General features: G+C 62.8%; 47 protein-coding genes, 2 tRNA genes and 2 pseudogenes (1 of these 51 running past the window's edge). 18 read left to right on the plus strand and 33 right to left on the minus strand.

Features of this window, described 5'->3' with window-relative positions; translation table 11 throughout:
- From HV770_RS20155 to HV770_RS20175, 5 genes are all read right to left on the minus strand, one after another.
- Positions 1–1,119, minus strand: a 1,119-nt coding sequence (locus tag HV770_RS20155) for an Ig-like domain-containing protein (RefSeq protein ID WP_175162408.1), incomplete at its 3' end; no start/stop codon positions are given.
- Positions 1,120–1,722: 603 nt separating this feature from the next.
- A complete protein-coding gene (locus tag HV770_RS20160) occupies positions 1,723–3,000 on the minus strand; it encodes an HlyD family type I secretion periplasmic adaptor subunit (RefSeq protein WP_175162410.1) in 1,278 nt (425 codons plus the stop codon).
- Complete coding sequence (locus HV770_RS20165) at positions 2,997–5,108, minus strand: type I secretion system permease/ATPase (RefSeq protein WP_246291050.1); 2,112 nt, start codon at positions 5,106–5,108, stop codon at positions 2,997–2,999. The genes HV770_RS20160 and HV770_RS20165 overlap by 4 nt, the downstream gene beginning before the upstream one ends.
- Complete coding sequence (locus HV770_RS20170; RefSeq protein WP_175162412.1) at positions 5,105–6,610, minus strand: TolC family outer membrane protein; 1,506 nt, start codon at positions 6,608–6,610, stop codon at positions 5,105–5,107. Before HV770_RS20170 ends, HV770_RS20165 begins: the two co-directional genes overlap by 4 nt.
- A gap of 513 nt (positions 6,611–7,123) precedes the next feature.
- Positions 7,124–8,122 carry a S1 family peptidase gene (locus HV770_RS20175; RefSeq protein WP_175162414.1) on the minus strand — a complete coding sequence of 333 codons (999 nt, stop codon included), beginning with the start codon at positions 8,120–8,122 and terminating at the stop codon, positions 7,124–7,126.
- 178 nt (positions 8,123–8,300) lie between these two features.
- On the opposite strand from HV770_RS20175, the pseudogene HV770_RS38790 reads away from it, so the two are divergent.
- Positions 8,301–8,435 (plus strand): annotated as a pseudogene (locus HV770_RS38790) (IS110 family transposase); the annotation flags it as partial.
- A 160-nt stretch (positions 8,436–8,595) separates the two neighbouring features.
- Positions 8,596–9,006: a DUF2000 domain-containing protein gene (locus HV770_RS20180; RefSeq protein ID WP_175162416.1), complete on the plus strand. Its 411-nt coding sequence runs from the start codon at positions 8,596–8,598 to the stop codon at positions 9,004–9,006.
- Between the two features lie 22 nt (positions 9,007–9,028).
- Here HV770_RS20180 and HV770_RS20185 read toward each other — a convergent pair whose 3' ends face one another.
- The 3 genes from HV770_RS20185 to HV770_RS20195 form a co-directional block, all read right to left on the minus strand.
- The gene (locus HV770_RS20185; protein ID WP_175162417.1) at positions 9,029–9,553 is read right to left on the minus strand and encodes an Lrp/AsnC family transcriptional regulator; all 525 of its coding nucleotides are present in this window, start codon (positions 9,551–9,553) and stop codon (positions 9,029–9,031) included.
- Between the two features lie 6 nt (positions 9,554–9,559).
- Positions 9,560–11,221, minus strand: coding sequence for an acyl-CoA synthetase (locus tag HV770_RS20190; protein ID WP_175162419.1), 1,662 nt, complete (start codon positions 11,219–11,221; stop codon positions 9,560–9,562).
- 63 nt (positions 11,222–11,284) lie between these two features.
- Positions 11,285–12,223 carry an SDR family oxidoreductase gene (locus HV770_RS20195; protein ID WP_175162421.1) on the minus strand — a complete coding sequence of 313 codons (939 nt, stop codon included), beginning with the start codon at positions 12,221–12,223 and terminating at the stop codon, positions 11,285–11,287.
- A 181-nt stretch (positions 12,224–12,404) separates the two neighbouring features.
- On the opposite strand from HV770_RS20195, the gene HV770_RS20200 reads away from it, so the two are divergent.
- Entirely contained in the window at positions 12,405–13,109 is a 705-nt protein-coding gene (locus HV770_RS20200) for a TetR/AcrR family transcriptional regulator (protein WP_175162423.1), read from the plus strand.
- A 135-nt stretch (positions 13,110–13,244) separates the two neighbouring features.
- On the opposite strand, the gene HV770_RS20205 is transcribed toward HV770_RS20200, so the two are convergent.
- Positions 13,245–14,153: a LysR family transcriptional regulator gene (locus HV770_RS20205; RefSeq protein WP_175162425.1), complete on the minus strand. Its 909-nt coding sequence runs from the start codon at positions 14,151–14,153 to the stop codon at positions 13,245–13,247.
- A gap of 142 nt (positions 14,154–14,295) precedes the next feature.
- On the opposite strand from HV770_RS20205, the gene HV770_RS20210 reads away from it, so the two are divergent.
- The 3 genes from HV770_RS20210 to HV770_RS20220 all read left to right on the plus strand — a co-directional run bounded on the left by HV770_RS20210 (position 14,296) and on the right by HV770_RS20220 (position 18,863).
- Positions 14,296–16,422 carry a 3-hydroxyacyl-CoA dehydrogenase NAD-binding domain-containing protein gene (locus HV770_RS20210; protein ID WP_175162427.1) on the plus strand — a complete coding sequence of 709 codons (2,127 nt, stop codon included), beginning with the start codon at positions 14,296–14,298 and terminating at the stop codon, positions 16,420–16,422.
- Between the two features lie 80 nt (positions 16,423–16,502).
- Complete coding sequence (locus HV770_RS20215; RefSeq protein ID WP_175162429.1) at positions 16,503–17,711, plus strand: acyl-CoA dehydrogenase family protein; 1,209 nt, start codon at positions 16,503–16,505, stop codon at positions 17,709–17,711.
- A gap of 12 nt (positions 17,712–17,723) precedes the next feature.
- Positions 17,724–18,863 carry an acyl-CoA dehydrogenase family protein gene (locus HV770_RS20220; protein WP_175162431.1) on the plus strand — a complete coding sequence of 380 codons (1,140 nt, stop codon included), beginning with the start codon at positions 17,724–17,726 and terminating at the stop codon, positions 18,861–18,863.
- Positions 18,864–18,973: 110 nt separating this feature from the next.
- Here the strand turns inward: HV770_RS20220 and HV770_RS20225 are convergent.
- From HV770_RS20225 to HV770_RS20295, 15 genes are all read right to left on the minus strand, one after another.
- Positions 18,974–19,050 (minus strand) — tRNA-Pro (locus HV770_RS20225).
- Between the two features lie 63 nt (positions 19,051–19,113).
- A complete protein-coding gene (locus tag HV770_RS20230; protein ID WP_175162433.1) occupies positions 19,114–19,530 on the minus strand; it encodes a MerR family transcriptional regulator in 417 nt (138 codons plus the stop codon).
- Between the two features lie 45 nt (positions 19,531–19,575).
- Positions 19,576–19,986 carry an integration host factor subunit alpha gene (locus tag HV770_RS20235; protein WP_075301562.1) on the minus strand — a complete coding sequence of 137 codons (411 nt, stop codon included), beginning with the start codon at positions 19,984–19,986 and terminating at the stop codon, positions 19,576–19,578.
- Positions 19,987–20,055: 69 nt separating this feature from the next.
- Positions 20,056–22,491 (minus strand): phenylalanine--tRNA ligase subunit beta, encoded by a 2,436-nt coding sequence (gene pheT / locus HV770_RS20240; RefSeq protein ID WP_175162435.1) that lies wholly within the window; start codon positions 22,489–22,491, stop codon positions 20,056–20,058.
- 161 nt (positions 22,492–22,652) lie between these two features.
- Positions 22,653–23,666: a phenylalanine--tRNA ligase subunit alpha gene (gene pheS / locus HV770_RS20245; protein ID WP_175162437.1), complete on the minus strand. Its 1,014-nt coding sequence runs from the start codon at positions 23,664–23,666 to the stop codon at positions 22,653–22,655.
- A gap of 158 nt (positions 23,667–23,824) precedes the next feature.
- On the minus strand, positions 23,825–24,184 hold the full coding sequence (rplT, locus tag HV770_RS20250) for a 50S ribosomal protein L20 (RefSeq protein ID WP_006052502.1): 360 nt from the start codon (positions 24,182–24,184) through the stop codon (positions 23,825–23,827).
- 29 nt (positions 24,185–24,213) lie between these two features.
- On the minus strand, positions 24,214–24,411 hold the full coding sequence (rpmI, locus tag HV770_RS20255; protein WP_006052501.1) for a 50S ribosomal protein L35: 198 nt from the start codon (positions 24,409–24,411) through the stop codon (positions 24,214–24,216).
- 261 nt (positions 24,412–24,672) lie between these two features.
- Positions 24,673–25,197, minus strand: coding sequence for a translation initiation factor IF-3 (gene infC, locus HV770_RS20260; RefSeq protein ID WP_075643546.1), 525 nt, complete (start codon positions 25,195–25,197; stop codon positions 24,673–24,675).
- 49 nt (positions 25,198–25,246) lie between these two features.
- The gene (gene thrS / locus HV770_RS20265) at positions 25,247–27,154 is read right to left on the minus strand and encodes a threonine--tRNA ligase (RefSeq protein ID WP_121315200.1); all 1,908 of its coding nucleotides are present in this window, start codon (positions 27,152–27,154) and stop codon (positions 25,247–25,249) included.
- Positions 27,155–27,406: 252 nt separating this feature from the next.
- Positions 27,407–27,483, minus strand: a tRNA-Val gene (locus tag HV770_RS20270).
- 146 nt (positions 27,484–27,629) lie between these two features.
- A complete protein-coding gene (locus tag HV770_RS20275; protein ID WP_175162439.1) occupies positions 27,630–29,873 on the minus strand; it encodes a RelA/SpoT family protein in 2,244 nt (747 codons plus the stop codon).
- 63 nt (positions 29,874–29,936) lie between these two features.
- A complete protein-coding gene (locus tag HV770_RS20280; protein ID WP_168663727.1) occupies positions 29,937–30,290 on the minus strand; it encodes a RidA family protein in 354 nt (117 codons plus the stop codon).
- Between the two features lie 81 nt (positions 30,291–30,371).
- Positions 30,372–31,286, minus strand: coding sequence for an alpha/beta fold hydrolase (locus tag HV770_RS20285; protein ID WP_175162441.1), 915 nt, complete (start codon positions 31,284–31,286; stop codon positions 30,372–30,374).
- Positions 31,287–31,530: 244 nt separating this feature from the next.
- Entirely contained in the window at positions 31,531–32,172 is a 642-nt protein-coding gene (locus HV770_RS20290; RefSeq protein WP_121315204.1) for a CoA transferase subunit B, read from the minus strand.
- Positions 32,173–32,174: 2 nt separating this feature from the next.
- Positions 32,175–32,879: a CoA transferase subunit A gene (locus tag HV770_RS20295; protein ID WP_175162442.1), complete on the minus strand. Its 705-nt coding sequence runs from the start codon at positions 32,877–32,879 to the stop codon at positions 32,175–32,177.
- A 260-nt stretch (positions 32,880–33,139) separates the two neighbouring features.
- Between HV770_RS20295 and HV770_RS20300 the strand changes: the two genes are divergently transcribed.
- On the plus strand, positions 33,140–33,685 hold the full coding sequence (locus HV770_RS20300) for a LuxR C-terminal-related transcriptional regulator (RefSeq protein ID WP_175162444.1): 546 nt from the start codon (positions 33,140–33,142) through the stop codon (positions 33,683–33,685).
- Between the two features lie 133 nt (positions 33,686–33,818).
- On the opposite strand, the gene HV770_RS20305 is transcribed toward HV770_RS20300, so the two are convergent.
- Positions 33,819–34,250, minus strand: a complete 432-nt coding sequence (locus HV770_RS20305; protein WP_175162445.1) for an acyl-CoA thioesterase — start codon at positions 34,248–34,250, stop codon at positions 33,819–33,821.
- Between the two features lie 170 nt (positions 34,251–34,420).
- Positions 34,421–35,197, minus strand: coding sequence for an SDR family oxidoreductase (locus HV770_RS20310; RefSeq protein ID WP_121315208.1), 777 nt, complete (start codon positions 35,195–35,197; stop codon positions 34,421–34,423).
- Between the two features lie 188 nt (positions 35,198–35,385).
- Here HV770_RS20310 and HV770_RS20315 point away from each other — a divergent pair, with 188 nt between their 5' ends.
- Positions 35,386–37,059, plus strand: coding sequence for an electron transfer flavoprotein-ubiquinone oxidoreductase (locus HV770_RS20315; protein ID WP_175162447.1), 1,674 nt, complete (start codon positions 35,386–35,388; stop codon positions 37,057–37,059).
- Between the two features lie 64 nt (positions 37,060–37,123).
- On the opposite strand, the gene HV770_RS20320 is transcribed toward HV770_RS20315, so the two are convergent.
- The 4 genes from HV770_RS20320 to HV770_RS20335 all read right to left on the minus strand — a co-directional run bounded on the left by HV770_RS20320 (position 37,124) and on the right by HV770_RS20335 (position 42,654).
- Entirely contained in the window at positions 37,124–38,605 is a 1,482-nt protein-coding gene (locus tag HV770_RS20320; protein ID WP_175162449.1) for a tetratricopeptide repeat protein, read from the minus strand.
- 52 nt (positions 38,606–38,657) lie between these two features.
- Positions 38,658–39,758, minus strand: coding sequence for a chorismate synthase (gene aroC, locus HV770_RS20325; RefSeq protein ID WP_175162451.1), 1,101 nt, complete (start codon positions 39,756–39,758; stop codon positions 38,658–38,660).
- Between the two features lie 250 nt (positions 39,759–40,008).
- On the minus strand, positions 40,009–41,946 hold the full coding sequence (locus tag HV770_RS20330; protein ID WP_175162453.1) for an MFS transporter: 1,938 nt from the start codon (positions 41,944–41,946) through the stop codon (positions 40,009–40,011).
- 246 nt (positions 41,947–42,192) lie between these two features.
- The gene (locus tag HV770_RS20335) at positions 42,193–42,654 is read right to left on the minus strand and encodes a CBS domain-containing protein (protein WP_175162455.1); all 462 of its coding nucleotides are present in this window, start codon (positions 42,652–42,654) and stop codon (positions 42,193–42,195) included.
- A 238-nt stretch (positions 42,655–42,892) separates the two neighbouring features.
- On the opposite strand from HV770_RS20335, the gene HV770_RS20340 reads away from it, so the two are divergent.
- The 3 genes from HV770_RS20340 (at position 42,893) to HV770_RS20350 (ending at position 45,673) form a co-directional block, all read left to right on the plus strand.
- Positions 42,893–44,299 carry an O-acetylhomoserine aminocarboxypropyltransferase gene (locus HV770_RS20340; RefSeq protein ID WP_175162457.1) on the plus strand — a complete coding sequence of 469 codons (1,407 nt, stop codon included), beginning with the start codon at positions 42,893–42,895 and terminating at the stop codon, positions 44,297–44,299.
- A complete protein-coding gene (locus tag HV770_RS20345; RefSeq protein ID WP_175162458.1) occupies positions 44,296–45,129 on the plus strand; it encodes an alpha/beta fold hydrolase in 834 nt (277 codons plus the stop codon). The genes HV770_RS20340 and HV770_RS20345 overlap by 4 nt, the downstream gene beginning before the upstream one ends.
- 223 nt (positions 45,130–45,352) lie before the next feature.
- Positions 45,353–45,673 (plus strand): Mpo1-like protein, encoded by a 321-nt coding sequence (locus HV770_RS20350; RefSeq protein ID WP_121315215.1) that lies wholly within the window; start codon positions 45,353–45,355, stop codon positions 45,671–45,673.
- Between the two features lie 192 nt (positions 45,674–45,865).
- Here HV770_RS20350 and HV770_RS20355 read toward each other — a convergent pair whose 3' ends face one another.
- On the minus strand, positions 45,866–47,182 hold the full coding sequence (locus HV770_RS20355) for a YihY family inner membrane protein (protein WP_175162460.1): 1,317 nt from the start codon (positions 47,180–47,182) through the stop codon (positions 45,866–45,868).
- A 115-nt stretch (positions 47,183–47,297) separates the two neighbouring features.
- Between HV770_RS20355 and wrbA the strand changes: the two genes are divergently transcribed.
- The 5 genes and pseudogenes from wrbA (at position 47,298) to HV770_RS20380 (ending at position 51,853) form a co-directional block, all read left to right on the plus strand.
- Positions 47,298–47,900 carry an NAD(P)H:quinone oxidoreductase gene (gene wrbA, locus HV770_RS20360; protein ID WP_175162463.1) on the plus strand — a complete coding sequence of 201 codons (603 nt, stop codon included), beginning with the start codon at positions 47,298–47,300 and terminating at the stop codon, positions 47,898–47,900.
- A gap of 92 nt (positions 47,901–47,992) precedes the next feature.
- A pseudogene (locus HV770_RS38795) lies at positions 47,993–48,400 on the plus strand (DUF2069 domain-containing protein); the annotation flags it as partial.
- A 268-nt stretch (positions 48,401–48,668) separates the two neighbouring features.
- Positions 48,669–50,087: an FAD-binding oxidoreductase gene (locus tag HV770_RS20370; RefSeq protein WP_175162467.1), complete on the plus strand. Its 1,419-nt coding sequence runs from the start codon at positions 48,669–48,671 to the stop codon at positions 50,085–50,087.
- Positions 50,088–50,143: 56 nt separating this feature from the next.
- Positions 50,144–50,950 (plus strand): metallophosphoesterase, encoded by an 807-nt coding sequence (locus HV770_RS20375; protein WP_175162469.1) that lies wholly within the window; start codon positions 50,144–50,146, stop codon positions 50,948–50,950.
- Positions 50,951–51,133: 183 nt separating this feature from the next.
- Complete coding sequence (locus tag HV770_RS20380) at positions 51,134–51,853, plus strand: SOS response-associated peptidase (RefSeq protein WP_175162471.1); 720 nt, start codon at positions 51,134–51,136, stop codon at positions 51,851–51,853.
- 142 nt (positions 51,854–51,995) lie between these two features.
- On the opposite strand, the gene HV770_RS20385 is transcribed toward HV770_RS20380, so the two are convergent.
- Entirely contained in the window at positions 51,996–52,238 is a 243-nt protein-coding gene (locus HV770_RS20385; protein ID WP_175162404.1) for a hypothetical protein, read from the minus strand.
- Between the two features lie 166 nt (positions 52,239–52,404).
- Complete coding sequence (locus HV770_RS20390) at positions 52,405–53,343, minus strand: LysR family transcriptional regulator (RefSeq protein WP_175162473.1); 939 nt, start codon at positions 53,341–53,343, stop codon at positions 52,405–52,407.
- 429 nt (positions 53,344–53,772) lie between these two features.
- Between HV770_RS20390 and HV770_RS20395 the strand changes: the two genes are divergently transcribed.
- Together HV770_RS20395 and HV770_RS20400 are read left to right on the plus strand one after the other, a co-directional pair.
- A complete protein-coding gene (locus HV770_RS20395; RefSeq protein WP_175162475.1) occupies positions 53,773–55,584 on the plus strand; it encodes an efflux transporter outer membrane subunit in 1,812 nt (603 codons plus the stop codon).
- An 11-nt stretch (positions 55,585–55,595) separates the two neighbouring features.
- Positions 55,596–57,671, plus strand: partial view of an FUSC family protein gene (locus HV770_RS20400; protein WP_175162477.1) — the 5' portion only. It continues 135 nt past the right edge of the window; only the first 2,076 of its 2,211 coding nucleotides appear in the window; its start codon is at positions 55,596–55,598; its stop codon lies off the right edge, out of view.

Here is a 57,671-nt window from a genome sequence, read left to right on the forward strand (position 1 = left end):
CGACACCGAATAGTTGCCCGAAGCGTCCGCCACGGTCGAGCCCGTGCTGCCGTCCGGATACGTCACCGTCACGGTCGAGCCCGGCTCGGCCGTGCCGCCAACCGTCAGGCCTCCGTCCTCGTTCGGCGTCACGTTCACCACCGGCGCCTGCGGCGCGGTCGTGTCCGTGTAGTTCACGTCCGTCGGATCACTCGCGTTGCCCGCCGGATCGGTGGCGACCACTTCCACCGTGCCGTTCGTCTGCGGCACGTCCGTCGACACACTGTAATTGCCCGAGCCATCGGCCACGGTCGTGACCGTGCTGCCGTCCGGATACGTCACCGTCACGGTCGAGCCCGGCTCGGCCGTGCCGCCCACCGTCAGGCCTCCGTCCTCGTTCGGCGTCACGTTGACTGCCGGCGCCTGCGGCGCGGTCGTGTCCGTGTAGTTCACATCCGTCGGATCACTCGCGTGGCCCGCCGGATCGGTCGCGATCGCCTCCACCGTGCCGCTCGACTGCGGCACGTCCGTCGACACCGAGTAGTTGCCCGAGGCATCCGCCACTGCATTCGACTTGCTGCCATCAGGCCAGGTGACCGTCACCGTATGACCGGGTATTGCATGACCCGTGGCCACAAGTGAACCGTCGTGCCCCTGGGTGAGCGACATCGTCGGCGAATCTACCTTGGTGCTTGACGGCTTGTCTGAATCACCACCACCACTGGCAGCGAGGCCAATCGCCCCACCTGCAATACCCAGACCACCCAGAATCATCGCCAGCGCGCCCAGACCCGAATCGTCGTGAAGCAACAGCGGCTCGACCGTGTCGATCGACGAGAATACGCCCTCAGGATGCGCTGCACCCAACGACGATTCGTCGAGCAGCCACAGACCATCGTCACTCTGCAGCACGAGGTCACTATGAACATTTCCAACGGTATTAAAAAACCCGTGAATCACGATCACTTCGCCAGACACGGTGTTGATGACCAGAGCATCCCCGCTGCGCGCAATTGACTTGATTTCGACGCGCCGCAATGGCAGTTCGACTACCGACGGAGAAACCAGCTTGACATCGGACGCAGTCAGATGCGTTTGCGCATGTGACTTTTTGTCAACAATGGTGATATTTTCAGACATGTCTACACCTTCCTAAAGGTAACAGGGCACCAACAACGCAGAACTTCCGGCTATCGGCATACAAGATTTCAGGCACTACCGGCGATTCTGCACGGACCACTGCCACACTTAAATCGCAATTCTTCTAAAAGTGCCTTCCCACACTCCGCCTCATCCGAGAATTCGCTCCGCTTGCCAATAAGACACGATGGAAGTCGATCGAACGATAAGAGTTCACGCCCTAATCGGTACTGCGCATAACGCGATAGAACTCATTGGGCGTGAACTGCGCTACCGCCCGACGATGCCGTTAGGCTGTAGCGATCGCGACCTGTCGGTCCGGCTCGACCGAACCGACCGACGTCGGCATGAATTACCTTCTCTTCCCGAGTCATAACGGACTCCTTACTATTTAAGATAGGACACCCACCGCTACGGCGACGTCCTCTTCATCGATCTCCGCCAGCACGATAAATCAACCACCGACGGGCAGATTCAGTCTGATTCACTGAAGAGAATCTCTGCTTCCGAACCCGACTGAATTCAGCTCAGTCGCATCGTGCGATATCACCACAAAATTTCAGAGATATTCTCGGCCAAAAGGCCAGACTCCCAGGCCAGAGCCTATCTCTCACGAAGGGCCTCGCGCGCCCGATTCAACGGCTTTATCAGGTACTCCAGCACCGTCTTGCTTCCGGTACGTATGTCTACAGTAGCCACCATGCCAGGCACGATTGGAAATATCTTTCCCTTCCGGTTCACCAGGTGGTCGGCGTCGGTCCGGATATAGACCCGGTAGTAATAGACATCGCGCTTTACCTCGTCCTGAATCGTATCCGGCGAAATGACGGTCACCTTCCCGCGCAAACCACCGTAGATTGAATAGTCGTACGCCGTTATCTTGACCATTGCTTCCTGGCCGGGATGAATGAATGCCACATCACGTGGAGAAATCCGCGCCTCGACAAGAAGCTTCTCATCCATTGGAACAATCGTCATGAGTTCACCCCCAGGAGCGACGACACCGCCATGAGTGGTCACCGCGATATTCTTGACCACTCCCCTGACAGGCGATTTGAACGTTAAATGCGTAAGACTATCCTCTCTGCCTCGAGTAACGGATCGCTGCGCATCGACCTCGGCGTTCGCCCTTGCCAATTCCTCACGGGCCTTAACGTAGTAGTCGTTGCGCGCATCGTTTTGCTTGCCTTCCAGATCCGCAATCTGACGCTTCAATCGAAGTACCTCTACATCACTAGCAGCCCCTTTAGCAACAAGAGGCAGAGTCATATCAAGCTCGCGCCTGATCAGATCTATCGACCGACTCAAATCCGACAGCGTTGAATTCAAAGCCTTTTGCCGCGATTGGAACAATGACGTTTCGCTGAGCACCAGATCCTTATCCAGCGCAACATCAGGCGGGAAAACGAGGGCCGTTCCGTTGACCTCGGCTGTGAGTCGCGCAGCGGTTGCCGCGGCTGCCCGTAGCTTCGACGCACTCTCTTCGACCGTCGCCTCGTAGCGCGTACGATCGAGTTGAGCAATGACTTGTCCCGCCTGTACGATATCTCCCTCTCTAACGTGCAACTCCACCAGTATCCCACCCTCCTGCGATTGGATAACCTGCTCCTTCGAGCTCGGAATAACCTTCCCGACACCACTCGAGACTTCATCCAACCTGAAAATCGCCGCCCAGCCGAGAAAGACAACGACCATCAGAGCAATGATCCACGTAATACGGCTTTCCCGCGGCGGAGCTGATGAAATCGGCGTTCTACTAAAAAACGTTTTCGAATCGCTCTTTACAGATCCTTCGAGCAATTTCTCTGGTCCGGCGACTCCCGCTCTTCGACCAGAACCCGCCTTTTCGGCAGCACCAAGATCAATGTCATCTAATTTCATCGAGATAGCGCTCCAATAACTTGCTCTTTGGAACCGTCCATCACTACGCGACCACCATCGAGCACAATGATTCTGTCGACCAGTTCCAAGACCGGCATCCGATGAGTTGCAATCACGAGAGTTCGAGATCCAAGCCAACTTTTCATCGATTGAATAACATGGCGCTCACTACCTTCGTCAAAGCTGGAGGTTGGCTCATCCAGCAAAACGATTTGCGAGTCGCACAACAGCGTCCGCGCAAGTAAAAGTGACTGACGCTGGCCACCAGAAAGACTCGCTCCACCTTCAAGAATAAGCTCGTCAAGTCCCTTGGGACGGGACTGAACAAACGGCAATACGCCCACCATCTGCATTGCAGCCGCGACCATCTCATCCGAGGCCATTGGCGCCCCAAGTTTCAAATTCTCACGTATGGTTCCGTAAAAGAGTTGCGCTCGTTGGCCAAGCAATGCCATATCACGACGCACGTCCGCAGGATCAATCAGCCTGAGTTGCGTACCATCCAGAATAACGTCCCCTTCCTGTGGTGAACGAAGGCCAGCGAGAACTTGAAGGAGAGTCGACTTGCCGGCACCCATTCGCCCCAGCAAGGCAATCTTCTCTCCTGCGCGAATTTCCAGGCGCGGCACCGTGAGGGTCGGAGCACGATCATCTTTTCCATACTTGAAACTCACTCGCTCGAGGGTGTAGTTACCAGCAATGGAAGGGCGATGAACAAGGCGCTCATGCGTCGCTTGATCCACCGGCCGTTCCATCAGTTCATCCAGCCCCTTACGCGCCACCTTTGCCTGCTGCCAACGCGCGAACACACCAGAAAGTTGAGCAAGAGGAGAGATCATTCGCGACGACAACAGAGAGGCCCCAACGAGCGTGCCCGTCGTCATATCGCCTTTCATAACCATGAAACTGCCGATCAGCAGCATGACGGCATAGACAATACTCTGAACCTCCTGAGTCCATGTCATTAGCAAATTGACGATGGATCTCTGCTTCATACTCACCGAAGCGGAGACCGCGTTCACTTCATTCCATTGACTTTGGAATTTTTCCTCCGCGCGGAGCAGCTTTATATCTTCAATTCCCTGGACCGTCTCCACCAACATTGCATTTCGCAATGCAGATTCACGCGTCCCCTCATTGGAGAGTCTGGCTAACGGACGCTGAACGAGCAGACCGGGTATAACCAGCAGTGGAACTGCAGCCAGCGTGACAAACACCAACTGTCCCGCCACTAACCACATCACCACCAGGAACAGGAAAAAGAAAGGAAGATCGGCTGCTGCGCCGACAGTCGTAGAGGTCATCAACTCGCGCACCTGCTCCAGTTCACGTAGTTGGGCAATGAAGGAACCCGTGGAACGTGGCCGAGCCTCGTTACGGATACGCAAGGCGTGCCCGAACACAACATCCGTGATCTTCAGATCCGCTCGCTTACCCGTCGAGTCCGAGATGCGCGCGCGCGCCAGGCGCAAGACAAACTCAAATGCGATAGCCAACAAAACGCCACTGAAAAGCACCCATAGAGTTGCTTCCGATTGAGCCGGAATCACACGGTCGTACACCTGCGTCGAAAATAAGACACCGGCGAGCGCAAGGAGATTGGCAACTAGCGACGCGACCATGACGTCAACATACCGCGGCCACTCCTTGAGAGCGATTCCCCAAAACCAGCTCTTCTGGTACGGTTTCACATAATCATCAACGCGAATATCCGGCGCCGACTGCAAAGGTCGCAGAATGGCAACGCGCCGCACCTTTTCATTCAATGCGTCGATATGCAAAATTGTGCGAACGCCTCCTTCGCCACTGACAGTCGACGTCACTCGCCCACTACCGTCGATTGACGTCATAACGCATACCATGCCGTCGGTTAGCTCAACCACGGCGGGAAGATTCCACGCATCCAGTTTGGCTCGCTCCGTTGGTAAGAACCTGAGCGAGAGGCCGACTCGTCTAGCCATTCCAAAGAGTAGATTTTCTTCTGCGGCTCCCTCCTGCCACACCAAGCCTATCCGAACAGTCTCTTCGGAAACACCAAGTCGATAGTGACTTGCCACAACCAGCATGGCGTCGAGCCATCGCTGCTGTAATAGACGAGTATCCATCATCGATTCCCCTCCAGACCTGGTGCAGCATCCACGCCGATACCATAGAATTCGTTTCCAGCGCCCGTCGCAGCTACGTAATCAACCACGCCAATCCAGTAATCGTGCTGAACCTGTGTTTCATCCGAGACGGCCTGAAAAAACTCTTCCTCGGTACTGAGCAAGTCGAGAATGGACCGCGAACCAAGCTTGTATTGCTCCTGGTAGAGATCGCGCGCGCTTTCCAGACTTGCCTTTCTCGCAGTAAGATCAGTTACCCGACTCTTGGCTCCAAGCGCTTGTTCTCGAGAATCGAGTGCCGCGTCCATACTGTCTAACTGAGCTCGCTCTATCCGTGAACGCGCGGCATCGAGCGCATAATTGGCCGCGTTAACCTGCGCGTTTAGCGCACCGCCCTGGAAAGCATTCCATGTCAGCGTAACCATTAGGGTGTGGTTCGAACCGTTACGTGTGAAGGTGGTCGGATTTATACCCGTCAGGTTTTTATTTAGCGTGTAGTCAAGGGAAACCGTCGGCAATCGATCTGCGCGTGCCGCGTCAAGCTGCTTCTGGGAGATTTCTGCCTCCGCCTGGGCAACCATGACGTCGGGCATCAAATTCGTATCCGGATCGGCACTCAATGACTTTCCGGACGCCTGTTCCATCGAGAGGGGAGCGACCTGTCCCGAAAGCTCGCTACCAGTTAGCGTACGCAAATGCTGTCGGGCACGCTGGCTTTGTGCGCGCATTTCTCCCAAGCTGGCTCGCGCACCATGAAGCCGCGCACCAGCCTGGATTGGATCCGAACGTGTGCTAACGCCGGCACTCGCACGTAACTCTGCCATCTCGTACACTCGCTCCATTGCGCTAACCTGATCCTCCGCGATGCGGACAAGCGCTTGATAACGACTTACGTTGACATATGCTTCGGCCGTCTGTCTTTCAACCGATTGAATCTCCCTCAAGACTTCCGCCCGTTGGCGCTTCACAGTTGCACTAGCTTGACCAACCGCGCTCTTGACCTTATTGAAGTCATAGATCATCTGGGTAATCTCAACCGATGTGGTGCTTGCCCTACCCGTGGGAGAGTTGTTCCCGCCACCCAAACCCGTCGTTACCTTGGGGAAGTAACCCGCACGCGCTACATCGATGCCGACGCCTGCCTGCGAGAGCTGGGAGATCGCGTCGGCAATAGATGGATAATGATTTAGCGCTAGTCGAACCGATTGATTAAGCCCTAGTGCTGCCCCGTCTGCCGACTGCCCTGTCGAACCGGACTGAGTATCAACGCCTGTCAATTCAGGTCCTGATGCATCTGGCTGCAGCTTGTTGCTTTGAATATCCGGAATAGACGAAGATGCTGGACTCGATGCCCCGCTGGAAGAATTCGGCTCGGCTTGCGCTGCATAAGTGCCTGCTGCTGCAGATATCAATGTCAAGCACAACACCGCGGAGCACAGCAAAGTACCGAAATGCCCACCGGTCATATCGGAATGCCGCTCTGTGCACGGGTTGCAGTTGTTCATTCACATCACCTCGTTCAATTTTTCCGCCATACCTGCTTTTTTCTTTTTTTTCGGATGCGCAAAAAATCAACGCTCTAACCACTTCCACGCCCGCTCAAACATGAGGAGACAAACGAACGGCGGCTGCCTATTACTTTTTCCATTTTCAATGACCTACAGCATCCGACGTACGTAGATTTTCCGGTATCCAGTCGCCTGTCACATTTTTTTTCGAATGCTTCGAGGCGGCAGCGATACCTGGCGGGTGTAATCGTAGACCGAATTAAATGTCTCACAGCTACGCCGATAAAGATGTCAACTTTAGAAAACTTGGATTGCCGCGCTGCTAAAAGCCATGGGAGACGAGGATTCACAGCTGTCCAATTGGACCGTGGCGGCACTCGCTGAGCCGCTCCGGTCTTGTGGAGTTGTAATCGTCAAGTTGTGTCGGACGGGCTGATGGGTCTCTCAATTACCCCAGCGTATACCACTGTAGAAACCGTCTATGTCCAGATTTACGAACAACCGCTCCTTCTACATTCGCGCGTAGCATTCCACACGCACGGTAAATTCTTTTGCGGTTTTGTAGGCGATTTGTGCTGAGGCTGGGCCGCCTTTCAAGTCGGCAGAGGCACTGACGCCATTACGCGATAGAAATTGGCGTGCAACATCCGGCTTGATCGCGTAATACTGCTGATTGATTGGTTCGCCTGCACTTAACGTCAAGTCGTTGACTCCCGCAACGTTCCCGGATGGATCTAGTAGCGGGCCGCCGCTATTGCCAGGGCTGAACACCGCTGAGTGTTGCAAAAGAAATCTCTTTCCATCGAGTCCGGACATGGATGCAATCACGCCTTGCTGAATAATCAGCGGCGCTCGTTGCCCAACTCCTGATGAATATCCCAAGGAATAGACTGTCTCGCCAACTTCTGATTCCGGTGCGAACGATGCGGAAAAACCGCGCCAACTATTCACCTTCAATACCGCAAGATCAACTTTGGTATCGGACGCAACATAGGCCGCGTCGAATGCTCGCTCACCGTTCCACACGGCAAATCGATTGCATCCAGCTACGACATGACGGGTTGTCAGAAGCGCACCTCCGTCCGATACAAAAAATCCGCTTCCGATACCAACCAGCTTTTCCTTCGGCGTATTTGACTGACTCGCCATGAATTGAGCCGCATCGTGGCCCGCATAAGAGACCACTCGCTCACCGAGAGAAGTTGAGCCGTTCCCGATACTCGTACCGCTTGGAGAGTCAATTGAATTGAAGCGAACTTCGACATTTCTACCGTCTCCACACGTCGCACGGGCATAGCCTGATTCAGGCGAGCTATACATCCATTGCCCGCGACAGATCACACCGGTCGAGGTTTTGAGCGTCAACATTCCGCTGCTTGCGTCGTCCGAGGTCCCAGAGAAGAAGATCTTCGGCTCGGCGATATAGCCAACAACCGGCACTGTCGCAGCAACTGCAGAACTGGACCACAGCGCTATGGACGATACGAGCACCACCAACCAACGACTCATCTTGCCCCTCCACAAGAATTCGCACGATGCGGCAGAACAACCCATAAGTATCATGGGGACAAGGCTTCGATTGTCGATAATTGTCAACTTTCAATGCTCTCACGACGGTTCCGATTTGATGGACGACTCCCGCTTCTGAGGCTAGAAGCTCGCAAAGCCGGAACGCACCGGTGAACCGATCGCCCCGCAGATCGCGCGGCGTTACGTAAAGAGCGATAAGACCGATGCGGCTGACGCCGAAGCAGTCTGCGAGGCGATACGGTGCCCGAACGTGCGCTTTGTACCGCTCAAGACTCGGACTCAACAGACAATGCAGCTTGCCGAACCCTATCAGGCAAAACCCGACATCGGTGCTGCGCTAACGCGAGTTCGTCGAAGCCCATTCGTTTTTGCCGCGCGCTCATTCCCGCACCGGGCGATTTTCCATAAGATTCGACTGTGGAGTCTCTCTTGAACATGGAGCGTAGTGCGTAATGGAATTCGATACGAAAGTCGCGATCATCGTGCTGGACGATCTCGCCGTGTGGCAAAAACTCAATGTGACCGCGTTTCTCGCCACCGGCATCGCGGGCGCCGCGCCCGAGGCGCTCGGCGAGCCATACGAGGACGCGGCTGGCCGCCGACATGCGCGGCTGCTCGGCCAGCCGATGATGGTCTATCAGGCGGACAACGCGGGTTTGCTGCGCGCGTTTCGTCAGGGCATCGAACGCGAGTTGACGCGCGCCGTGTATGTCCGCGCGATGTTCTCCACCGGACATGACGAAGCGAACCGCGAGGCGTTTCGCGCCGAGCCCGCCGACGCGCCTGATCTCGTCGGAATCGCGGTGCGAGGGCCGAAGAAAGCGGTCGACAAGGCGGTCAAGGGTCTTGCGCTGCATGCGTGAGCGGCATGCTTCAGTCACCGCGCTACAGGTTCGAGCTCGGCCCGCGCTCCAGATACGTGGTCAGCGCAATGTAGCTGCGCGTGCCGGTGAAGCCTTCTATCGCGTGAATGCGCGCGAGCAGTTGTTCGAGCGATTGAGTGTCGCGCGTACGTACTTTCAGCAGCATCGCGCTCTCGCCCGTCACCGTATGAATCTCCTCGACGTCCGATAGCTCTTGCAGCGCAAGCAGTTGCCGCGTGACGGCCCAGCTCGTTGTATCCACGTGCACGAACGCGAGCAACGGGCGGTTCAGTTTCGCGGCGTCGAGTGCGGCGACAGTGGCCTTGATCACGCCTTCGCGCTTCAGACGCCGGGCGCGTTCGTGAACCGCGGGCGCAGACAAAAACAGCAGCTTGCCGAGTTCCGCGTAAGTGCGCGTGGCGTCTTCGGCGAGCAGCGCGAGCAGCTTGCGGTCGGTATCGTCCAGTGCGGCGGCGGACGGTTCTTGGGCGGACGTTCTTGATGTTCTGGCGGTTCGAGTGGAGGGTCCGCGTGCGTTCGTGGTCATCGGGTTTCAGGTTTTTGCAGTAGGGTCGCCCGCTTGCGGCGCGAGTCCTGCACGCAGCGCCTTGCGGATGACCTTGCCGGTTGCCGTCAACGGCAGACTGTCGACGAAGCGGATTTCGCGTGGATATTCATGCGCGGCGAGGCGCGTCTTGACGTGCTGCTGAATCTCGCGCACGAGCGCTGCATCGCCGACGAAACCCGGCTTCAGCACCACGAACGCCATCACGATTTCGGTGCGCTCGCGATCCGGTGCGCCGATCACGGCCGCCATCGACACCGCAGGATGACGCAGCAGCGAATCTTCGATCGACGCCGGGCCGATCCGGTAACCGGCGCTCGTAATCACGTCGTCGCCACGGCCCACGAAACGGATGAAGCCATCCGCGTCGCGCGTGCCGAGGTCGCCGGTCAGCAGAAACCTGCCGCGGAATTTCTCGTGCGTCGCCGCTTCGTTGCGCCAGTACCCGAGGAACATCACCGGATCGGGCGCGGCCACCGCGATATCGCCGATCGCGCCCGGCGGCAGTTCGTCGCCGTTCGCATCGACGATCGCGACATGATGCCCCGGCACCGCGCGGCCGATCGCGCCGAAGCGCGGCTCGAACAGCGCCGCGCACGACGACACCACGACGTTGCATTCGGTCTGTCCATAGAACTCGTTGATCGTCACGCCGAGCGCCGCGCGGCCCCAGCCGATCAACTCCTCGCCGAGCGATTCGCCGCCGCTCGCCACCGAGCGCAATGCGAGATGCCAGCGTTCCGGATGCGCGACGCCGCGCATCATCTTCAGCGCGGTCGGCGGCAGGAACGTATGCGAGACCGCGTGGCGCGCCATCAGATCGAATGCGGCCTCGCCGTCGAATTTCGCAAAGCGGCGCGCGAGCACCGCGACGCCGTGATGCCACGACGGCAGCAGCACGTCGAACAGGCCGCCGATCCATGCCCAGTCCGCCGGCGTCCACATTAGCGTGGCGTGCGCGGGAAAGCCCTGCTGCGACATCTCGACGCCGGGCAGATGACCCAGCAACACGCGATGCCCATGCAACGCGCCCTTAGGTTTGCCGGTCGTACCCGACGTGTAGATGATGACCGCGGGATCGTCTGCGCCGGTGTCGACCGGCGTGAAGTCTGCGGATGCATGCGTTAGCGCCTGCCAGAACGCACGCACGGGCGCGGACGGGTCGGCGCGATCCTGTTCGATATCGACGCTGAAGACGTTGCGCAACTCGGGCAATGCGGCGCGAATCTCGTCGACTTTCTGCACGCCCGCGTGATCGGTGATCAGCGCCACCGCGCCGCTGTCGCCGAGACGATGTTCGATCGCGTCGACGCCGAAGAGCGCGAATAGCGGCACGGCCACCATGCCCGCCTTGTACGCGGCGAGATGCGCGATGGCGGTCTCGATCGATTGCGACAGGAAGATGCCGACGCGGTCGCCGCGTTGCGCGCCGCTTGCCTGCAATGTGTTCGCGAAGCGGTCGGACAAGGTCTTCAATTCGTCGAACGTGTAGCGCGTGGCGTGGCCGTCGGCGTCTTCGACGATCAGCGCAAGACGGCCCGAGCCGTCGGCCCATTTGTCGCAGACGTCGACGCCGATGTTGTAGCGCGGCGCAATACGCCACGCGAAATTCGCCGTCAGCGAATCGTAGGTCTGGCCTTCGAGGTTCATCGTGTCTCCTTCGTGTCGCCTTCGTGTCGCTTCGACTGGCGGACGGTTTGCGTGGCGTGCCGCCTATGCGTGTGGCTCGACCTGGTCCTGCAAACCCGTCGGCGGCTCATAGCGCGGAAAACCGTTGTATTCGATCGTACGCTCCGCTTGCGCTAACGGCCAGGAATGACGCGCGTTCGGCACGCCGCCGTCGACGCGAATCACCGTACCGTTGATGAACGCCGACGCTTCCGAGAGCAGAAACACGGCTGCGCTGGCGAGTTCGGACTCGGTGCCGAAGCGTTGCAGCGGCACCTTGTGTTTCAGCGTGCGCAACAGCGCCTGGTAATCCTCATGGTAGCTGTCCATCCCGGCCGAGGCGATCCAGCCTGGCGCAACGGCATTGACTCGCACGCCCGCGTGGCCCCACTCGCAGGCGGCGGTTTCCGTGAAATTCCATACACCCGCGCGAGCCGCGCCCGAGTGGCCCATGCCAGGCATGCCGCCCCAGATGTCGGCGAGCATGTTCACGATCGCGCCGCCGTGATGCTGCATCCATTGCGTATAGCACTCGCGCGACATCAGAAAGGTGCCGTGCAAATTGTTGCGCACGACCGCGTCCCAGCCATTCAACGAAATCTTTTCCAGCGGAGCCGGAAATTGACCGCCGGCGCAATTGAACAGACCGTCGATGTGGCCCAACTCCGCGATGATCGAGGCGATCGTTTCGCGGACCTGCGGTTCGTGGCGGATGTCGCACGGGTAGATGCTGTGGCCACCGGCGACGGCTGGATGGTCCGCCGCCAACTCGGCCAGCACGGCTTTCAGTTTGTCTTCGCTGCGGCCGATCAGCGCCAGCCTCGCTCCCAACGACGCGAGTTCGTGCGCCGTGCAACGACCCAGCCCACTGCCGGCACCGGTGACGACGATCACCTGGCCGGCGAACAGGCCTTCCCGAAACACCGAACGGTAGCCGTTCAATGAAGAAGGCAGCGATGAGGTCCGCTGCGAAGCTGTAGGCATGCGAGCTGTCTCCGTAACTTGCTGCTGCTTTTTTGAAGTGTTTGAGTTTAGCTCAAGTTACGACGAAGAGCAGTTGAGTGCATAAATTTCAGAGGAATTTCTGCGCGCCTTTCCACAAAATTTATATTGAGCTAGACTCAACTAACCTGCCAATGCTACTCCCGACCACCTCATTGCCGCAATGAACACGTCCTCCCTCTCCCGTCGCGTGCCCGTGCAGGCACGCTCCGAGCAGCGCCTCAAGACGATTCTCGAAGCAGCCCGGCTCGTGTTTTCCGAAGTCGGCTATGCCGGCGCCACCATGACGGAAATCGCGCGGCGCGTGGGGGTGTCCGAGGCGACGATCTTCACTTACTTCGCAAGCAAGCGCGATCTGTGCGTTCGCGTACTCGGCAACTGGTACGACGAGATCATCGCCCAGGTGGAAAATGAATTGCCCTTGATTGCCGGCACGCGCAGCAAGTTCGCGTACCTCGTGCGTACGCATCTCTATCGCCTGACCGTCGACGGAACCGGACTGTGCGCGCTGATTCTTTCCGAAGGGCGCGAGAAAGACGACAAGTTCGGCGACGTGATCGTCGAGTTGCAGCGCCGTTATACCGCGCCGATGATGAGCGTGCTCGCCGAAGGCGTGGCGAATGGCGACATCCGCGCCGACATGTCGCTCGGGCTCCTGCGCTCCGCCATCTACGGTCCGATGGAGCACGTGCTGTGGGATGCCGTGCGCAAGGAGAGAGCCGTCGATATCGAAGCGACCGCTGCTTCGCTGGCCGAGTTGCTGTGGCAGGGACTCGTGCCGCCGGATGCGCGGCGCGGCGCGCTACAGCAACTACGCAGTGATATCGTCGGAGCGGTCAGGCGATTCGAGGCGGCAGTGTCGAAGTAGCGCTACACGGGGCCGCCCGCGTGACGCGCAACAGCGCAGCCCAACGGCGCGTCCTTCGAATGCGCGGTTGGCCCGCGCAGCGCAAGACTTCACCGCCCTCCCTGCCCCTTCTACGCCGCGACTACACACGGGCGATCACGCAACCACGCCCCGCCCCGTCCCACGCGCGTGCTGCAAAACAAATTCGATAAAAGTCGCGGCAGCGCGCGTGTGATGCCGGTTCGGCATATAGAGCATGTACATGTGCGTGCCGAAGATGCTCAGGCGCCATTCGTCGAGCGCGGTCACGACGTCGCCGCGTTTCAGATCGTCCTGCACCACGTAGTCGGGCACGAGTCCCACGCCCAGACCCGCGAGCACCGCCTGACGCAGGAACAGAAAGTTTTCGGAAATGATAGCCGGCTCCAGCAGCACCTCGTGCCGCTCGTCGCGCAGATAAGCGGCGACGCGCAATTGTCTGCCGACCACGGCCGCCGTGATGAGCGGCGCAGTGCGCAGATCGTCCAGTTTCGCGGGCATGCCGTGCGTTTGCGCAAATACCGGCGACGCGCACGCGACATAGCTCACCGGCCCCATGTCGCGCGCGACCAGATTTTGCGGCGGCTCCGACATGACCCGCACCGCGATATCGACTTCGTCGCGCATGAGGTCCTCGACGCGGTTCTCGAACATCACGTCCAGCACGATGCCCGGATAAAGCCGCTTGAACGCGATCAGCCAGTCGGACATCACGAGCTGACCGTAGCCGCTCGGCACGCTAAGCCGCACGCGCCCCTGCAGGCTCTGCCCGAGCGTTGCGACCGACTCGCGCGCGGCGAGCAGCGCGTTCTGGATCGTGCGGCCATGTTCGTATAGCTGTAGCCCGATTTCGGTCGGCTCGACCCGGCGCGTGGTGCGTCTGACCAGTTGCAGCCCGATCGAGCGCTCCAGTTGATTCAGGTGATAACTCACGTTCGCGCGGCTCATTTTGAGCCGGCGCGCGGCTTCGCTCAGGTTGCCCGCATCGAGAATCTCCACGAGCAAGGTCAGGGAGTTGACGTCCATGGCGGCGCCCTTGTCAAAATAGTTTTGACAGTCTGTCAACCCGGCATGTGATTGTCAATGAACCTTGATCACTCCACAATCGGGACAATTCGCCAGAGCCGGCACGCCTCGAATGCCTGCATAACCGTCAGGAGACGACATCATGACCCTCGACCCTTCGGCCGACGCCGCCCTTGTCACGCGCGAATTGCGCGGCAAGGTGCTGCTCGTCACCATCGACCACGCGCCGGTCAACGCGCTGTCTGCCGACGTGCGGCGCGGCCTGCTCGCCGCGATCGAAGCCGCCGACGCCGACAAGTCCATTGAAGCCGTGTTGATTGTCGGCGCGGGGCGCAACTTTATCGCCGGTGCGGATATTCGCGAGTTCGGCAAACCGCCAGTGCCGCCGTCGCTGCCGGATGTGTGCAACCGCATCGAAGCGTGCACGAAGCCGGTCGTCGCCGCGATTCACGGCGCGGCGCTCGGCGGCGGCCTCGAAGTGGCGCTCGCCGCGCACTACCGGATCGCGGTGGACGGCGCGAAACTCGGCCTGCCCGAAGTGCAGCTCGGTCTGCTGCCGGGCGCGGGCGGCACGCAGCGCACACCGCGCCTGATCGGCGCAGCCGCCGCGCTCGATCTGATCCTCAGCGGCCGGCATACCGGCGCGAAGGAAGCGCACGCAATGGGACTTGTCGACCGGGTCGGCCGCAGCAGCGACATCCTCGCCGAAGGGCTCGCGTACACGCACGAACTGCTGGCCGCACACGCGCCGGTGCGCCGCACGCGCGACGCCGCCGCACTCGCCGATCGCGACGCGAGCCTCGCCGCCGTTGCCACGGCGCGCGCGGAAACCGCGAAGAAGTCGCGCGGCCTGTTCTCGCCGCTGAAGATCGTCGAGGCCGTCGAGGCCGCGATCGAACAGCCTTTCGACGGCGGACTGCGGCTCGAACGCAAACTGTTCCTGCAATGTATCGACAGCCCGCAGCGCGCCGGCCTGATTCACGCGTTCTTTGCCGAGCGCGAAGTGCTGAAGGCGCCCGAGACGCGTGACGCGAAACCGCGCGCGCTCGATGCGATCGGCGTGGTCGGCGGCGGCACGATGGGCGCGGGCATCGCGGTCGCGGTGCTCGACGCCGGTCTACCGGTCACGATGATCGAACGCGACGACGCGTCGCTCGCACGCGGTCGTGCGCACATCGAAAAAGTCTACGACGGCCTGATCGCCAAGGGCCGTCTGAGCGCGGAGAAGAAGGCGCAGATCATGACGCGCTGGAGCGGCAGCACGTCATATGACGCGCTCGCCCGCGCCGACCTCGTCATCGAAGCCGTGTTCGAGGATCTCGCGGTGAAACAGGCCGTGTTTGCCGAACTCGATCGCGTGTGCAAAGCGGGCGCGGTGCTCGCGACCAACACGTCGTATCTCGACATCGACGCGCTGGCCGCCAGCATCTCGCGTCCCGCGGACGTCATCGGCCTGCACTTCTTTTCGCCCGCCAACATCATGAAGCTGCTGGAAGTGGTGGTGCCGAAGCAGGTCCGCGCCGACGTGGTCGCCACGGCGTTCGAGCTTGCGAAGAAGCTGCGCAAGACGCCGGTGCGCGCGGGCGTGTGCGACGGCTTCATCGGCAACCGCGTGCTAGCCGTGTATCGCAGCGCCGCCGACGCGATGATGGAAGACGGCGCGTCGCCGTATCAGATCGACGCTGCGGTGCGCGCGTTCGGCTTTCCGATGGGCCCGTTCCAGGTGGTCGACCTCGCGGGCGGCGACATCGGCTGGGCCACGCGCAAGCGGCGCGCGGCCACCCGCAACCCCGCCGCGCGCTACGTGCAGATCGCCGACCGCCTGTGCGAGCGCGGCTGGTTCGGTCAGAAAACCGGGCGTGGCTTTTATCTGTACCCCGAAGGATCGCGCAGCGGCACGCCCGATCCGGAAGTCGAAGCAATCATCGACGCTGAACGCGTGCGCGCCGGCATCACACCGCGCACCTTCACCGACGAGGAAATCGTGCGCCGCTACATGGCCGCGATGATCAACGAAGGCGCCAACGTCGTGCACGAACACATCGCGCTGCGCCCTTTGGATGTCGACGTGACCTTCCTGTACGGCTACGGATTTCCGCGCTATCGCGGTGGTCCGATGAAATACGCGGACATGATCGGCCTGCCGAAGATTCTTGCCGACATCCGCGAGTTCGCTAACGAAGACCCGCTGTTCTGGCGAGCATCGCCGCTTCTGATCGACCTCGTGGAACGCGGCGCCGATTTCGCGAGCCTGAATCAGTCGGCCTGAGCCGACCTGTCATCCGACGCAGGCGGGCCGGTGCCATACTCGTCGCACCGGCCCGCTCGCTCTCTACGGAACAACCCGCCATGGACCTGAACTTCACCCCGGAAGAAGAAGCCTTCCGCGCCGACGTGCTGGCCTTCCTGCGCGACCGTCTTCCGCAACGCCTCGCCGACAAGGTGCACGGCGGGCGCCGCCTCACGCGCGACGACATGGCCGAATGGCACGCGATCCTGCATGCGCAAGGCTGGCTGGCCAATCACTGGCCGAAGGAGTACGGCGGCCCCGGCTGGAACGCAGTGCAGAAGTTCATCTTCGAAAACGAATGCGCGCTGGCCGGCGCGCCGCGCGTCGTGCCGTTCGGCGTCAACATGCTCGGACCGGTGCTGATCAGATACGGCAGCGAAACGCAGAAGCAATACTGGCTGCCGCGCATTCTCGATGGCTCCGACTGGTGGTGCCAGGGCTACTCGGAGCCGGGCGCGGGCTCGGATCTCGCGTCGGTGAAGACCACGGCGGTACGCGGCTCGGATGCGCAAGGCGAGCACTACATCGTCAATGGCCAGAAGACGTGGACCACGCTCGGCCACTACGCGAACATGATCTTCTGCCTCGTGCGCACCGCAATCGACGTGCGCAAACAGGAAGGCATCAGCTTCCTGCTGATCGACATGAACACCCCGGGCGTCGAAGTGCGCCCGATCATCACGCTCGACGGCGAGCACGAAGTCAACGAAGTGTTTTTCACCGACGTGCGCGTGCCGGCTGCAAATCTCGTCGGTGAAGAGAACAAGGGCTGGACTTACGCGAAGTATCTGCTCACCTATGAGCGCACGAATATCGCGGGCGTCGGCTTCTCGGTGGCCGCGTTCAAGCGGCTGCGCACGATCGCCGCGAAGCAGCTGCGCAACGGCAAGCCGCTGGCGCAAGATCCCGCGTTCGCAGCGCGCATGGCGCGCGTCGAGATCGATCTGGAGAACATGAAGACTACCAACCTGCGCGTGATCGCGGCGGTGGCGGGCGGCGGTGTGCCCGGCGCCGAGAGTTCGATGCTCAAAATTAGAGGCACCGAGATCCGTCAGGAAATCTCGTCGCTCACACGTCGCGCGATGGGCGCGTACGCGCAGCCGTTCGTCGAGGAAGCGCTGCACGATGGGTTCGACGGCGTGTCGGTCGGCCCCGACGAAGCCGCGAGTGCCGCTTCGCTTTACTTCAACAATCGCAAGCTGTCGATCTTCGGCGGTTCGAATGAAATCCAGAAGAACATCATTTCCAAAATGATCCTGGGACTGTAAGAGGCGCACGTCATGAACTTCCAGCACACCGAAGACCGCCGCATGCTGGCGGATACGTTGAACCGCTTCGTCAGCGAACAATACGGCTTCGAGACGCGCGACCGGATCGCGTGCTCGGCGCAAGGTTTCAGCACGGAACTGTGGGGCCGCTTTGCGGAACTCGGCATGATCGGCGCGCTGTTCGATGAAGCGAACGGCGGTTACGGCGGCGGCGGCTTCGACATCGCCGTCGTGTTCGAGAGCCTCGGCCGGGGCCTCGTGGTCGAGCCGTTTCTCGATACGCTGATCGTCGGCCGGGCCGTCGCGAAGAGCGGCAACGATGCGCAGAAAGCCTTGCTCGGCGAGTTGATCGACGGCTCGCGGATCGTCGCGCTGGCGCACGGCGAACCGGATTCTCACTACGAGTTGGCTCGTGTGACGACGCGCGCGCAGCGCGGCGGCAATGGCCACGGCGCCTGGCAATTGAGCGGCGCGAAAGCCGTCGTGCAGCATGGCGAGCACGCTTCCGCATTTCTCGTGTCAGCACGCACGAGCGCTGCCGACGAGGCGGAAGACGGCATCACGCTCTTTCTCGTGCCTCGCGACGCGGCGGGCGTCAGCGTGCGCGGCTATCGCAAGATCGACGGCGGGCGCGCGGCCGAAGTCACGTTCGACAACGTCACGCTCGGCGACGACGCGGTCCTCGGCGTAGCAGGTGAAGGCTTCGCGACGCTCGAATACGCGATCGGCTGCGGCGTGCTCGCGTTGTGCTCGGAAGCGGTCGGCGCGATGGATGTCGCGAAGGACCACACGCTCGACTACCTGCGCACTCGCAAGCAGTTCGGCGTGCCGATCGGCAGCTTCCAGGCGTTGCAGCATCGGATGGCCGATCTGTTGCTCGAAATTGAACAGGCTCGCTCGGCGGTGATCAATGCTGCTGCCGCGCTTGAGGGCGAGCGCTGGGTGCGGGAGCGTGCGCTATCGGCAGCGAAGTACAGCATCGGCAGGATCGGCGCGCTAGTCGCCGAGGAATGCATCCAGCTTCATGGCGGCATCGGTATGACGTGGGAACTGCCGCTCGCTCACTATGCGAAGCGCCTTGTGATGATCGATCATCAGCTTGGGGATGAGGATCATCATCTTGAACGGTTCGTGGCGCTGGGGGCGGGGTGAGGGTCGTGTTCGTGTCAGGGATGCGTGAGGGGCCGCGGCATGCGCGGCTTTTTCTAACGACGCATACGAAAAAGGCCTCACAAGCAGTGCTTGTGAGGCCTTGATTTCTTTGGTCGGGGCGAGAGGATTTGAACCTCCGACCACCTGCACCCCATGCAGGTACGCTACCAGGCTGCGCTACGCCCCGAACAGCACAAAATTATAACAGACACTTCATTCGATTAGAACCGCTTCGTACGAACAAAGTGAGCTAGTGCTTCAACAAATCGATTACGTGCAGCAATTCCTTGCGCAACTGTTCGACGTCCACTGCAGCTGTCGCAACCGCGGACGCCTGCGCGGCGACTGCGCCCTCGTCTTCCCCGACCGATGCAGCCGGCTCACCATGCCCGTGACCGCCATGCGTATCGAGCCGATTGCGCGCGCCGTTGATCGTGAAGCCCTGCTCGTACAACAACTCCCGAATCCGTCGGATCAACAGCACCTCATGATGCTGATAGTAGCGACGATTGCCGCGCCGCTTGACCGGCCTCAACTGCGTGAACTCCTGCTCCCAGTAACGCAACACATGCGGTTTCACGCCGCATAGTTCGCTGACCTCACCGATCGTGAAGTAGCGCTTCGCCGGAATCGGAGGCAAGACGACTTTTTCGATCGTCGCTGTCATCGTCAGTTAGCCGTCGTAGTGGTTGCGCAGGAGCGCGCGAGTCAATCAGCGCGCGAAGCTCGCTTCAGCGCCGTTTTCAACCAGCGCTTTCAGCTTTTGACTTGCATGAAACGTCACAACGCGACGCGCGGCGATCGGAATCGCCTCGCCGGTCTTCGGGTTTCTGCCGGGACGCTGGGGCTTGTCACGCAACTGAAAGTTGCCGAACCCCGACAGCTTCACGCTGTCGCCACTCTCCAGCGCATCGCGAATCACCTCGAAGAACGCTTCGACCATGTCCTTCGCTTCCCGCTTGTTGAGCCCGACATTGTCGAACAGCAACTCGGCAAGCTCTGCTTTGGTGAGCGTCGGCGTTTCAGTCGAAACGACGGCGGGTGATGTCGGAATATCGCGAATCATGGCGCTGCGTTGCGCCGTAAGAAGGGCTTCGAAATCACTCGAGTTCATTTCATTCATATCTATCAAATGGCGCGTCAAGCAAAAAACAAAGGATGCGGAAACAGCCGTGCAATTGTTAAATGCGGGTTATCCGCGCAACCGTGCGCCATATACTCGAGCCAGACGTTCCACCAGAGTTTGAATGGCCAGATCGACCGTTTCATCCTGAAGGGTTCCGCCAGTATCTTGCAAGGTCACACGGAACGCAAGGCTTTTCTCGTGAGCGGCCAGACCACCGGAAGTGTTTGATTTTGGACGAAATTCATCGAAAAGCGCAACCTTCTGAACGCTCTTGCAAGCGGATTCGGACTGGGCTTCCTGAAGCTCGTCGAGCAGCGCCTGGACCTCGATTTTCTGATCGACGACCACCGCGATATCGCGACGCACCGGCGGGAATTTGGATACTTCCGCGGGAGTCGGCAATACACGCTGCATTAATGCTTCGGCTTCGATTTCAAACAGAATCGGCGCATGCGGCAAATCGTATTTCTGCATCCAGCGCGGATGCAATTCGCCGATCCAGCCCACTGCGCGGCCATTTACTTCGACACGCGCGCTGCGTCCCGGATGCAAAGCCGGATGCTCCGCTTTCACGAAACGCGCCATCGCCGGCGCCACCAGCGCTTCAAGATCGCCCTTCATGTCGAAGTAGTCGACCGTGCGCATCGGCGCGCCCCACTGCTCGTCGAGCGCGGGACCGTACGCGAGCGCGCCGATCATCTTCGGTTGCGCGAAACCTTCGACCGTCAACTCGCCGGCCTTGATCGACGGATCGTGCAGGAACACGCGCCCGGCTTCGAACACGCGCACGCGATCCGCCGCTCGGCGATTCAGGTTTGTGCGCAGCACGTTGATGAGGCTGCCGAACAGCGTCGTGCGCATCACCGACAACTGGCTAGCGATCGGATTGAGCAGACGAACCGGCTTGTCGTTGCCAGCGAAGTCCTGCTCCCACTCGGCGTCGACGAAACTGAAGTTCACCGTCTCAGCGTAATCGCGCGCAGCGAGCGCGTGACGGATCACGTGGATCGAGCGTTGTGTTTCGTTGGTCGCGAGCATTTCGCTGGTCGCCACCGGGGGCCGTGCCGGAATCTTTTCGAAGCCGTAAATGCGCGCGACTTCTTCGATCAGGTCTTCTTCGATTTCGATATCGAAGCGGTACGACGGCGGCATTACCGCGAAGGTATCGCCATCGCGCTCGAACGAGAGGCCGAGGCGCGTGAAGATCTGCGCGATTTCTTCCGCACCTATCTGCACGCCGATGATGCGGTTCGCACGAGACACACGCATTTTCACAGGTTCGCGCTTCGGCACGTTGACGATCTGATCGTCGACCGGACCGGCCTCACCGCCGCAGATGTCGAGGATCAGTTGCGTGATGCGCTCGATATGATCGACGGTCGTCGCATAGTCGACGCCGCGCTCGAAACGATGGCCCGCATCGGTCGAGAAGTTGTATTTGCGTGAGCGGCCGCGAATGCTATCGGGCCACCAGAACGCGGCTTCGAGATAGATGTTGGCAGTGTCGAGCGTGACAGCCGTGCTGTCGCCGCCCATGATGCCCGCGAGACTTTCGATATGCTGCTCGTCGGCGATCACACCGACGGTTTCATCGAGTTCGACGGTGTTGCCGTTCAGCAGTTTGAGCGTTTCGCCCTTGCGGCCCCAACGCACGTCCAGCCCGCCGTGGATCTTGTCGAGATCGAACACGTGCGACGGACGGCCCAGTTCGAGCATCACATAGTTCGAGATGTCGACGAGCGCGGAGATGCTGCGCTGGCCCGACCGCTCGAGGCGCTCGACCAGCCAGTGCGGCGACCTCGCGCGCGCGTTCACGCCGCGAATCACGCGACCGGAGAAACGGCCGCACAGATCGGGCGCGGAGATTTTGACCGGCAACGTTTCGTTGAGCTTGACGTCGGCCGGCCTGATGTCCAACGGGCGCAACGGCGCGCCGGTGATTGCCGACGTCTCGCGCGCCACGCCGAACACCGACAGGCAGTCCGCCTTGTTCGGCGTCAGCTTGATTTCGAACACGGTGTCATCGAGGTTCAGCGTTTCGCGGATGTCCTGCCCGATCGGCGTCGCTTCCGGCAGGATCATCAGGCCGCTATGATCTTCCGAAAGCTTCAGCTCACGTGCGGAGCACAGCATGCCTTCGCTTTGCACGCCGCGCAGCTTCGAGAGCTTGATCGCGAAGGGCGCGCCGCCCTCTTCAGCCGGCGGCAGTTGCGCGCCCACCAGCGCGACCGGCACCTTGATACCCGGCGCCACGTTCGGCGCACCGCACACGATGTTCAGCGTCGCGCCGGTGCCGGCGTCGACCTGACACACGTTGAGCTTGTCCGCGTCCGGGTGTTTGACGACTTCCAGCACCTGGCCGACGACGATCTTCGAGGTCGGCGGTGCGGCCGGCCGCAGGTCTTCGACTTCGAGACCGGCCATCGTCAACGCGTGCGACAGTTCGTCGGTCGTCAGTTGCGGATCGACAAAGGTTCTCAGCCAGGATTCCGGGAATTGCATGGTTCTGTGTACGTTCTGATCAGGTTAGGTCCGCGTCCGGCAGTGGCTGCGCGTGACTCGGGGTTCGTATCCGGTTCACTCGCAACGCCCTGCCGGGGACGCTGGCGGCATCACGACGTGCGATACCGCGCTCTATGCTTGTCGCGTTCGTACGCGCCGGTTCAGGCGAATTGACGCAGGAAACGCAGGTCGTTATCGAAGAACAGACGCAGGTCTTGCACGCCGTAACGCAACATCGTGAGCCGCTCGAGGCCGCTGCCGAAAGCAAAGCCGATGTAGCGCTCCGGGTCGAGGCCCATATTGCGGATCACCGTGGGGTGAACCTGGCCCGAGCCCGAAATTTCGAGCCACTTGCCGGCGTTCTTGCCCGTTTCGAACAGCATGTCGATTTCGGCCGATGGTTCGGTGAACGGAAAATACGACGGGCGGAAGCGCACGAGAATGTCGTCGCGCTCGAAAAATTTCTTCAGGAAGTCGGTGTAGACGCCCTTCAGGTCCGCGAAGCTAATGTTCTCGTCGATCCACAGGCCTTCGACCTGGTTGAACATCGGCGAATGCGTCGCGTCACTGTCCACGCGATAGGTACGGCCCGGCACGATGACCTTGATTGGCGGCGTGTTGGTGCGCGCGTAGCGCACCTGCATCGGGCTCGTGTGCGTGCGCAACAGCAACTGGCGGCCGTCGGCATCTTTGCCGTCGACGTAGAAGGTGTCCTGCATCGAACGCGCCGGATGGTTTTCCGGGCTGTTCAGCGAGGTGAAGTTGTACCAGTCGGTTTCGATCTCGGGGCCGTCGGCCACCTCGAATCCGATCGTGCGGAAAATCTGTTCGACGCGCTCCCATGTGCGCATCACCGGGTGCAGGCTGCCTGCGCCGGTGCCGCGGCCGGGCAGCGTGACGTCGATGGCTTCAGCGGCGAGGCGCTGATTCAGCAGCGCGTCGGCCAGCGCCTGACGGCGGGCCGTCAACGCGGCTTCCACTTGTTGCTTGACGAGGTTGATCCGTGCGCCTTCGGTCTTGCGCGTTTCGGGATCGAGTTTGCCAAGGCCCTTCAGCAGCTCGGTCAGCGCACCCGATTTGCCGAGAAAGCGCGCTTTCTCGTTCTCGAGGGTGGTGACGTCGGAGGCTTCTGCGAAGGCTTTTTGCGCGTCGGCGACAATCTGGTCCAGATCCATTGATCCCATCATTTCAACGTCAGTGTTCAATCGAAGCAAAACTGGTTCTACCAACAAAAACGGGGCTCGGTGAGGAGCCCCGTTTTTGCTGCAGCGTCACCGAGACTACCGGATATTCGCTGCAACGAACCACGCAGTGTTAATTGCCAGAAGCGCAATCAGGCTGCAACGGCGGCTTTCACCTGCTGAACGATCGCAGCAAAAGCAGCCTTGTCGAACACAGCCATGTCGGCCAGCACCTTGCGGTCGAGTTCGATCGAAGCCTTCTTCAGGCCGTTGATGAACACGCTGTACGTCATGTCGTGCTGACGCACCGCCGCGTTGATACGCGTGATCCACAATGCACGGAACACACGCTTCTTGTTGCGGCGATCGCGGTAGGCGTACTGGCCTGCGCGCATGACCGCCTGCTTGGCGATGCGATAGACGTTATTGCGACGGCCGCGGTAACCCTTGGCCAGCTTGATGATCTTCTTGTGACGGGCCCGTGCGGTAACCCCACGTTTTACTCGAGGCATGTCTTGCTCCTATGAGTGTCGGTTAAGGGTTAAGCGAACGGCAGCATTGCGCGCACGGAGTTCAGATCGGAATCATGAACTGCCGTCGAACCGCGCAAATGGCGTTTGTTCTTGGTGGTCTTCTTGGTAAGAATGTGGCGCTTGAAGGCCTGACCGCGCTTGACGGTACCGCCCGGACGCACCACGAAGCGCTTTGCAGCGCTCTTCTTGGTCTTCATCTTCGGCATGACAACTCCATTATTAGATGGATATGGGTGTGCGGTCGGCCAATTGACCATAACCCGCCCTTCGAAACCCATTCCACTTGGTATGCAGACCGCCAACTCCGCCGGCGGCCGCTTTTCAGGAATCGGCGCACACTTGCATGCACGCCGTTCCGAAACCTGCCGACACCGCGCCGGACACCCGGCGCAACATCGCTTCAAATCCCATTTCAAACTTTTAGCCACTAGAGCCCGCACCACTTGGCGCGCCGCCGCTCCAGCTGCTTACTTCTTTTTCTTCGGAGCAAGCACCATGATCATCTGGCGCCCTTCCATTTTCGGCATTTGCTCGACCTGACCGACTTCGTCGAGGTCCGTGCGCAGGCGTTCGAGCATGCGCATACCGATTTCCTGGTGAGCCATTTCGCGGCCACGGAAACGCAACGTGATTTTCGTCTTGTCGCCGTCATCGAGGAAGCGGATGAGGTTGCGCAGCTTGACGTTGTAGTCGCCGTCGTCGGTACCCGGGCGGAATTTGACTTCCTTCACCTGGACGACTTTCTGCTTGAGCTTGGCCTCGTGTTGTTTCTTCGCTTCCGAGTACTTGAACTTGCCGTAGTCCATCAAGCGACAAACCGGCGGGACCGCTTGCGGAGCGATTTCGACCAGATCGACGTCTTGCTGTTCCGACATGCGGAACGCATCAGCGAGCTTCACGATGCCGAGCGGTTCGTTCTCGACGCCGACCAGACGCACCTCAGGTGCCGTAATTTCACCGTTGATGCGGTGCGCAGACTTATCAGTAGCGATGTTACGTTTCCTCTAAAAATTAAAAAAACGAGCCGGGCTGCCAAGTGGCTCAGTTGAACGACTGCACGTCCTGGCGCAGACGCTCAATGAAGGTATCGAGAGGCATCACACCCAGATCGACACCACCACGGGCACGCACGGCTACCGTTTGGGCTTCACGCTCTTTGTCACCGACCACCAATAGGTACGGCACCTTTTCCAGCGTGTGCTCGCGTATTTTATAGCTAATCTTCTCGTTGCGCAAATCGGCCTCAACTCTAACCCCTTGTTTTTGCAACGATTGGGCTAGCGACTGCGCATATTCTGTCTGACTTTCCGCGATATTCATCACGACGACCTGCATCGGCGCGAGCCACGAAGGCATTGCACCGGCATGGTGCTCGATCAGAATGCCGAGAAAACGCTCCATCGATCCGACGATTGCCCGGTGCAGCATGATCGGGCGGCGGCGGCTGTTGTCCTCGGCGACGTATTCGGCGCCCAGGCGCTCCGGCAGCACCATGTCGAGCTGCAACGTGCCGCATTGCCACGAGCGGCCGAGCGCGTCCTTGATGTGGTACTCGACCTTCGGGCCGTAGAACGCACCCTCACCCTGCAGCTCTTCCCACGTCACGCCGCAAGCCGTCAACGCCTCGCGTAGGCCCTGCTCCGCGCGATCCCACGTTTCGTCCGTGCCGGCTCGCGCGTCCGGGCGCAGCGACAGCTTGATCTCGACGTTGTCGAAGCCGAAATCCTTGTAGACGCTCATCGCCAGCGTATTGAAGGCGATCGATTCGCTGATGAACTGGTCTTCCGTACAGAAAATGTGCGCGTCGTCCTGCACGAAACCACGCACACGCATCAGGCCATGCAGCGCGCCCGACGATTCATTGCGATGGCAGGAACCAAACTCCGCGTAGCGCAACGGCAGATCGCGATACGAGCGCAAACCGTGGTTGAACACCTGCACGTGACCCGGGCAGTTCATCGGCTTGATCGCGTAGTCGCGCTTTTCCGATTCCGTCGTGAACATATTTTCACGATAGTTCTGCCAGTGGCCCGACGCTTCCCACAGCGAGCGGTCCATGATCATCGGCGTCTTGATTTCAAGGTAGCCGGCGTCGTTCACGCGACGGCGCATGTACTGCTCGACCTGCTGCCACAGCGTCCAGCCACGCGGATGCCAGAACACCATGCCCGGCGACTCGTCCTGCATGTGAAACAGATCGAGCTGCTTCCCGAGCTTGCGGTGATCGCGCTTCTCCGCCTCTTCGAGCATGTGCAGATACGCCTCCTGGTCTTCCTTTTTGGTCCAGGCCGTACCGTAGATGCGCTGCAATTGTTCGTTCTTCGAATCGCCGCGCCAGTAAGCGCCAGCGACCTTCATCAGCTTGAAGACCTTCAGCTTGCCAGTGGACGGCACGTGCGGGCCGCGACACAGATCGGTGAAGCCGCCGTGCGAGTACAGCTTGATCTCGTCGGTCGGCGGAATCGATTCGATGATCTCAGCCTTGTACTTCTCGCCGATGCTCTTGAAGTAGTCCACCGCCTCGTCACGCGATACGACGCGGCGCGAGACCGGCTCGTCTTTCTTCGCGAGTTCCTGCATGCGCTTTTCGATCTTTTCGAGATCTTCCGGCGTGAAGGGACGGTTATACGCGAAGTCGTAGTAAAAGCCATTGTCGATGACCGGGCCGATCGTGACCTGCGCTTCCGGATATAGATCCTTTACCGCATACGCGAGCAAGTGCGCCGCCGAGTGACGAATGATATCGAGACCGTCTGCGTCTTTTTCAGTGACGATGGCGAGCGCCACGTCGCGATCGATCAGCGCGGACGTATCGACCAGCTCACCGTCGATCTTGCCGCCGAGCGCAGCCTTAGCGAGGCCGGGGCCGATCGAGGCGGCCACTTCGGCGACGGTCACCGGATGCTCGTACTGTCGAACAGAACCGTCAGGCAGACGTATCGAAACCATTGCGTTCTCCGTGGTGCCGACCGGCGGCGGCACATACATCAAGGTCAAAAAACCAAAAAAAATGCGGCCCCGCTTTCGAGGGGCCGCATTCACATTTCCTGCAAACTACACTGGCGAAAGTGGTCCTCGACTAGCGTCGCTCCGAAGTGCTCTCGGTCAACGTTCGCGGTGTCATAACCGTATTCGCCTTTTGCGCCACAAGCGCTTGCTGCAGTTTGCGAAACCCCGGCAAAACCGGAATTTCTCTTTCGTTGGTAGGCTCGATTGGACTCGAACCAACGACCCCCACCATGTCAAGGTGGTGCTCTAACCAGCTGAGCTACGAGCCTGAAGAAACGAGATTATATGGAGCCCCACACCGCTTGGCAAGCACTTTTCTGCACCGGCTTTAAATTTCGAGTCGCTCGCGCGCGTCCTGCGAATGGACCCAAGCAGATGCACGACAGAAGCTTCCGCGCGCCATCTCGCGCACGCGTCAGTTCTTGCGTGATGCGCGCATCACGCCCGTCACCTCGCCGAGCAGCGTGCAAGCGCGCTGGATCTGCGAGGCGCTCGACACTTCGACGGTAAATTGCATGAACGCGGCGTTGCGGCGCGTTTGCGTCTTCACGCCGATCACATTCATCTTTTCACGCGCGAACACTTCGGAAATATCGCGCAGCAAACCCTGTCGGTCTGTCGCTTCGATAGAGAGGTCGACGGGATACACGGATTGGCCGCGGCCGCTCATCACATCCGCCGACCACGCGGTCTGCAACACACGCTCCGGCGCGCGCTCGGCCATCCGCCGGAACGTCGGGCAGTCGCTGCGGTGAATCGACATGCCCTTGCCCCGCGTGACGAAACCGCAGATGCCGTCGGGCGGCGCCGGCCGGCAGCAGCGCGCAAGCTGCGTGAGCAACGCATCGACACCGACCACCAGCACGCCGGTGGACGCTCCGCGCGCGACGCTCGCCCCACTGCTGCGCTTCTCGAACTGCTCCGGCGCTTCCACCACGGGCTCCGGCGGCGGCGCATCGTGTAACGCCTGTTCGACGAGCCGCAGACTGAACTCCTCCTTGCCGACCACGGAGAACAGATCGTCGGTGGTCTTGAAGCCGAGCTTGGCGGCTAGCTGATCGAGATTGACCGACGTCTTGCCCTCGCGTTGCAAGGTCTTTTCGACCATCGCACGGCCGCTCGCGATGTGCTCCTGCACCTCGACTGCGTTGAACCATGCGCGCACCTTCTGCCGCGCGCGCGGACTGTGCAGATAGCCGAGTTGCGGGTTGAGCCAGTCGCGCGAAGGACCACCCTCTTTCACCGCGACGATCTCGACCGTCTGCCCGTTCTGCAACTGGGTATTGAGCGGCACCATCGCGCCGTCGACGCGTGCACCGCGGCAGCGATGCCCCAGCTCGCTATGCAGGTGATACGCGAAATCGACGGGCGTTGCGCCGTGCGGCAGCGCAATTACCCGCGCCTGCGGCGTCAGCACGTAGATATGGTCGTCGTCGAGCGTGGCCTGGCGCAGTTGCTCCCACGGCTGCGCCGCGCGCTGCTCGCCATGCTCGCCCTCCGAGACTTCGTCCTTCCACGCAAGCAGTTGCCGCAGCCACGCGATCTTCTCGTCATACTTCTCGTTGGCGATGAACTGCCCGCCATAGCCACGCGCGCCGGCCTCCTTGTAGCGCCAGTGCGCTGCCACGCCGTACTCGGCGAACTGATGCATTTCCTGCGTGCGGATCTGCACTTCGAACGCGCGGCCGTCATCGCCAATCACCACCGTGTGCAGCGATTTGTAGCCGTTCGGCTTGGGCCGAGAGATGTAGTCGTCGAACTCTCTCGGCACCGGCTGCCACAGGTTGTGCACGATACCGAGCACGGTGTAGCAATCCTTGATGTCCGGCACGATCACGCGAAAGGCGCGCACGTCGTAGAGTTCGGCGAAGTCGAGCTGCTTGCCGCGCATCTTGCGCCAGATGCTGTAGATGTGTTTCGGCCGGCCGCTGACTTCCGCGCGAATCTGCGCTGCGGCCAGCTCCTCCTGCAGGCGTTCGATCGCCTGCGCGACATAGCTCTCGCGCTCGACGCGCTTCTCGTCGAGCAGCTTCGCGATGCGCCTGTAGGTATCCGGCTCTTCGAAACGGAATGCGAGGTCCTCGAGTTCCCACTTCAGTTGCCAGATGCCCAGGCGGTTGGCGAGCGGCGCATAGATATCGAGCGTCTCGCGCGCCACGTCCGGTGAAGGCGTGACCTTCGCCGCCGCGTAATACCGCAGCGATTGCAAACGCGACGCCAGACGGATCAGCACCACCCGAATGTCCTGCGCAAACGCGAGCAGCATCTTGCGCAGCGCCTCGACCTGCACGCGGCGCGCGGCCTGTGCATCGCGCCCGACTTCGGGTATCGCATTCTGCGCAGCGCGCAAGCTCACCGTGCCAAGGCGCAGCAGCTTGCGCACGTCACCGACCAGTTGCGCGACCTCTTCGCCGAACTTGTCGGTGATCACGCGCTCCGGGTCCTGCAGATGCGGCGTCAACGCAAACAGCGCCGCCGCCAGCACCGCCGGCGGATCGACATTGAGCTTGCGCATGATCGACGCCGTCCCCGCCGCGTGATCCGCCAGCGATTCCCCCGACGACAGCCGCACCTCGCCCGCATGCTCGCGCACGAACGCCATCGCTTCGTCGAAAGAAGGAATGGGGTGAGACGTGCTCGTAACGATTTCGGTATTCATGGTGCGACGGCCCGCCGGGCCAGACGAAACAAGGGAATTTCAACAACAGCGACCGCGCGAGGCCTAGCTGCGCTGCGCCGCGACCACGACGATTTCGACGAGGCACTTCGGGTTGGCGAGTTTGGCTTCGACGGTAGCGCGCGGCGGCGTGTCGCCTTGTGCGACCCACTCGTCCCACACCGCGTTCATGCCGGCGAAATGCACCATATCCGAGATGTAGATCTGCACGGACAGCAGATGCGATTTGTCGCTGTTCACTTCACCCAGCAGGCGGTCGATGTGCCCGAGCACTTCGCGCGTCTGCCCCGTGATGTCCTGATCCGCGTCTTCGGCGATCTGGCCTGCGAGGTACACGGTGCCGTTGTGCACGGCGGTTTCCGAGAGGCGCTTGCCGACGTGATGACGAATGACTGCCATGAAAAATCCTGAGATGGGTTGAAAGTTGATCAGAATGCACTCCGCATGGCGCCGATCAAACACGCCACGCGCAACCGTCTATTATGACGCGTCGAGCGCGGGGCCGATAAAGAACCGTCTTGCGAGCTCGACCTGATCGGCCGCGAGAAAGGCGGGTGCATGCCCGACCCCGGCGATCTCCGCGCTCGACACGGCACGTCCGGCCGCGACCATCTTCGCAACGGTTTCTCGCGACAGCAGATCGGAATGCTCGCCGCGCACCACCAGCACCGGCCCTTGGAACGACGCGAGCGAATGCCAGAGCGCGGCCTCGCCGAGTTTCGTCGCCTCCTCGGTGCTCGCGGCAAACGGCTGGGCGATGCGCGGGTCGTACCGAAACAGCCACGCGCCTTCCTGTTCGCGCAGCAGCGGCGTGTTGATTTCACGCCATTCGTCCGGCGTGAGCGGGCCGAAAGTTTGCGCGAGCAAGGCGGCGTGGTCGATGCCCTGTTGCAGCGTCTCGAAGCGCGCGGGCTTGCCGAGATAGTCGCCGATACGTTGCACCGCGGCCGGCTCCAGATGCGGGCCGACATCGTTCAGCAGCAGTTTGCGAATCGGCGTTTCGGGCAAACCGGCCAGCCCGAGCCCGATCAAGCCGCCCATCGACGTGCCGAACCAGTCGACCGTTTCGACATTCAGGCGCGCGATCAGTGTGACCATGTCGGCGACGTATTGCGGAATGCCATATAAGTTGGGGTTCGCGAGCCACGACGACAAGCCCCGCCCCACCACATCCGGACACACCACACGGTAGGTTCCGGCGAATTGCGCCGCGACGCGGTCGAAGTCGCGCCCGGAGCGCGTCAGGCCATGCACGCACAGCAGCACGCGCGGATTGTCCGGGTCGCCCCATTCGGTGTAGGCGACGCGGTGCAAGCCCGCGGCGCTCGCGCACTGCACGTAACGTTGGCGCGGCGCGGGCTGTCCGGCGGCGGAAGCGGAGGTCGATGCGGTCATCTGGGTTCCTTGCGAAAGCGCTGCGGATTGGGCTCGGGCACAGCAGGGACAGACAGGCGTTCAATCTTCAAACGATTGTAAACCGCTTTGCCGCGCGGCAAGGATCGGCCGGATGGCATAGGACGCACGCGCCCGGCACAAAGCGCGGCACAAACAGAACGGGCGAGACTCGCGTCTCGCCCGTTCGGGAAACCGTGTGGTTGCCGCCTCGCCGCTCAAGACTTCACGGCGCCCCTAACCGGCCTCAACTCACCGCGCTCACGTCGAGCGGTGCGCCGGTCTTCGCCTTGATTTCGTCGACGCTCACGCCCGGCGCCAGTTCGGTCACCTTCAGACCGGCATCCGTCACCTCGATCACGCCGAGGTCGGTGATGATCTGATCGACGACGCCCACGCCGGTCAGCGGCAGCGTGCATTCGTCGAGGATCTTGTGCTGATCGCCCTTCGCGACGTGCTCCATCAGCACCACCACGCGCTTGACGCCCGCGACCAGATCCATCGCGCCGCCCATGCCCTTGATCATCTTGCCCGGAATCATCCAGTTGGCGAGGTCGCCCTTTTTGCTGATCTGCATCGCACCCAGAATCGCCAGGTTGATGTGGCCGCCGCGAATCATCGCGAACGAATCCGCCGACGAGAAAATCGACGAGCCCGGCAATGTCGTCACCGTCTGCTTGCCCGCGTTGATCAGATCGGCATCCACTTCTTCTTCGGTCGGCGACGGGCCGATGCCGAGCAGGCCGTTTTCCGACTGCAGCCACACTTCGACGCCCGCCGGCACGTGATTCGCCACCAGCGTCGGCAGACCGATGCCGAGGTTCACATAGAAACCGTCCTGCAATTCCTGCGCCGCGCGCGCGGCCATTTCGTCACGAGTCCATGCCATGATCAGTCTCCTTTCGCGCGGACGACGCGTTGTTCGATGCGTTTTTCCGGATGCGCATTCAGTACGATGCGCTGCACGAAGATGCCTGGCGTGTGGATCGCGTCCGGATCGAGGTCGCCCACTTCGACGATCTCTTCGACTTCGGCGACGGTGATCTTGCCGGCCATCGCGCACATCGGATTGAAGTTGCGCGCGGTGCGGCGGTAGATCAGATTGCCCGACTTGTCGGCCTTCCATGCCTTGACGAGCGCGACGTCGGCGGTCAGCGAATGTTCGAGCACGTAGTGGTTCTCGCCGAACTGGCGGGTTTCCTTGCCCTCGGCGATCAGCGTGCCGTAGCCGGTGTTGGTGAAGAACGCCGGAATGCCCGAGCCGCCCGCGCGCAGCTTCTCGGCGAGCGTGCCTTGCGGCGTGAATTCGAGCTCGAGTTCGCCGGCCAGATACTGGCGTTCGAACTCCTTGTTCTCGCCGACGTACGACGAAATCATCTTCTTGACCTGGCGTGTTTCGAGCAGCAGACCGAGGCCGAACCCGTCGACACCCGCGTTGTTGCTGATGCAGGTGATGCCCTGCACGTTCGAATCGCGCAGCGCGCCGATCAATGCCTCCGGAATGCCGCACAGCCCGAAACCGCCGACGGCGAACGTCTGCCCGTCCTTGACGATGTCTTTCAGCGCCTCGGCGGCGCCTGGATAGACCTTGTTCATCAGTATGTCCCTTCCTTTTTATGGAAATCCGCAGCCGGAAAAGCCGGTCTTCGGATCGTTGCGGCCGGTATGACGTTCCGCGGGTCGAACCCGACACGTCATTCTAGTCATCCCCGGCGGCCTGTGCGCCCAGGTTGCCCTGGACTTCACGCAATGCCCGCCGCGGACAGTCTGGCCGCGTTGTGATGTGCTCGAAAGAGTACGCTGCGCACGCCATACGGCACAATACGCAAAACTACATAAGTATTTGCCGCCAACCCATGCCCGCCCTGGATTATCGAACCGCGTTCCACCTCGCCCCGATCGGACTCGTGCTGTCGCGCGAACGGATTATCGAAGACTGCAATGACGAGCTCGCGTCGATTTTCGGCTGCACGCGCGAGTCGCTGCTGGACCAGTCGTTCCAGGTGCTGTATCCCTCGGCGGATGAATTCGAGCGGATCGGCGCACGCATTCCGCCGATCATGACCGCGCAGGGCAGCTATGCGGACGACCGCATCATGAAGCGCGCCAACGGCGAATTGTTCTGGTGCCACGTGACGGGCCGCGCGCTGCAACGCGCCGACCCGCACGCGGCAGGCGTCTGGACCTTCGAGGATTTGAGCGCGACGCGGCGCGTGGCGGTGGAGCTGACGCCGCGCGAACGCGAAATCGCCGCGCAACTGGTGACGGGCAAGACCAGCAAGCAGATCGGCCGGGTGCTGGAGATCAGCCCGCGCACGGTGGACGTCTACCGGGCGCGGCTAATGCGCAAATACGATACGGGCAACGCAACCGAGCTTTTGCAGCGGCTGCTTGGGAGTTGAAGGACGGGCGTGAAAATGTGCGAGTGACTCATGTCTTCGCACTCGCGCGGGTAACTGCGGTGCCCGGCAGCCGGTTAAAGCGTTGCAGGCGTGGATGGGCGGCACGAGCGGTAGCGTTCACCCACTCGGCCCATCAAGCCGCCTTGACCAGCGCGGCACGCTCGATGGTCGCGCGCAGCAGATCGGGCACCGGCACCGACTTGCCCGCCGCGTAATCGATCCAGACGCAACGCGCGGCGCCACGTGCATACACGGTGTGCGGGTCGTCGGCGCGCACCAGCTCGAAGCCGGTGTCGAAGCTGCTGCGCCCGGGCGTCGCCACCGACATCCGGCCGATCACGTCGCCGGGATAGTGCAGTTGCTTCAGAAACTCCATCGACGCATTGACGATCACCGGTCCCTGCCCACTACTATCGCCGCCGATGAACCCCAGTTGCTCGAACCAGGAAATCCGCACCTGCTCCATGTAGCGGAAATAGACCGTGTTGTTCACATGGCCGAACGCGTCCATGTCGCCCCAGCGGATCGGCATCGACATCTCGAAAACTGCGTGAAAATTGCTCATCGTACTTCCGTTCTTCTTACTGCCTGACATGACTGAAACCCACTCGACGCCCGGGCAGACTGGCACGCGGCCAATCTGCCCATGCGTTGCACGATAGCGCGGGCTCTCACGCAACAGGAACCCCCGCGCGCGTAAAACACTTTCTTCGAACCAGCGTCAATCCGGGCCGCTCATGCGAGCCCAAAGCCGTCGTCGGCGGCGATGATCGAGCCGTTGATGAACTGTGATTCGTCGGCTGCCAGCAACAGCAGCAGCCCGTCAAGATCGTCCGGCTTGCCAACGCGATGGCGCGGCAGCATCGACACCAGCTTCTGCCCCTGCTCCGTCGACCAGTGATGGTGGTTGATCTCAGTGTCGATATAACCGGGGCAGATCGCGTTGACGTTGATCCCGTGTTTGCCCCACTCCAGCGCCATCGCCTTCGTCATATGGACGACGGCCGCCTTGCTCATCGAATACAGGCCGATCTGCGGCAACACGCGCAGCCCCGCCATCGATGCAATATTGATGATCCGGTACGACGGCTTCTGCGCATTGTTGCCGCGCATGATCATGCGCTTGGCGACTTCCTGTGCGACGAAGAAGGCGCCGCGCGTATTCGTATCGAACACATATTCGAAGTCGGCCGGCGTAACCTCGGTGAGCTTCTGCGTAGTCGACACGCCCGAATTGTTGACGAGGATATCGATCGTGCCCGCCTCGGTCTCCGCGTGCGCCACCGCGGCCTTGATGCTCTGATAATCAGTCACGTCGAGCGAGACGACATGTGCCGCACCGCCCGACGCTTCGATCTCCGCGCGCAACTCCTTCAGCCGCTCGGTGCGCCGGCTTGCCAGCACGACCTTGGCGCCCGCCTGCGACAACACCTGAGCAAAGCGCTTTCCCAAGCCGCTCGAAGCACCGGTAACCAGCGCGACCTTGCCTTCCAGATTGATCGAACGGCCCATTGACGTTCCTTGTTCGGTTGTAACGACAGATACGGTTGACAGGTGCGGTAAGCCCGTCGCTGCGGGTCGCTACCGTAGCATACAAATAGAACGATCGTGCTAATCTTTATTCCTCCGGTTGCAGTGCGGGGATCGATCGCCCACAATACCAACCCGAAAAAAGCATTCTAACGGTAAGAGGAGCATCGATGACCCCCGCAAGTCTCATTGAGCAGTACGGCCCCCGCGAGTCGATGGAATACGACGTGGTGATCGTCGGCGGCGGCCCGGCAGGCCTGTCCGCGGCGATCCGCCTGAAACAGCTGGCGGCTGAAAAAGGCGTCGAGCTGGGCGTGTGCGTACTGGAAAAGGGCTCGGAGATCGGGGCGCATATCCTGTCGGGCGCGGTGATGGACCCGCGCGCGATCACCGAACTGATGCCGGACTGGAAGGAACAAGGCGCGCCGTTGACGGTCGACGTGACCGAAGACCGCTTCCTGTTCCTGACGGAAACCGGCTCGAAGAGCGTGCCGGCCTGGGCGCTGCCGGACAACTTCAAAAATCACGGCAACTACGTGATCAGCCTCGCGAACGTCACGCGCTGGCTTGGGACAATGGCCGAAGCGCTCGGCGTCGAAATCTTCCCGGGCTTTCCGGCGGCCGAAGTGCTGTACAACGACGATGGCTCGGTCAAGGGCGTGGCCACCGGCAACCTCGGCATCGGCAAGGACGGCGAGCCGACCGGGAACTTCCAGCTCGGCATGGAACTGCACGCGAAGTACACGCTGTTCTGCGAAGGCGCGCGCGGCCACCTGGGCCGTCAGCTGAACGAGAAGTTCAAGCTGCGCGAGGGCGCCGATCCGCAGGTCTATGGCATCGGCATCAAGGAGCTGTGGGAGATCGATCCCGCGAAGCACAAGCCGGGTCTGGTCATGCACACGGCCGGCTGGCCGCTCGAAAACGACACCTACGGCGGCTCGTTCCTTTACCACATGGACAACAACCAGGTGGTGGTCGGCTTCGTGGTCGGCCTTGGCTATTCGAATCCGTATCTGTCGCCGTTCGAGGAATTCCAGCGCTACAAGACGCATCCGGCGATCCGCGCAGTGCTCGAAGGCGGCAAGCGCGTGTCGTACGGCGCGCGGGCGATCACCGCCGGTGGCCTGATGTCGCTGCCGAAGCTGGTATTCCCCGGTGGCGCGCTGGTCGGTGACGACGCGGGCTTCCTGAACGCATCGCGGATCAAGGGCTCGCATGCGGCGATCAAGACCGGCATGCTGGCCGCCGAAGCCGCGTTCGATGCCGTGCAGGCCGGGCGCACCAGCGACGAACTCACGGCCTACCCGGAGAGCTTCAGGACGTCGTGGCTGCATACCGAGCTGTACCGCGCGCGCAACTTCAAGCAGTGGATGAGCAAGGGCCTGTACCTCGGCACGCTGATGGTGGGCATCGAACAGAAGCTGCTGGGTGGCAACGTGCCGTGGACGCTGCATCACCAGCATTCCGATCACGAGATGCTCAAGCCGGCTTCGCAGTGCACGCCGATCACGTATCCGAAGCCGGACGGCAAGCTGACCTTCGACCGTTTGTCTTCGGTGTTCATCTCGAACACCAATCACGAGGAGAACCAGCCGGCGCATCTGACGCTGAAAGATCCGTCGGTGCCGGTGAACGTGAACTGGCAGACCTATGCCGGGCCGGAGGCGCGCTATTGCCCGGCGGCGGTGTATGAGTTCGTCAAGAACGACGACGGCAGCGAGCGGCTCGTGATCAACGCGCAGAACTGCGTGCACTGCAAAACCTGCGACATCAAGGACCCGACGCAGAATATCGTGTGGGTCACGCCGGAAGGTGGCGGCGGGCCGAACTACCCGAATATGTAAGGCGGCTTTGCTTGCCTTCGCGTGGCGCCTGCATCCTCGCCGGCGCCGCGCGAAGGCGAAAGTTTCAACGACGCTCGCGCGTCATCGCCTCAATCCTCTCCCGCACCTTCGCCACGACCGGCGCCCAGTCGCCGACGCGCGGCTGTCGAACCAGCTCGATCGAATCGTACCAGGCCGTATGCGGCGATGAATCGCCCCAGAACCATGCGCAGACGTGGTCGATCATCAAACAGGTCGGCACGCCGAGCGCCCCGGCCAGATGCGCGGGTCCGCTGTCGATCGTCACGACCAGATCCAGATTCGCCAGTAACGCGGCGACATCGTCGAAGCCTGATTGGAAATGGCCGGTCATGTCGATCGCGTCGAGACCCTTGGCTCGCCACTGCGCGAGTGTTGCGCCCCGTCCCGGCGACAATGCGAAATAGCTCACGTTCGCCACGTTCAATAGCGGCTCGAGTTGCTCGACGGGCACCGAGCGCCGCATGTCGCGGATATGTTCGGGATTACCGTTCCACGCCACCCCGACTTTGAGATTGCCGCGCGTGGCCGCAAGCTCTGCGTCGATCCGCTCGCGCCATGTCCGCACATGCACCGGATCGGCCCTCAGGTACGGCGCGCCCCACCCCGCTGCATCGGCAATGCCAAGCCGCAGTGGCAAGCTCATCAGGCCGCAGTGGAAATCAGGCCGGGTGTCGAGACTCGTTTCGAGCGGCAGATCGGCGGGCAGTGTCCGCTCGAACAGATGACGCAACGGCCCATCATGACCGAAGACCACGCGCCCGCCTTCGCGCCGCGCCCGATCGGCCAGCAGCGGCAGAAAGCGCACCGCCCACAGGCAATCGCCATTGCCCTGCTCGCCATAGACCACCAGCGTTTTGCCGGCCAGCGATTCGCCCCGCCAATACGCGCTGATTGCCGCGAGCGCATGCTGCGCGTTGTTCATGTCATCGGCGAACGCGACGCGCGACTCGTAATGCGCCCAGCCATCGACGAAACGGCCTGAGCGGATTTCGAGTTCCGACAGATCGAACAACGCATGCGCGTTGTTCGGCGACAGCGCCAGCACTTGCCTGAGCAATGCCTCGGCTTCGGCCAAACGCGCCTGCTCCTTGATGCACAGCGCGAGCTTGTGAAGCGCCACCGGATTGGTGGGCACGACGCGCACCGCTTCACGCAGCAAGCGCTCGGCAGTGGCGAAGTCGTCACGCTGTTGCACGGCGGTCGCGCGCCACATGAGCGCATTGGCGTCTTCGGGGTGGTGCGAGAGCAGCAGTCCGGCGGCCGAGTCGAGCAGCACCCAGTCGCGCACGACGAAGGCCGTCTGCGCAAGCATGGGAAGCAACGTGGGTTCGCTCGAAGGATCGAGCCGGTAGGCGCGCACGAGAGCGGCGAGCGCCTCATGCTGGCGGGCTTTGTCGCGGCCGGCGTGCTGCAGCAGCAGTTGGCCGAATGCGAAGCAGTCGCCTGCGGACGCATCCGGCGTGGCGGCGCGCGCACGCAGCATGGCGAGCTGGCTATCCGCCAGGCCGGTGTTCGAATCGGTCATGGGGATAACTGCCGCGCGCTCAGCGAGTCAAAAGACGGTCGACGCGCGTCGGTTAAGGCGCGTTCGCCGCGATCTTCGGCGTGCTGACGGACACGTCGCCGCATTGCGCGCGATGGCGCAGTGCGTGGTCGATCAGCACCAGCGCGAGCATCGATTCGGCGATCGGCGTGGCCCGAATGCCGACACACGGGTCATGCCGCCCGAACGTTTCGACGACGGCCGGCTGGCCCGCCTTGTCGATCGAACGGCGCGGCGTGCGAATGCTTGACGTCGGCTTGATCGCGATCGACACCGTGATGTCCTGGCCGGTCGAAATCCCGCCGAGCACACCGCCCGCGTGATTGCCGACGAAACCCTCGGGCGTCAACTCGTCGCCGTGCACCGAACCGCGTTGCGCGACGCTCGCAAAGCCCGCGCCGATCTCCACGCCCTTCACCGCGTTGATGCCCATCATCGCGTGCGCGATGTCGGCGTCGAGGCGGTCGAACAGCGGCTCACCAAGTCCGACCGGCACACCGGAGGCCACGACGTTGATGCGCGCGCCGATCGAGTCGCCGTCCTTGCGCAGCGCGTCCATGTAGTCTTCGAGCTGCGGCACGATGTCAGCGTTCGGCACGAAGAACGGGTTCTCGCGCACCTGCGCCCAGTCGACGAACGGCACGTCGATCTCGCCGAGCGCGGCCATGTAACCACGAATCTCTGTGCCGAATTTCTCGCGTAGCCACTTCTTCGCGACCGCGCCCGCCGCCACCGTGGGCGCCGTCAGACGCGCCGACGAACGGCCGCCGCCGCGATAGTCGCGGATGCCGTACTTCTGCCAGTAGGTGTAGTCGGCATGACCGGGGCGAAACGTGTCGGCGATGTTGCCGTAGTCCTTGCTGCGCTGATCGGTATTGCGGATCAGCAGCGCAATCGGCGCGCCGGTGGTCTGGCCTTCGAACACGCCTGACAGGATCTCGACCTTGTCTTCTTCCTGGCGCTGCGTCACGTGGCGCGACGTGCCGGGCTTGCGGCGGTCCAGTTCGAGCTGGATGTCGGCTTCGTCGAGCGCCATGCCCGGAGGGCAGCCGTCGATCACGCAGCCGATAGCGGGGCCGTGCGATTCGCCGAAGGTCGTGACAGTGAAAAGCGTACCGAGCGTGTTGCCGGACATGGGCGTCGTCCAAAGAAATGCGGGGAAAGCGCTATTATGCCAGCCCCATCGCACGTGGAACGGGTTGCGCGGCATGAATGGACGATTGGCCAAGGCCAACTCAGCCGCAAGCCTGCGACGATTCGCGCGGGGTGTCGGCAAACGCGCTGTCGCGAGTAGGAATTTTCGTTTTGACCGTAGGAAGCGTCGTCGGGACGGCGACGAAGGTGGAGGTGGCTTTCGCAGCAGCGCCGGCCACCATTGCTGCCCGCTACTTCCGCGCCCCACGCAACTCGGTGACGATCTGCTGCAACTTCTCCGGCGTCGCCTGCGCCGGATCGATCGGCTCGCCCACCGCGAGGCTCAACCGGCTCATCACGCCCTTGCGGATCGGCCGCGGCCAGTGCGCATCGTTGCCGCGAGAAAATACGCTGCCCCACAGGCCGCGCAGCGCCATCGGTATGACTGGCGCGGGCGTGCGCCCGACGATCTCCATCACGCCATGGCGAAACGGATTCATCTCGCCGGTTCGCGTGAGCTTGCCTTCCGGAAAGATGCAAACCAGTTCGCCCTCGGCGAGCGCCTGCGCGCAACGCTCATAGGCGCGCGCGAGCAGTTCCGGGTCCTGATGCGCCGGTGCGATCGGAATCGCTTTTGCGTGACGAAATACCCACCCCGCAAACGGCGAGCTGAAGATCTGATGATCCATCACGAAACGGATCGGCCGCGGGCTCTCGGCCATGATGACGATCGCATCGACGAAGCTTACGTGGTTGCACACCAGCACCGCCGCGCCCTCGTCCGGAATCCGCTCGGCATGTACGAGGCGAATCCGGTAGAACGTATGCACCAGCATCCACGCGATGAAACGCAGCAGGAACTCCGGCACCAGCGAATAGATGTAGGTGGCGACGACGATGTTCAGCAGCGCGGTGACGAGGAAGATCGCCGGAATGCCGAAGCCGGCCGAGGTCAGGCCCATCGCCATCAACGCCGATACGATCATGAACAGCGAATTCAGGATATTGTTCGCGGCGATGATGCGCGCCCGGTGGCTCGGCCGGCTGCGGCTCTGGATCAACGCATAGAGCGGCACACTGTAGAAGCCGCCGAACATCGCGAGCAGGAACAGATCGGCCAGCACGCGCCAATGCGCGAGCCGCCCGAGGAACTCGCCGACGCTCAGCAGGTGCCCAACGGGCGCAAGCGCGTGACTCGCGAAAAACAGATCGATCGCGAACACGCTCATGCCGATCGAGCCGAGCGGCACGAGACCGATTTCGATGCGCCGCTTAGAGAGTTTTTCGCACAGCAGCGAGCCGATCCCAATGCCGATCGAAAACGTGCCGAGCAGCACGGTCACGACGTCGGGATTGGCGGAGAGCACGTTCTTCGCGAAGCTGAAAAACGACGACAGAAACGTCGCGCCGACGAACCACAGCCAGGAAATGCCCAGCAGGCTCAGGAACACGGTGCGGTTTTCGCGCGCCAGCTTGAGGTTGCGCCACGTCTCGCTGAACGGATTCCAGTTGATGCGCAACTCGGGTTGCGGCGCGGCCGTAGCCGGCACGAAGCCCGACACGATGCGCCCCGCGAGCGCGATCGCGATGCACGCGCCGGCCAGCACCAGCGCGCCATGTTCGGCGAGCCCCGCGCCCGCGCCGCCGACGATCGCGCCGAGCAGGATCGCGACGAAGGTGCCCATCTCGACCATGCCGTTGCCGCCGATCAGTTCCGCCTTCGACAGATGCTGCGGTAAATACGAGTACTTGACGGGCCCGAACACGGTCGAATGGACGCCCATCAGAAACGTGCACAGATACAGCAACGGCGCGCTATGCAGCCAGAACCCCGCGCCGCCGATCAGCATCACGACGATTTCGAAACTCTTGACGAGGCGTGTGAGCATGGCCTTGTCGTACTTGTCGGCGATCTGGCCGGAGGTAGCCGAGAACAGGACGAACGGCAGAATGAAAATGGCCGAGATCAGGAACGCCGCGGTGGCCGGATCGACGCCGGAAAAGCGCGCCGCCTGATACGTGACGAGCGACGTGAAGCCGATCTTGAACACGTTGTCGTTCATCGCACCGAGGAACTGCGTCCAGAAAAACGGCGCGAATCGGCGCTGCCTGAGCAGCCGGAACTGGGATTCATGCGCTTCGTGCGCACGGGAGCCGCGACGGGTGGCAGGTAACGGACGATCGCTCATGAAGTTCGGAGAACGGCCCAGAAGAACAACAACGGAGAAAGCGCAGAGAACGAAGCCGGGCGCAGGCGGCTCGTCACATCACGCGAAGCACGGAACGGAACTACGGTTCAACCGGGCGCACAGGCGCCGCTTCTGCAGGCCCGCCCACGAGAGCGCCGGACACAAAAAAAGCGCACGCTTTCGCGCGCGCCTTTGCTGCCCCTTCCCGCTCATACAATGCCCGAGCGCGACGGTCAGTCACCGCCATCAACGCGTCGGCTGTTGTTCCTGCTGTTCTTCCGGCCAGTCGCGGATATACGCCTTGAGCATGCGGTTTTCGAAGCCCTGCTCTTCGACCACCGCCTTCGCCACGTCGTAAAACGAAATGACGCCCATCAGCGTGCGGCTTTCCATCACCGGCAAATAGCGCACGTGATGTCCGAGCATCATGCGGCGGACTTCATTGACGTCGGTCTCGGGGGTGCAGGTGAGCGGATGGTCGTCCATGACCTTGCGGATCGTCGAGGTGCCGACGCTGCCGCCGTTCTTGCTCAGCGTCAGGATGATTTCGCGAAACGTCAGCATGCCGACGAGATCGCCATATTCCATCACGACTAGCGAGCCGATATCGTGCTCGGCCATCGTATTGACCGCGTCGTGCAGCGTGGTATCCGGTGTGACCGTGAAAAGGGTGTTGCCTTTGACTTTAAGAATGTCGCTGACTCGCATGATCTGTCTCCGTGATACCCGCTAGCTGGCAATGCATGAATGATTTTCGATCCTAGCGGAAAGGCCCATAAAAGGAAAGCGGCCCGCCCACCAAGGCTTAGCGGGCGTTCGCCATCTCGAATCTGTGCCGCGCCGTGCACGCGCATCGGGAAAACCGCGCTTGATGCGGATCCTGCCGGTGATAGGATGGCCGCCACTTTCCCCTTTCGCGAGGCCGCTCGTGGCCCCGCCGCCCACGATGTCCGCCAACCGTTTCGACACGCTTGCGCTGCATGCCGGCGCCGCGCCCGATCCCGCCACCGGCGCGCGCGCCACGCCGATTTACCAGACTACCTCGTTTTCGTTCCGCGACTCGGACCACGCCGCGGCGCTCTTCAACATGGAGCGCGCCGGCCACGTCTATTCGCGCATCTCCAACCCGACGGTGGCCGTGTTCGAGGAGCGCGTGGCCGCGCTGGAAAACGGCGCGGGCGCGATCGGCACGGCGAGCGGCCAGGCGGCCTTGCATCTGGCGATCGTCACGCTGATGGGCGCGGGCTCGCACATCGTCGCCTCCAGTGCGCTCTACGGCGGCTCGCACAACCTGCTGCACTACACGCTGCGGCGCTTCGGCATCGAGACAACCTTTGTCAAACCGGGCGACCTCGACGCATGGCGCGCCGCGCTGCGCCCGAATACGCGGCTGCTGTTCGGCGAGACGCTCGGCAACCCCGGGCTCGACGTGCTCGATGTCGCCGCCGTCGCGCAGGTCGCACATGAGCACCGCGTGCCGCTGCTGGTCGACTCGACCTTCACGACGCCGTATCTGCTCAAACCGTTCGAGCACGGCGCGGACTTCGTGTATCACTCGGCCACCAAATTCCTCGGCGGCCACGGCACGACGATCGGCGGCGTGCTGGTGGACGGCGGCACGTTCGACTTCGACGCATCGGGGCGTTTTCCCGAATTCACCGAGCCGTACGAAGGCTTCCACGGCATGGTGTTCAGCGAGGAAAGCACGGTCGCGCCGTTCCTGCTGCGCGCGCGCCGCGAAGGTCTGCGCGACTTCGGCGCGTGCCTGCATCCGCAAGCCGCGTGGCAACTGCTGCAAGGCATCGAGACATTGCCGTTGCGGATGGAACGGCACGTCGCCAATACCCGCCGCGTGGTCGAGTTCCTTGCCGCTCACGACGCGGTCGAAACGGTCGCCTATCCGGAACTGCCGACGCATCCCGACCACGCGCTCGCGCAGCGTCTGCTGCCGCGCGGCGCGGGCGCCGTGTTCAGCTTCAATCTGCGTGGTGACCGCGCGGCCGGGCGCAGTTTCATCGAAGCGCTGTCGCTGTTCTCGCACCTCGCGAATGTCGGCGACGCGCGCTCGCTGGTGATTCATCCCGCATCGACCACCCACTTTCGTATGGATGCCGCCGCGCTTGCCGCCGCCGGCATCGCGGAAGGCACGATCCGCCTGTCGATCGGCCTCGAAGATCCCGACGATCTGATCGACGATCTCAAGCGCGCGTTGAAGGCCGCGCAGAAATCGGGCGGCGCTGCGATTGCTCGAAGCGGCGCGGCGGCTGCATCCGCCACAGACACCACTTCCGCAAAAACCAGCTCCCCAGCCCTTTCCGACACCGCCGCAAAATCCCGCCCGGAGTCCGCATGATCGTCACCGTTCAAGGCCGACCCGCTTACGCCTACACCGGCGGCAAACCGTTCGACGCCCGCCTGCCGAGCGCGGTGTTCATCCACGGCGCCGAGCACGACCACAGCGTGTGGGCGTTGCAAAGCCGCTACTTCGCGCACCACGGCTTCGGCATGCTGGCGGTGGACCTGCCCGGCCACTGCCGCAGCAGCGGCCCCGCGCTCACCAGCGTGACGGCGATGGCCGGCTGGCTCGCCGCACTGCTCGACGCCGCCGGTGTGCAGCGCGCATTCGTGGCCGGCCACAGTATGGGCTCGCTGATCGCCCTCGACTTCGCCGGGCGCTATCCGCACCGCACGACGCATCTCGCACTGCTCGCCACGGCGATGCCGATGGCTGTCTCCGACGGATTGCTCGACGCCGCGCTGCATCGCGAGCCCGACGCGATAAGCATGGTCAACCAATGGTCGCATTCGACGCTCGCGGCCAAGCCCTCCTGCCCCGGTCCGGGCTTCTGGCTGCACGGCATGAACCAGCGGCTGATGGAGCGCGTCTCGGCGAGCGGTGAAGCGCAGCTGTTCCATACCGACTTCACCGCGTGCAACGACTACGCGGACGGTCTCGCCCGCGCCGCCCAGGTGCGCTGCGCGACGCGCCTGATCGTCGGCCGGCGCGATGCGATGACGCCGCCGCGCGCGGCCAAAGCGCTCGCCGACGCGCTTGCGCAAGCAGGTGCGTCAGTCGACACCGTCACGCTCGACGCGGGCCACGCGTTGATGACCGAACAACCCGACGCCACGCTCGATGCGCTGTTCAGCTTCGCTTCCAAACCACCTCTCGAAGCCCGCTAGCGCGGTCGTGAAGCATCGCAAGAACTGGCAAGTGAGGTAGCACAATACGCGCTGTGAAACAGCCGCGCCATCGTCCGAATGGCCAGGTTGCGCGCGGGGCCCGATAGCCGCACAATGATTCAAGCCTGTCCTGTTGCGAGCGCGTGCGAAGCATGGCGGCACGCGGCGAAGCCACCCGGAGCGACGGGCATGACGGCGGCAAGCGTCCACATCGGAGGCCATCATGGCTCACACCGCGCATACCGATCACTTCGCGAGTTTCGCGGAGTTCTATCCGTACTATTTGAGCGAGCATCGCAACATGGTCTCGCGGCGGCTGCATTTCGTGGGATCGCTCGGCGTGATCGGCTGTCTGGCGATGGCGCTCGCCACAGGAGACTGGCTATGGCTGCCCGCAGCGGTAATTTGCGGCTACGGGTTTGCCTGGGTCGGGCATTTTTTCTTCGAAAAGAACCGGCCGGCCACCTTCCGTCATCCGCTCTACAGCCTGATGGGTGACTGGGTGATGTTCAAGGACATTTGCGTCGGCAGGATTTCGCTCTAGTTGTGCGGTGGGTTGGCTAATGTGATCGGCGCGTCAGCGGTTATGCCCAGCGACTTTCTTTGCCAGCTTGCCTCGATCACTTCACCGCGATTTTCAGCGCCTGATAACGCCTGATGCGAGCGCCGTCCAATTGCGGGCGGCTCGCCTTCGTCCTACACCCTCGCCGCCAGGCATCAATCGCCCTGCATCGTGTCAAGCCGCCTGGTGCGGCATCGACGGCGCAGCGCGCTCGCTCTCCCCGGCACGGGCCGCTTTGGCCGCCGCACGCGCCGCCAGCAACGCGGCAAGCGTCACCTTCAGCTTGTCGTTCTCGAGCGAGGCCAGCAGCGTCGCGCCATCCACCCGGGTGGACTCCAGATCGAGCTGATACGCGAGCTCCGCGCGGTCGATCACGAACATGTCGAACAGGCGCTCGACCATGACCTGCGCCGGGTTCGCCAGCAGCAGGAAATGCGGACCGGCGTCGTCCTCCAGCCGCGCAATCCAGTCGATCTCCTCGAGCCGCTGGAGCAGATAGAGCGTGATGTCCATATCGCGGCGAAGCATCCGCGCAAGCTCGGGCACCGTGTAGCCGCGCCCGCCCGCGTCGCGTGCTTCCGAGAGCCGCGCGAGCAGTTCAAGCGAATCGAACAGATTGCTGCCGTCGAAGGTGGGCCGGTGAAACTGTCCGATGCGAATCGCCGGCAACGCGGACGCGATCATCGCGCCCGCGAGCGTGATGAACCAGCACAGATACATCCACAAGAGGAACAGCGGCACGGCGGCGAACGCGCCGTACACCGCGGTGTAGGTCGGAATGCGCCGCACGTAGTAGCCGAAACCGCGCTTGGCGAGTTCGAACGCGATCGCGGCGGTGACGCCGCCGATCACCGCGTCGCGCCATTCGACGCGGCAGTTCGGCAGATAGACGTAGAGAATCGTGAAGGCGAGCGCCGTCAGCGGCAGCGCGGCGCCCGCGAGCGCCCATTCGATGAGCGGCGTGATGCGCTGCGCCGCGCTGAAGGTCATCGACTGCGTGAACAGATACGAGGAGATCGACAGGCTCACGCCGATCAGAATGGGCCCCAGCGTGATGATCGCCCAGTAGACCAGAATGCGCTGCGCGATCGGCCGTGCCTTGCGCACCCGCCAGATCACATTGAACGCGGATTCGACGGTCATCATGGTCATCACTGCCGTGAGAAACAGCAGGATCATGCCGATCGTGGTCAGCCCTTTCGCCTTCGCCGCGAACTGGTTCAGATACTTGAAAATCTGACTGTTCAGTTGCGCGGGCATCAGGTGGTCCGCGAGAAAAAGCTGCAGCGAATCCTGGAACGAACTGAAAATCGGAAACGCGGTGAACAACGCGAACGCGACCGTGGCGAGCGGCACGAGCGCCAGCATCGCCGTGAACGTGAGACTGCCGGCCACCTGCGGAATACGATCTTCGCCGATGCGCTGCGCGGCAAACCGCGCGAGTCGTTTGAGCGTGTCGAGATCGAAACGCACCCTGGACAACAAACCCATCTCCTTGCTTCGTGAACCGGTGCCTGGGGAAGCGCGCGCGGCACCTGGCCGAACGGCTATGAGTGGCCTGCGGAGCGGACCGAGCCCCTATAATACCCGTTCACCGATGAGGCCTATGAAAGACATTCTCGTGCTTTATTACAGCCGTCACGGCGCCACGCGCGAGCTCGCGCTGGCGATCGCGCATGGCGTCGACAGCGTCCCCGGCATGCAGGCGCGCGTGCGCACCGTGCCGGCGGTCTCCACCGTCTGCGAGGCCACGCAGCCGGACATCCCCCCCGAAGGACCGCCCTACGTCGAACTGCGCGATCTCGAAGAATGCGCCGGCCTCGCGCTCGGCTCGCCCACCCGCTTCGGCAACATGGCCGCGGCCCTCAAATACTTTCTCGACGGCACCACGCCGCAGTGGCTGGCGGGCGCCCTGTCCGGCAAGCCGGCCTGCGTGTTCACGTCCACCGGCAGTCTGCACGGCGGCCAGGAATCCACGCTGCTCAGCATGATGCTGCCGCTGCTTCACCACGGCATGCTGATCGTCGGCATCCCGTACACGGAGAGTGCGTTGAGCACCACGCAAACCGGCGGCACGCCGTATGGCGCGTCGCATTTTGCGCGTGCGGGCAGCGCCGCGCAAGGCATCTCCGCCGACGAGAAAACGCTCGCCATCGCACTCGGCGCACGCGTCGCGCGCACGGCGGCGTCCATGAGCGAGAGGCCGTGAGCGGACCGAAGGTGACATCCGGGATGAAGCATAAGCCTGGGTCGAAACCGCCCGGCGCGGCGTCGGCAACGGCCCACATAACCGACGACGCAATGGCGGCGTCCCTACATCCCAGCGCGCTGCCCGCAGCGTCCAAACCCGCGGCCGCGCTCGGCGCCATTGCCGCTCTGCTCGCGCTGATCGCGCTGGCCGTCGCGTGGGAGTGGTGGCTCGCGCCGTTGCGTCCCGGCGGCTCGGCGCTCGTGCTCAAGGCGTTGCCGCTGCTGTGCGCGCTGCCTGGCGTATGGCGGCGCCGGATTTACACGCTGCAGTGGGCGTCGATGCTGGTCCTGCTGTATTTTGCCGAAGGCGTCGTACGGGGCTGGAGCGATCACGGGCTGAGCGCGCGCCTCGGCTGCTTGCAAGCCGCGCTCGCGGTGATCTTTTTTGTTTGCGCGCTGACCTATGTGGCGCCGTTCAAGCGGGCGGCGAAGCGCGCGGCGAAGGAGGCTGGGAGGCAAGCCGCTGGCGATGCTCCTGAAAATCGCGTAAGCGATCGTGATACGCCTGAAGCAGCAAGACAGTCGGCAACGTCGCCGGCAACAAGCCCGGCAGCGACACCGTCAGCCATGCGTCCGGCAACGCACGCCGCAGCACCCCAGGTAACCGCCGCGGCGCCGCCCGAGGCGGACAGCCATCCCAACCCAAGCCCCTGACGAAAAACCGGCAAGATAAAGACAAAAGCACCCGCCCCGTCCAATCTTTGCGCCCGAACGCCGACCGACCATCATGACCCAGACCGCTTTCCTCACCGCTTGTCGCGACGCCATCGGCGCCGCGCAAGTGCTGACCGATCCGCACGACACCGCCCCGTATCTCACCGACTGGCGCCGCCGCTACAGCGGTGCGGCCTGCGCGGTGCTCTGCCCGGCCACGCCCGCCGAAGTCGCGGCGCTAGTCCGGCTCGCAGTCGAGCATCGCGTCGCGCTGGTGCCGCAAGGCGGCAACACCGGTCTGGCCGGCGGTGCCACGCCCGATGCGAGCGGCGCGCAGGCCGTCATCAGCTTGCGGCGCCTGAATCGCGTGCGCGACATCGATCCGCACAACAACACGATCACCGTCGAAGCCGGCGTCATCCTCGCCGACGTGCAGCGGCACGCCGACGCGGCCGGCCGTCTGTTCCCCTTGAGCCTCGCCGCGGAAGGCAGCTGCACGATCGGCGGCAATCTCGCGACCAACGCGGGGGGCACCGGTGTCCTGCGCTACGGCAACACGCGCGAGCTGTGCCTCGGTCTCGAAGTGGTGACGCCGCAGGGCGAACTGTGGGACGGCCTGCGCGGACTGCGCAAGGACAACACCGGCTACGATCTGCGCGATCTGTTCATCGGCGCAGAGGGTACGCTCGGCATCATCACGGCGGCCGTGCTCAAGCTGCACCCGCAGCCGGCCGCGCGGGTCACCGCGCTCGCCGCTCTCGCTTCGCCGCACGCGGCGCTCGACTTTCTGTCGCTCACGCAGCGCGTCGCCGGCCCGCTTCTGACCGGCTTCGAACTGATGTCGGATTTCTGCCTGCGGCTCGTAGGCCGGCACTTCGAACAGATGCGCTATCCGTTCGCCGAGCCGCACGCGCAAGTCGTGTTGCTGGAACTGTCGGACAGCGAAAGCGAGGAGCACGCACGCGCGCTGTTCGAGCGTCTGATGGAAACCGCGCTCGAAGAAGGTCTGGTGCAGGACGCGGTGGTCGCGGAAAACCTCGCGCAGTCGCGTGCGTTCTGGAATCTGCGCGAGCACATTCCGCTCGCCCAGGCCGAGGAAGGTCTGAACATCAAGCACGACATCGCGGTGCCGATTTCGCGCATCGGCCACTTCATCGAGACGACCGATGCGGCCGTCGCGCAGGCGGCGCCGGGCGCGCGCATGGTCACGTTCGGGCATCTCGGCGACGGCAATCTGCACTACAACGTGCAGGCGCCCGAGGGCGTCGACGCGAAGGCGTTTCTCAAGCAGTATCAGAGCCCGATCAACCGGATCGTCTACGACAGCGTGCAGCGGCATCGCGGCAGCATCAGCGCGGAACACGGGCTCGGTCAGCTCAAGGTCGACGAGGCCGCGCACTACAAGCAGGACGTCGAAGTGCAAATGATGCGCGCCGTCAAACGTGCCTTCGATCCGCTGAACCTGATGAACCCGGGCAAGGTGCTACGCTAAGCTAACGTCCGAAGCCTCCGTGTTGCCATACGGGGGCCTTTGCAGGAGCCGTTGCCGTGAAGATTCGAGTGCTGTCCGATCTGCATCTGGAAAACGACGAGCCCGAGCTGATTCCGCATGCGCACGCGGATGTGATCGTGCTGGCCGGCGACATCCACAATCACGCGGCCGGTCCGCGCTGGGCCGCGCAGACCTTCGACGGCGCGACGCCCGTGGTCTACGTGCCCGGCAATCACGAGTACTACGACGGCGAGTTCGGCGCGCTGGAAAGCGCGCTCTACGACGCCGCCGCGCAGGTCGACAACGTCCACGTGCTGAACAACGCCGCGCTGATCGACCGCCAGGGCCGCTGGCGCGTGCTCGGCACGACTTTGTGGACCGATTTCGCGCTGTTTGGTACGGACCCCGACGCGCTCGCGGAAGCAATCGACGCGTCGAGCCGGGTCATGCTCGACTTCCGCGGATTGATCCAGATGAACTGGCCGCACGACACCCACGATGCCACCCGCGACTTCACGCCCGCCGACTCGCTCGCGCTGCACCGGCAGGCGCGCGCATGGCTCGAAGGCGAGTTGGCGAAACCGTTCGGCGGCAAGACGATCGTCGTCACGCATCACGCGCCGCATCGGCTGAGTCTCGCCGAGCGCTACGCGCAGGACCGGGTGTCGGCGGGTTTCGTCAACCATTTGCCGGAGCTGGTGCGCGCGCCCGTCGCGTTGTGGATTCATGGACATACGCATACGTCGTTCGACTATGTTGTGGACGGCACGCGCGTCGTGTGCAATCCGCGCGGCTATTTCGACCGGCGCACGAGGCAGTGGGAAAACCCATTGTTCGCCTGGGATAAGGTCGTCGAGATCTAGCGTCGTGGCTTGGGGCTGGTCTGGGTAGCGCGGCTGGAGCGCAGGCATTACGCTGTGGGCGGAGGGTGTGTGGTCGTGGCTGTCCCAAAGGCAAGCCAGCGAAGTCCCCCACTTCACCGATCCACAGCCAGCCACGCCAACTCGCGCCAACCCGCCACGCAGATCGTTCTCCGGAGGTCGCTCATGTGCGGTCGAATCAGCCAGTATCGCGATCCGCAGCGTTACGCCGAGCATCTCGGCCTGACCGATCCACTGATGCTCTTCGACGCCGCCGACCGCCGCCCAGGCTACAACCTGGCGCCCGGCACGCATCCGCTCGCGATCTATCCCGATGAAACGCTGCGCGCGATTCACTGGGGATATCGCCCGGCATGGGCGTGCGAACAGCATCTACCGCAGACGATCAACGCGCGCGCCGACACGGCGCCGACCGCGCGCTACTTCGAGCAATTGTGGAAGACCGGCCGCGTGCTGGTGCCGGCGGACGGCTGGTTCGAATGGCGCGTGGAGGCCGTACCCGCGGGCAGCAGCCGGGACGACCCGGCGCAAACGAACGCAAAAACCCGCCAACCCTACTTCGTCCATCTGAAGAAAGACGAGCCGATGTATCTCGCTGCGTTGTCGAGCGTGCGCGGCGCCGAGCCGCAAACGGAAGGAATGGGATTCGTGATCGTGACGTCCAGCGCGGACGCGGGTTTGATCGACGTGCACGACCGCCGCCCGCTCGCCTTCGCGCCGGATGCCGCGCGCCGCTGGCTGGATCCGGCGTTACCGTCCGACGAACTCGAGCAACTGGCGCGTGCCGGCGGCTTGCCCGCCGCCCGCTTTCGCTGGCACCGTGTAAGTCACGAGGTGGACCGCACACTCAATGACGAGCCGGGGTTGATCGAAGCGCTGCAATGACAGCGCAGGCGCGTCTCGCAAGAAACGAGACGCGAAAAACGACAGGCGAAGAACGACGAGCGGTACTCTGAAAGAGCAGCCCGGCGGCCACGGCCGCAGTGACGACAACGCGTCGCGCTCAAACGAAGCGTCGCGCTCAAGCTCAGCGGTCGCGCCGCTGCGCCCGCAGATCCGGGCGTTCGACCTTGATGGGGACCAGTTGCGGCTGCTGTTCGCGCAGGCGGCGCAGCAGATCGCGCGATGCGGCGATCCCGATCAATCCCAGCATGACGGCCACGCCGATCATCAGATGCGTATCCATGAATCCCTCGTCCTTCAGTTGTTGCGACATGCCGAACGGCAGTGACAGGCGCGTCCGGCTGAAGCGGCAGCGCGCGAACCACACGTTAGCAAATCGACCGCGAACCGGAAGTAAGGAAATGTTGCGACGCGGCACTTGCGTGTAACAGGTCGCCCTGCGGATTAGCCAGACGCGTCGAGAATCACCGCGCCAAAGAGCGGCGCATAGGGCTCAAAACGGGCGCAAACGCACGAAGCGGCGCCGCGCCGCATCAGGAACGCGCGAACTGGCGCAATTCTTCCTGATCCACCGCCAGCGTGGCCGGCAGTTCGTCGCGCAAAAATTCGACCCATGTGCGGATTTTCGCGTCCAGATACTGCCTGGACGGATAGAGCGCATACAAATTCATTTCCTGCGACGTGTATTCCGGCAACAGCCACACGAGTTCGCCGCTGCGCAGACCGCCGATCGCCGAATAGATCGGAATCAGCCCTATGCCCATGCCTTGGGACACCGCGACTGCCATCGCCTCGGCGACGTTCACCTGAAACGTGGTCGAGCCGAGCGTGACCGTTTCCTCGCCGTTCGGACCGTCGAAGGTCCAGCGGTCGGGCGGAAACACCGGCGTCACCATTTGCAGACAGGTATGGTGCGCGAGGTCCGCGGGCGTTTGCGGCACGCCACGCCGCGCCAGATAGGCCGGCGACGCACACGCGATGCTGAACGCGCTGCCCAGGCGCTGCGACACCAGCCCCGAATCCGGCAGACCGGTGGCAAGCGTCAGCGACACGTCGAAACCCTCGTCGAGCAGATCGGGCATGCGCTGCGCGAGCGTCAACTCGATGTGCACGTCCGGATAGCGCTCCTGATAGCGGCCGACGGCCGGCACCACGTAGTGCTGACCGAAGCTCGTCATCGCGTGAACCTTGAGTTTGCCCGACGGACGCGCATGCGCGTCGCTCGCCTCGGCTTCCGCCTGGTCCACGTACGCGAGGATCTGCTCGCAGCGTTGCAAATAGCGCTCGCCGGCCTCGGTCAGCGCGATGCGGCGCGTGGTCCGGTTCAGAAGGCGAGTGCGCAGATGGGCTTCCAGATCGGAAACCGCGCGCGACGCGTAGGCCGTGGTCGTATTCAGATGCTGCGCGGCACCCGTGAAGCTACCCGCTTCGACGACCCGGACAAATACGCGCATGTTTTGAAGCGTATCCATACCCATTCCCTGTCGACCGGAGTTAGCGCTTTAGCGCTTACTCCGGTCCCATGCAACCTTTTGCGGTCGACCGGAGTTAGCGCTTTAGCGCTTACGCCGGTCCCATGCAGCCTGTTGCGGTCGACCGGAGTTAGCGCTTTAGCGCTTACTCCGGTCCCATGCAGCCTGTTGCGGTCGACCGGCATTGGCGCTTTGGGCGCTCACGCCGCTCCTCTGCAACGCGTTGCAATTCACCCAAAAGTCAGCGCTTCATCGCCAACCCCACTCCCTACAACCCAGTTGCGATTAATCGGAAGCGATTGTTACACGATTCGCAAAGGCGATTATCTCACGTATCGTAAAAATGCCTTGCACCTTTACCGGTTATTCCCCAATCAATCAAAAAATATAATGACGCACAAGCTTCTATAGTCAATTTTGGAGGAAATCGTGCAGTCTCCGGTACCGAAAAGGGTCTCCGCTGTCGCGGTTCTTACGATCCTATTAACAATCGCCGGCTGCGCCAGTACCGGAGGCATTGCGCCGCAAAACCGTGGCATCGAGGCGTCGTCGCTCGACGCCGGCAACGCGATCCGCGCCGCCAACGCCGACGCCCAATGGCCGGCCGCCGACTGGTGGCGCGCCTATAACGATCCGCAACTGAACCAGTGGATCGAAGCCGCGCAGACGGGCAATCCGAGCCTCGCGGCCGCCCAGGCGCGCGTGCGCGAGGCGATGTCGATGGCGGGCGTCGCCCGCTCCGCCTTGTCGCCGCAGGTCAACGGCAGTCTGTCGATCCAGCGTCAGAAGTGGGCTGACAACGTGTACTACGGCCCGGGCCCGCTCGCGGGCGAGCAATCGTGGAACAACACCGGCACGCTCGGCCTGTCGTATCACCTCGACCTCTGGGGCAAGGACAAGAACGCCGCCGAACGCGCGCTCGACGCCGCCCACGCCAGCGCCGCGGACGCGCGCGCCGCCCAGCTCGAACTGCAGGGCAACGTGGTGCGCACGTATATCGGGATGTCGCTGAACTACGCGCTGCTCGACATCGCCAAGGCCACCTTGCAGCAACAGCAGCAGATCGTGGACCTGGCCAACCGGCGCCTGAAAGGCGGCATCGGCACACAGCTCGAAGTGAGCCAGGCCGAAACACCGATGCCGGAATACGAGCGCCAGATCGACGAAATCGAAGAGAAGATCGCACTCGGGCGCAATCAGCTCGCCGCGCTGGCCGGCAAGGGTCCGGGCGCGGGCGACGCGATCCAGCGTCCGACGCTGTCGCTCGCCGCGCCGGCCGGCTTGCCGAGCGCGTTGCCGGCGGACCTGATCGGTCACCGCCCGGACGTGGTCGCGGCGCGCTGGAGCGTCGCCGCGCAGGCGCGCGGCATCGACGTCGCCAAGGCCGACTTCTATCCAGACATCAACCTGCTGGCGTCGATCGGCGGCTATGCGGCAATGGGACCGCTGTTCCAGTTCCTGAAGAATCCGTCGCATAGCTGGAGCGCGGGTCCGGCGTTATCGCTGCCGATCTTCGACGGCGGCCGGCTGCGCTCGCAACTCGGCGCGGCGTCGGCGGGTTACGACGAGGCGGTGGAGCGCTATAACCAGTCGATCGTCGGCGCGCTGAAGGACATCTCCGATCAGGTGATCCGCATCCGTTCACTCGCCACCCAGTCCGAGGACGCCGACCGCTCGGTCGCGGCGGCGCGCAAGAACTACGATCTGTCGCGAGAAGGTTACAGGCGCGGTCTGACCGATTACCTGAACGTGCTGATCGCGCAAAACCAGTTGCTGCGCGCACAGGAAGGCGTCGCGAAAATCCAGGCAGAGCGCCTGGGCGCGCATGCGTCGCTCGTGACCGCATTGGGCGGTGGGCTCGACGAGCCCGCCAACGGTCCGACGGTGAGCGAGACGCTGCCGGCGCACGGCAAGGGTAAAGGCAACGCGTTGCCCGCGAACGGCGACGTCGCCGTGAACCCGGCCGACGTTGCCGCGTCCGCGAGTCTGCCGAGCCGGGCAGACAACGCGGCGTCCACCGGCAGCGAGAACGCCACCGGCAAGAGCAACGCCGCGACCGTCGCGCGCAAGCCCGCCGCCAAACCGGCAAACGGCTCGGCAACGGCAGGCGCAGCCAGCCACGCGGCCGGCCGTAGGCACACCGGCGACGCCGCCGCACCCCGCACGAGCACCACCACGGCAGCCGCGGCAGCCGCGACCACCGCCCCGCGCGCCATCGCCGCAACGCCGGCGGCGGAGTGAGGAAGCCCGTCATGTCAGCATCTCCCTCCTCCACCGCGCGCCCCACGTCGCTCGCCGCGTTATGCTCGGCCGCTGCCGAATGGGCGCGCACCGACGGCCTCACCTGGGTCTACATGTTCAAGGCGCTCGCCGCCTGCTTTCTCGCGCTCGGCATCGCGATGAAGCTCGACCTGCCGCAGCCGCGCACTGCGATGACCACGGTGTTCATCGTGATGCAGCCGCAAAGCGGCATGGTATTCGCAAAGAGCTTCTACCGGATCTGCGGCACGCTCGTCGGCCTCGTCGTGATGCTCGCGCTGCTCGGCCTGTTCGCGCAGCAGCCGGAGATGTTCATCGTGTCGACGGCGATCTGGGTCGGCATCTGCACCGCTGGCGCGGCGCGCAACCGCAACTTCCGTTCGTACGGTTTCGTGCTGGCCGGCTACACCGCCGCGCTGATCGGCATCCCCGCTTCGCAGCATCCGGACGGCGCGTTTCTGAGCGCGCTCACGCGCGTCGCCGAAGTGGTGATCGGCATCATTAGTGCGGGCGCGGTGAGCGGCCTCGTGTTGCCGCAGTTCGCCGGCTTGCAGATGCGCAGCACCGTGCGCGCGCGTTTCTCGGCCTTCGTCGAATACGTGTCCGCGACGCTGGCCGGGCGCAACGACCGCGCGCAGATCGAAGCGACCAATGCGCGCTTCATCGCCGACATCGTCGGTTTCGAAGCGGCGCGCAGCGTGGCCGTGTTCGAAGGCCCCGATTCGCGGATGCGCGGCGGGCGTCTCGCGCGGCTGAACAGCGAGTTCATGACCGCATCGACGCGCTTTCACGCGCTGCATCAGCTGATGAACCGGCTGCGCGCGAGCGGCACGCGCGGCGCGCGCGACGCGATCGCCGCGCTCGACCCGTACTTCAAGGAAATCGCCCCGCTGCTCGCGAAGTCCGGCGAACCCGTGCTGAGCGCCGCCGACGCCGCGCACGCCGCCGCGCAGCTCGAAACCTACAAAGCCGAGTTGCCGAAGCGCGTGCGTGCGACGCGCGCCGAACTGGAAACGCATCCCGGCGCGCCGCTGCTCGACTTCGACACGGGCGCCGAGCTGCTGTACCGCTTCATCGACGACCTGCATGCGTACGCGGCCACCTACGCTTCACTGGCCGTCGACACGCATGCGCGCGAACGCTGGATCGACCGTTACGAACCGAAGACGAACGCGATCGCGGCGGGTGTCGCGGGCCTGCGCGCGACCATCGTGATGATCGTGCTCGGCACGTTCTGGATCGCGACCGCGTGGCCCAGCGGCTCGACGCTGACGCTCAACGCCGCGGCGGTGTGCGCGCTGGCGTCGTCGTCGCCGAATCCGAAACGCACCGTGTTCCAGATGGCGGGCGGCACGGTGGTCGCCACGCTGATGGGCATGATCGCGGTGTTCGGCGTGTTTCCGCACATCGACGGTTTCGTGATGCTGTGCGCGGCGCTCACGCCGTTTCTGCTGCTCGGCGTGTTCATGACCACGCGGCCGCTGCTGGCCGGCTACGGCGTCGGCTACTGCATCTTCTTCTGTTTCCTGGCCGGGCCGGACAATCTGATGCACTACGATCCGAGCGCCTTCATGAACGACTCGATGGCGCTGGTCCTGTCGATGCTGGTGTCGTCGATCGCGTTCGCGGTGTTGCTGCCGCCGTCCACGCCGTGGCTGCGCAACCGCCTGCTGGTGGACCTGCGCCGCCAGGTGGTGCTGGCGAGCGGCGCGGGTCTGCGTCGGGTGCGTTCGCGCTTCGAAAGCGGCGCGCGCGACCTGATGTTCCAGATCAACGCGCTCGCGCAAAACGAGCCCGAACTCAAACGCGACACCTTGCGCTGGCTGTTCTCCGTGCTCGAAGTGGGCAATGCGGTGATCGATCTGCGCCAGGAAGTCGCGGCGCTGCCCGCCGGCGCCCGCTACGCGCAATCGACACCGTGGCGCATCTCGTTGCAGACGATGCGCGACGCGCTGAACGCGCTGTTCGAGCGGCCGCGCGAAGAACGCTTCGCGCACGCGCTCGCCAGCACCACCGATGCGATCGACAAGCTGCAGCAGATGCTGGCCGGCTTCTCGCCGCCGCGCGAG

It is taken from the genome of Paraburkholderia fynbosensis (genome assembly GCF_902859935.1).
GTDB lineage: Bacteria > Pseudomonadota > Gammaproteobacteria > Burkholderiales > Burkholderiaceae > Paraburkholderia > Paraburkholderia fynbosensis.

What these genes read in the sequence shown, in the direction of transcription:
- HV770_RS20280 (WP_168663727.1), bottom strand. Translation starts at nt 30,290, where the DNA reads ATGGCAGTCATTCGTCATCACGTCGGCAAGCGCCTCTCGGAAACCGCC.
- rplT (WP_006052502.1), bottom strand. Translation starts at nt 24,184, where the DNA reads ATGCCTCGAGTAAAACGTGGGGTTACCGCACGGGCCCGTCACAAGAAG.
- HV770_RS20170 (WP_175162412.1), bottom strand. Translation starts at nt 6,610, where the DNA reads ATGAACAACTGCAACCCGTGCACAGAGCGGCATTCCGATATGACCGGT.
- HV770_RS20190 (WP_175162419.1), bottom strand. Translation starts at nt 11,221, where the DNA reads ATGAACCTCGAAGGCCAGACCTACGATTCGCTGACGGCGAATTTCGCG.
- HV770_RS20300 (WP_175162444.1), top strand. Translation starts at nt 33,140, where the DNA reads ATGCCCGCCCTGGATTATCGAACCGCGTTCCACCTCGCCCCGATCGGA.
- HV770_RS20205 (WP_175162425.1), bottom strand. Translation starts at nt 14,153, where the DNA reads ATGGACGTCAACTCCCTGACCTTGCTCGTGGAGATTCTCGATGCGGGC.
- HV770_RS20180 (WP_175162416.1), top strand. Translation starts at nt 8,596, where the DNA reads ATGGAATTCGATACGAAAGTCGCGATCATCGTGCTGGACGATCTCGCC.
- HV770_RS20390 (WP_175162473.1), bottom strand. Translation starts at nt 53,343, where the DNA reads ATGGATACGCTTCAAAACATGCGCGTATTTGTCCGGGTCGTCGAAGCG.
- HV770_RS20175 (WP_175162414.1), bottom strand. Translation starts at nt 8,122, where the DNA reads ATGAGTCGTTGGTTGGTGGTGCTCGTATCGTCCATAGCGCTGTGGTCC.
- HV770_RS20275 (WP_175162439.1), bottom strand. Translation starts at nt 29,873, where the DNA reads ATGAATACCGAAATCGTTACGAGCACGTCTCACCCCATTCCTTCTTTC.
- thrS (WP_121315200.1), bottom strand. Translation starts at nt 27,154, where the DNA reads ATGGTTTCGATACGTCTGCCTGACGGTTCTGTTCGACAGTACGAGCAT.
- HV770_RS20210 (WP_175162427.1), top strand. Translation starts at nt 14,296, where the DNA reads ATGACCCTCGACCCTTCGGCCGACGCCGCCCTTGTCACGCGCGAATTG.
- HV770_RS20295 (WP_175162442.1), bottom strand. Translation starts at nt 32,879, where the DNA reads ATGAACAAGGTCTATCCAGGCGCCGCCGAGGCGCTGAAAGACATCGTC.
- aroC (WP_175162451.1), bottom strand. Translation starts at nt 39,758, where the DNA reads ATGTCCGGCAACACGCTCGGTACGCTTTTCACTGTCACGACCTTCGGC.
- HV770_RS20215 (WP_175162429.1), top strand. Translation starts at nt 16,503, where the DNA reads ATGGACCTGAACTTCACCCCGGAAGAAGAAGCCTTCCGCGCCGACGTG.
- HV770_RS20235 (WP_075301562.1), bottom strand. Translation starts at nt 19,986, where the DNA reads ATGAATGAAATGAACTCGAGTGATTTCGAAGCCCTTCTTACGGCGCAA.
- HV770_RS20230 (WP_175162433.1), bottom strand. Translation starts at nt 19,530, where the DNA reads ATGACAGCGACGATCGAAAAAGTCGTCTTGCCTCCGATTCCGGCGAAG.
- pheS (WP_175162437.1), bottom strand. Translation starts at nt 23,666, where the DNA reads ATGGATCTGGACCAGATTGTCGCCGACGCGCAAAAAGCCTTCGCAGAA.
- wrbA (WP_175162463.1), top strand. Translation starts at nt 47,298, where the DNA reads ATGAAAGACATTCTCGTGCTTTATTACAGCCGTCACGGCGCCACGCGC.
- HV770_RS20340 (WP_175162457.1), top strand. Translation starts at nt 42,893, where the DNA reads ATGTCCGCCAACCGTTTCGACACGCTTGCGCTGCATGCCGGCGCCGCG.
- HV770_RS20310 (WP_121315208.1), bottom strand. Translation starts at nt 35,197, where the DNA reads ATGGGCCGTTCGATCAATCTGGAAGGCAAGGTCGCGCTGGTTACCGGT.
- HV770_RS20350 (WP_121315215.1), top strand. Translation starts at nt 45,353, where the DNA reads ATGGCTCACACCGCGCATACCGATCACTTCGCGAGTTTCGCGGAGTTC.
- HV770_RS20330 (WP_175162453.1), bottom strand. Translation starts at nt 41,946, where the DNA reads ATGAGCGATCGTCCGTTACCTGCCACCCGTCGCGGCTCCCGTGCGCAC.
- HV770_RS20220 (WP_175162431.1), top strand. Translation starts at nt 17,724, where the DNA reads ATGAACTTCCAGCACACCGAAGACCGCCGCATGCTGGCGGATACGTTG.
- HV770_RS20290 (WP_121315204.1), bottom strand. Translation starts at nt 32,172, where the DNA reads ATGGCATGGACTCGTGACGAAATGGCCGCGCGCGCGGCGCAGGAATTG.
- HV770_RS20335 (WP_175162455.1), bottom strand. Translation starts at nt 42,654, where the DNA reads ATGCGAGTCAGCGACATTCTTAAAGTCAAAGGCAACACCCTTTTCACG.
- HV770_RS20355 (WP_175162460.1), bottom strand. Translation starts at nt 47,182, where the DNA reads ATGGGTTTGTTGTCCAGGGTGCGTTTCGATCTCGACACGCTCAAACGA.
- HV770_RS20185 (WP_175162417.1), bottom strand. Translation starts at nt 9,553, where the DNA reads ATGACCACGAACGCACGCGGACCCTCCACTCGAACCGCCAGAACATCA.
- HV770_RS20320 (WP_175162449.1), bottom strand. Translation starts at nt 38,605, where the DNA reads ATGACCGATTCGAACACCGGCCTGGCGGATAGCCAGCTCGCCATGCTG.
- HV770_RS20160 (WP_175162410.1), bottom strand. Translation starts at nt 3,000, where the DNA reads ATGAAATTAGATGACATTGATCTTGGTGCTGCCGAAAAGGCGGGTTCT.
- HV770_RS20200 (WP_175162423.1), top strand. Translation starts at nt 12,405, where the DNA reads ATGAACACGTCCTCCCTCTCCCGTCGCGTGCCCGTGCAGGCACGCTCC.
- HV770_RS20305 (WP_175162445.1), bottom strand. Translation starts at nt 34,250, where the DNA reads ATGAGCAATTTTCACGCAGTTTTCGAGATGTCGATGCCGATCCGCTGG.
- rpmI (WP_006052501.1), bottom strand. Translation starts at nt 24,411, where the DNA reads ATGCCGAAGATGAAGACCAAGAAGAGCGCTGCAAAGCGCTTCGTGGTG.
- HV770_RS20345 (WP_175162458.1), top strand. Translation starts at nt 44,296, where the DNA reads ATGATCGTCACCGTTCAAGGCCGACCCGCTTACGCCTACACCGGCGGC.
- HV770_RS20285 (WP_175162441.1), bottom strand. Translation starts at nt 31,286, where the DNA reads ATGACCGCATCGACCTCCGCTTCCGCCGCCGGACAGCCCGCGCCGCGC.
- HV770_RS20195 (WP_175162421.1), bottom strand. Translation starts at nt 12,223, where the DNA reads ATGCCTACAGCTTCGCAGCGGACCTCATCGCTGCCTTCTTCATTGAAC.
- HV770_RS20380 (WP_175162471.1), top strand. Translation starts at nt 51,134, where the DNA reads ATGTGCGGTCGAATCAGCCAGTATCGCGATCCGCAGCGTTACGCCGAG.
- HV770_RS20315 (WP_175162447.1), top strand. Translation starts at nt 35,386, where the DNA reads ATGACCCCCGCAAGTCTCATTGAGCAGTACGGCCCCCGCGAGTCGATG.
- pheT (WP_175162435.1), bottom strand. Translation starts at nt 22,491, where the DNA reads ATGCAATTCCCGGAATCCTGGCTGAGAACCTTTGTCGATCCGCAACTG.
- HV770_RS20165 (WP_246291050.1), bottom strand. Translation starts at nt 5,108, where the DNA reads ATGATGGATACTCGTCTATTACAGCAGCGATGGCTCGACGCCATGCTG.
- HV770_RS20370 (WP_175162467.1), top strand. Translation starts at nt 48,669, where the DNA reads ATGACCCAGACCGCTTTCCTCACCGCTTGTCGCGACGCCATCGGCGCC.